The following is a 57,671-nucleotide window of genomic DNA, read 5'->3' on the forward strand; positions in this document are numbered from 1 at the left end:
TAAAGTGCGCTATACAAAAATGAAAAAAACACAAAAAAAATAAGCCTTTTCAAGCTTTTAAAATGGTTTTGAAATGTTCAACTGTCAAACTCCCGGGATGAAGCAACAAGTACAATAGCTATTGATACTTCAATTGGATACGTAGAACCATAAGTATATTACAACAATTTATAGATTAAGATTATATAGATAAAATGTAATTATATGGTATAATGTATAAGTACCTAAAAAGTTATAATTCTTATATTTATGGAAATGTTTTGAATCAAAGAAATAAAGAATCTTAAGTTATAATAAAAGCTATTATATTATTCTTAGGAGGTGAAAAATTGAGCAAATTCAAAAAAATAAATTTGGATAAAATAGATGAGTTGAGCATGAATATAATAAGCTATATATTTTTAGTAGCCAGTTTGTTTTTTTTATATACTGCGTATGTTTCAGCCGATTTGCCTGAAATCCCACGAAAAACTGTTTTGTTCTTAACATCTCCCATTGGAGGGTTTTTAGTATCACTTTTGCTTTTTTTAATTTTTAGGGGAGCTCTAATTATTAAGAAGACACAAATGGCACTTGATAGGTTTAATGAATTATATGATTCTAATTTATCGAATAAAGAGCAATAAAATTTTTCTTTAGTTTAAACATTATTAAAATTAACTTAATTATAAAAAATTGCATTTCAAAAAATCCCCAGAGAATTCAAGCATAGAATTCTCTGGGGATTTTATAAATCGTTGGATTTTAGTTTTACTAAATATGTTTAACAATCCTCTATAGGAGTATAATATCTATAACTAATAGCTTTACGTACTTTTAGGTAAAGGAGGATATAATATGCTAAAAAAATCAAAGGGAATTCATCATATAACAGCAATTGTCGGTGACCCACAAGAAAATGTAGATTTTTATGCTGGAATTTTAGGACTGCGGCTCATTAAAAAAACCGTCAACTTTGATGATCCTGAAACCTACCATTTATATTTTGGAGATGATATAGGTAGACCAGGAACTGCAATGACTTTTTTCAATTGGCTGGATGGACACCAAGGTAAGATAGGTGATGGTCAAGTGGGTATTACAGCATTTATTGTGCCAAAGGGGAGTTTTTCCTTTTGGAAGGAAAGACTAGAAAAGTTTAACATCAAATATTCATTGGAGGACAAATTTGGCCAAAGTCATATATCCTTCCATGATCCCCATGGTTTACATTTGGAATTAGTTGAGAGTGAGGCAGGCAACAATGTTAGATGGAGCTTTGGCGGTGTGACCCCTGAAGTAGCCATTAAAGGTTTTTTTGGAGTAACATTGTACTCCAGTGATACCGAAAGAACCATATATCTATTGGAAAACATTATGGGTTTAACTAAAATAGAAAAAGATAAGGAGACAATACGATTTAGTACCTCAGGAGAAATAGGAAATATAATTGATGTATGCATTACTTCCCAGGGAACCGGCGATATAGGTATAGGTACGGTGCATCATATAGCCATACAGGTAGAAGATGATCAAGAGCAATTAGAGTGGAAAAAACATATTGCAGAATTTGGTTATGATGTTACACCAGTTAGGGAAAGGAATTATTTCCGTTCAATATATTTTAGGGAAAAGGGAAATATACTCTTTGAAATAGCCACTAACGGCCCAGGCTTTATGATTGACGAAGCATATGATGAAATGGGTGAAAAGCTTATGCTGCCCCAATGGTATGAGTCCAAAAGAAGTAATTTAGAAAAAACACTACCACCAATAAAGGTTAGAGAAATAGAAGTAAACTAATGGTAAAATTTCAATTTTGATAAATTTTAAAACCTTAGGATGAAAATTCACCTAAGGTTTTATTTGCTGTGGGCCCAGCATGGGTGCAGTCTAACGAATAGAGATAGTGAAGAAGTCTAGCAGCAAAAAAACATCAATGTTATATACATTGGTGTTTTTTTATTCCCCAGAAAAAGTCTAAGCCGTAACAAGCCTTCAGCTACCACGACATTAAAAGATAGAGTAGCAATAGAAGGAAGTATTAGGAAATGGTGGGGTATCGCCATCAAATCAGCAATCAAGGGGGTAATATTATGGGGATAGGAAAATTTAAAATGGATACCTCGAAGGAGCTTCAAGGAGTTCTTTCGAATATAAACCAATTAAGTTCGCTTAGATACACTTCTTCAGGCTATGACGCAAGCGACATTTTAATTGATTATTTACGGGCCTATGAAAAGGCGGGATTAACAGAAAAACAAGAGAAAATAATTAATTTAGTGTACAAGCGTGAATATACACAAAAGGAAGCGGCGGAAATACTGGGTTGTTCTCAACAGGCAGTTCAACAACATATAAAAGCATCTTTTAAAAAAATTGTTGAAGCATATAAAGGGGACCTGCCTGGTGAACAGGGCAAATAATAATATAAATATTAATCGAATCTTTTATCAGCATGGTATTGATCCAGCCAACCTTCCGAAAATTAAAGAAGAAGTTCTTAGTCTGGAATATTATGACGGCAAGTTCCTTGGTAATTATACTACAGCCTTTAAGGTGATGGTTTCACGCCTCATTAGTATGGTACCAATTCCAGACTTAAAGTTCCGTAATAAAGCCGTTAAGGTGCTAACAGATGCTTATATTTTACAAGTAGGGGAAGCACCAAATGGATTACAGCTTACCCTACTTGCAAATTGGATACTGGCTGACATTCTTCGAAATACACATCCAGACAAAGTAACAAAGGAAAATTACCCAATATTAAATAAAGGACAACTAAAAGCTCGTCATATACGGGAACGGGTGGATATGTATATTGAGGGATATGCAAATGAAAAAAAATGAAAAAATTAAATTTTGTACCTTGTATATTATGGCTCCAGCCTATTATTAAGGTGAGAGCGGTTAGTTCTCAAATATAAAAAAGGGGGAAGTTTATCATGTATTTAGTTGTAAACAAATCTGGAAGCCAAATTCCTGTTTATAGGGACAATGGTAAAAATGAAAGGATTGGAACTATTTTTAACAACGAGTATTACACAATTACAGATTCAAATCCTTGGTATGGAACCGCAACGGGTATCATGTTTAGAAATTCCAGCGGCAACTTTGTAGGCGGTTTAATCGTTCATTGGGGTTGGGGAGATGATCCGCCAACAAATCAAGATCCAATTCATTTACACCCAATTACCACAGCCACAATTGGCGGAGTTACCCATAGGGTACTTAATGTAAGACGGGACACCAATTATAGAAATCCAAACGGCACTATTCATTCAAGAGTAATTCGTGCTGGGGAAAGAGTTGCAATTAGAAATAATACCACGGGTCAGACCCATAAAGACCATCTGCTTTTCTATTATCTATGGGACGCTAACCTGGGGGTGTGGCAAACACCAACGAGCCAAGGATACGGATTCGTGAATATGGGCTTCAATGGAAGTCCTGGTGGAAGCTCTGTTTCCACAGCGTCAGTTTACGGAAGTTAGTGGATAAGGAAAAAAAGACAATAAGGGGGTTAGGAATATATGGGGAATTTAGAAAATGTTTATATAGGATGCCAAAAAATAAAATATGGTGGAATAGACCTTGGTCATACCGATGGTGGCTGTGAATTCACTTATACACCAGAATATACAGATATATTAGTCGACGCATATGGCACCACCGTTGCCGATAAAGTCTTGACTGGGGAAGCTGTTACTGTTAAGGTTCCATTGGCAGAATTTACACTGGAAAGACTTAAATCGGCAATACCTTCAGGCACTTTAGCAGGTGACGTATTGAAAATCGGTTCCTCACCGGGTAAGAGATTAAGCACCCAAGCGCAAGAGTTAGTTCTTCACCCGATGGATAAGCCCGATGAAGACAAAAGTCTTGATATCAAACTTCATAAAGCGGTAATTGTGAATGAAATCATTTTACCATTTAGGGCCGACGAAAAGACCGTTTACGAAGTTGAATTTCTAGCACTTGTCGACGAAAGCAACGAAGACGGGAACTACCTTGCTTCCATCGGCGAATAATTTCTTGACCCGTGCTTAAAGGCACGGGTTTTTTTAAAATATAGAAAATAGTGTTTCAACGGTCCAAATTTTATAAAGGGGGTTGTTATCAATGGCAAAGGAAAAATTAAGCAATATCATTCCATTGGAAAAAGTAGTTAAAATCGGGGGTAAAACCTTTAATATTAAGAAATTACCCTTGGGACAATATGCAAAGGTTCTTCTTATATTAAAGAAATTACCTGGTGGCCTTCTTAAGGAATTTCAATCACTGGATGTTAACGATGAAGAGGCACTTATGGCAACCTTATTCGGAACTGCTGCAGAAGCATGGTGGCAGGTTATCGAAATTATTGCAATTGGTTCAGGTATCGACAAGGAAGTCATCGAAAATGATCCTTCCATTGGATTGGACGGTGGTGTTGAATTATTCCTTGCTATTTGGGAGGTTAATAATCTTGCCGCAGTCATGAAGTCAGTAAAAAACGCAATGTCCCAATCAATGGCGCAATAAAAAAGCCCACCATTAGGTTGGGGAATGATAACGATGGAGCCTGGCTATATGACGTTATTCATTGTCTTGCGTCAGCCTACGGCTGGGATAAGAAGATTATACTGGAACAAATATATCCCAACGAAATAGAACCGTTGCTTAAACGTATTAGACGGGACGAAGTCAATAAGAATTTGACACAGCTTGCCATTGTCCACAACCCAAAAAGTAAGAATCCTAAAAAGTTGGTTTTACAACTTGAAAAGCAATTGAAGCAAATGGATGGACATTATTACGAAATTAAAGAAATGGACGCTGAGAACGAAAATAAGTTGATAGCTATTAAAGAGATGATGAAAGAGAACGCCAATAAGATAAGAAGCTAAAGCTTATTGGTATAACCTTGCTTAAGTTAAGGGGGTGAAAGCATGGCAGGAAGTATTATCGCAACCTTGAAGTTAAAGACTGATGAATTTCAAAAAGAGCTTGATGAAGTAAAGAATAAACTGGAAAAGACATCAAGCGATTTCAAAAAGGTTGGAACAGCGCTGAAGTCAGTAGGAGGCACAATGTTGTCCGGCGTAAAGATAGCAGCGGACTTTGAGAAAATAATGGCAAAAGTAGGGGCAGCTTCTGGCGCATCAGACTCAGAATTGAAACAATTAAACGAAACTGCTAAAAAATTAGGTGCTTCTACGTCATATACGGCTATACAAGTTGCAGAAGGCATGGAATATCTAGCAATGTCAGGCTTAGAAGCCAGCGAAATAATTGTTGCAATGCCAGAGTTTCTTGATATGGCAACGGTTGGGCATGACAGCTTAAGTGATACTGTCACATTGCTAAATTCAGCGTGGGAGGGAGTTAAGATTTCTATTGGTGAATACTTCATTCCATACGTTAATGAAGCGGCCCAATGGCTGAAAGTGTTGGTAGATTGGTTCAATGGATTAAGCGAATCACAAAAAGATAGTATTGGCAAATGGTTGGCAATTTCCTCTGCAGTATTTTTGGTTCTTGGAGAATTGATGGTGATTGTTGGATACTTGCCTAATGTAATCGATGGTATCCAATCGGTGATCAATGTAGCAAAAGGTTTAGGATCAGCGTTTATGTTCTTAACTACAAACCCAATGGGATTGTTGATTGTTGCAATTACAGCATTAATAGCGGTTTTTGTTTATTTATGGAAAACCAACGAAGATTTTCGTAACAAAGTTATAGAGATATGGGAAACAATAAAAACTGCACTTATTGCAGTATGGGACTATCTTCTACCCTGGCTTCAAGACATATGGGAAAATATAGCGGCTCTTGCAACGTTTATCTTTGAAGGACTCCAACAATTTTGGGATACCTGGGGTGACTATATTATTGCTTTGTTTACATTCATGTGGGATATTGTTTCTGCAGTATTTGAAGCAGCCTTCAATATAATAATGGCGATTGTTAAGTTTGCTCTTGAAACAATAAAGAATATATTCGGTTTTTGGGTTGCCATATTTACTGGTGATTGGGAAAAGGCCTGGGGGTATATAAAGGCACAATTCCAAGCATATTGGGACCTAATAACTGGTATATTCAGAGGAATTTGGACATTATTAACCGGACTATTTAATGCATTTAGGGATAACTTCAATAATTTGTGGTCTTCCCTATGGCAGGGCATTTATAGTATGTTTGCCAATATTATAACAAATACAATCAACAGATTCAAAGATTTGCCCAGGGCAATTATAGGGGCCTTAACCGATATGGTAAATGGTATAAAAAATAAAGTTGAACAAGCTAAGAATCTACTTTCTAATTTGAACCCATTTAAGCGTCATTCACCGTCATTGGTTGACAATATACTTGCAGGAGTAGATGTAATAAAAGATACTTATCGAAGCATTGGTGAAATGGAGATCAATGGACCTTCTATTGGAGGATTAATTCCAGGAAGGATAAACCTACATGATGCTTTGGGTAGCTTTGACGGAAGCAGTGCTGCAGCATTGAGTGGTAGCAACTACAATGCACCACTTGTTCATGTGGATAAAATGGAAGTAAGGGATGATAACGACATTAGACTAATATCATCGGAGCTTTATAATCTTCAAAGAAGCTCAGAAAGGTCGAGGGGGCGATAATCTATGGGGAAAGGTTTTAAATATGATGGGATGCATAGTGATGATCTTCATATAACTTTAACGGGCAAAAATGTCCCGATTGTTCCGTCATTAGTTGAACACTTTGAAACAATAGCAGGAAGGGATGGTGCTTGGGACTTTGGGGTTCAATACGGAACCCGTACCATCGAACTTGATTGTATTATCCTTGCAGTAAATCCACAGGATTTAAAAAATAAGCTTCGTGCTTTGGCGGGATTTTTTAACCCACGACGTGCTGCAAGACCTTTAATATTTGACGATGATCCTACAAAAATATATTTTGCAAGACTGACTGGACAATTGCCCCTAGCACAAATTGGGTCATTAGGCTCCTTTACTCTTCACATGACTTGCCCAGATCCATTCGTGTATTCTACTAATGAAGAAATAATAAGCGGAACTGAAATGATATATGTAACCAATGAAGGAACTCATTATGCACAACCAACACTTATTGTTGTCCACAATGGCGGCGCTGGTAAGGTTACCCTCAATCGCTCAGACGGTAAAGTACAAGAATTAAGCTTTGCAAGCAATTCACCAAGTGGAACATATACCATAAATTGCAAAGAAGGAACAATTGTTAGAAATAATACCGGGGCTTATAAATTCGTAACAGGTGATTTTTTTCAACTGCCTGAAGGGGTCAATACAATTGAAAAAAATGGAGGGGTGGATAATATCGAAGTAAGGTACCGTCACACCTGGATTTAGTCTTTAAGCGATAGTTCTTCGGAACTATCGTTCTTTTATAACAAAGATTAGTTTTGTAAATTTTTTATATTTAATGAAAAAAGGGCAGAAGTGATATTTCTGTCTATTAATTGGGGGTGAAGATATGGCAAAGCAAAAGGTTCTCATAACCAACAAAATGGATTTTATAAGCTTGGACACACAAAATGCCAAGTTTGTTCCCTTTCTTGCTAGTAATGCCGAAGACCACCCTGCCCAAATCGTAGATGTCGGAACTCCGACCTTTGTTGATGGGGTAAGGGGTAAAGGTATTAAGCATAATAGAAATTATGCCTATAAATGGCATAGTGTTACTTTTCCCGATGATACCAAGAGAATTATATCATTTTGGTTTAAACCTACAGCAGAAGATGTTGAAGCTACTGGCTCCAATTGGCGGATACTTGCATCTACAAGGGGAGACGGTTACGGTACCAATTATGGATTCCATGCAGCTTTATATAATGGAAGATTAAATGTAAGGGTTTACGGAAATGCCGGTTCTTTAGATATGTATTCTCAAGGAACAACGGGAACCTCAACATATCCGTATTTTATGGCTGAAGCTGATAAATGGCACCACTTTTTATTAATATATGACGAAGACGGGTTTTATAAGGTGGACGTTTTTGTAGATGGAGTGAGGATACTCTACTCAGGTGTTAATCCACATGTAAGGGGCTTTACAAGATCCTTTACTATTGGAGATATGTTAAATAGCAATGGAACAATTTCTGTGAATGCCTTCGAAGGAGAAACTGATGAAGTTTTCTTCATCAGTGGAGAAGCATGGACTATGGATAATCGAGGTAATTACTATGATGATATAACCAACAATCGATTCGTTGATTATTGGACGCTTCCTGGTTCAATACAACTTCCCCAATATATAAAAAGGACAGAAATAGAACGAGATGTTCCCGATGGTGAACCTGGCGAAACAGAGATCATTATTGTTGAAGAATTAGTGTATAGCGACCAAGTTGTTGAATGGGAAAGTAAAGCATTAGACCTTGACAAACCATTTGATAATTATGGGCGACTTCAAATTAATTATGAAGCTCCACAAGAAACAACCCTCAGATTTTTTACAAAGGTTAGCTCAGACGGTACACAATGGTCAGTATGGGAAGAACTACGTCATGACGGGGTTATTATTTCACCAAGTGAAAGGTTTTTGAAAATAAAGATACAATTATCAACAGGTAATTTGAATAAAACCCCAAGGGTAGATGAAATTCAAGTACTGGAATATGGAACCATTGAAAGACTTCCATTAGTTAATCAGCCTTTAAAGCTATATAAAGACCTTGATACTGGGCTTGAGTATATAGGTGAGTTGATGAATGCTTACGATATTATTGTTGAAGAAGAAATTAACGGCGAAGACCTTCTTACCTTTAAGGTGCCAATTAACGATCCTAAGCGAAGGGAATTGGGAGCCGAACCCGTGGAACTTATAGCTGAAATTTCTGATAGACGTTATATCATAAGGGAAGCGATAGATGAAAGAAGCGATGATGGTAAGCTGTATACCACCTTTAAGGCAGAAGCGTTATTCTATGAATTAAGAGATTTCAAAATTCCAAAGCTAGAGCTAGAAGACGCAACGGCATTTCAAGCAATTACAGAAATTTTAAAGGCTTCGGTTCCTGCATCAGGATGGACTCTTGGCCTATGCGAGATACCCAACACCCGTAAAAGGGATATAAAAATTGAATGGAAATCCGTATTGATGGCACTTCGTGAAGTTTTAAATATTTGGGGCGGAGAATTAGTATTTAACAGCATTACCAAAGAAGTTTCATTTTATCAGATATATGGGGCAGATAATGGGGTTCGTTTTTACTATAATAAAAACTTAAAACGCATTGTTCGAACTGTTGATACGTACGAACTGATTACACGCCTGTATCCACAGGGAAAAGGAAACTTAGATATAAAAACAGTAAATGAGGGAATTGAATACCTAGAGGATTTAACATGGGTAAATGCTTTGGAACTGAGAAACAAGATAAGAGTTGGACATTGGAAGGACGAAGGCTATATTTATCCCAGTGATTTAAAGGAAGCAGCCCAGCTAATACTTGAAGATATAAGTCGCCCAAGGATAGGTTACGTTGTAACAGTTCAAGATCTTTCTCTTTTATCAGGACATGAGCATGAAAGCTTTAATATGGGAGACTATGTTTACACTGTTGACAACGAACTATTATCTTCAGAAATTAAATCCCGAATTATCAGACGTCAATATAATGTTAGGGAACCATGGAAAACAGTTGTTGAACTGGCACAATCGAAGCGGCTATTGTCGGATGCACTTCGTAAAGCAGTTGATGATAAAATGGAATATTTACAGACCGCCGACCTATTAGATGCCACCGATGCCCGACAAATGACGGTCTTTAATTATCTTCTTAATTCGAGGGCAGAACAAGGGATTAACGCAGATTGGCAACAAATTGGAACAGGATTTACCATTGCTAATGAAGGTCATTCAGGGGAATGGTCTTTTAAAGTTGACGGAAATTTTGGTAAGACAAACAGATTAATACAACGAGTTTACGGGGTTTCACACCGAAACTCCTATACTATATCAGCAGCGGTTGGAACAGAGGGGCAAGTGGTTAGGGGCGGAACCCAGGGGCTAGAGCCCTTTGTTGGATTGAAGGTTGTTATAACCTACACCGATGGAACAAAGGAAGAACAGCTTCTTGGAATTGATGATACAACCAAAAACTAAGGTATAGATCTCGTGTATTAAAGTAGATTAGGGGGTGAATTAATGGCGATGAACAGTGTCTTCTTCAATATTAAAGCCAAGAATGTTCTGGCCAATGCTTCAAAAAGGGTGGATTACATTGATGTGATGCTGGAAATGACCGACTATTCTGGTGCAGTTTATTTTACTGATATAATATTCCAAGGCGGCGGGGTTGCGACGTCGTGGGTTGGTCATGTATCAGAAATAAAATGGTCCTTTGACAATGCTTAAAGCAGAAGATTGGGTTCGTTATTATGGCACATTTAGCCCGAACGCAACCGACAAAAGGGTCCAACATATTGACCTTGAAATTGTCGTTTCGGATGCTGTAATACGAAATGAAAGAAATGAAGATGTTCCAATTTATTTTACAGATCTTCAATTTCAAACGGGGGAACAGGTAACAGGGTGGGTTCCTAAAACTGAGGAATTGCTACAAAGCTTATCCCATACCAATGACGAAACACGCTTCATGGCTTCAAACAATCATCACTTAGGTAGACCACCACGTCAATGGGAGCTTCAAGAACGATTATTTAATATAGTTGGTCGTGGCCACCAGGTAATTTGTATCCCCAATTACTTTCCAGAAGATTGGGATGTTGAAATTTTACCTTCTGGAATTGACTTAACCCTTTATGCAAAAGAAGATTTTGATTTAATGCGGATATCAACAGCGGTTGGTAACCATATACCTTATGGTGAGGGGCGTATGTATGATGCAATAATTAACGATTTTTCGGCAGACAATTGGATTCAAAACTACTTTGATACCCACCCGTTGCATTATCGCTATTCTCGAGAGTTTTGGATCAATGGCGGAATTGGTTCAGCAGAGCAACCAATTAAAATAATAGCTTCTACAAGAATGGCGTCATTTGCTGGGCAGGGTATAGATATAAAGGAAAGAAAAACAATTAATATTGGGGGTTACCCCATGTATGTTGGACGCAATCAATTTATGACTATTCCAAAGGGGTCAGTCCGTTTTCTAATTGAGTTTTATAAACAAATTCCCCTTCGGCGTTCTGGGGCTCCTTACGATGGGTGGTTACATTTGGCAGATACAGGAATTGGCTATTGGGGAAGGGCGGAATTCAAGCAATGGACCTATGGACGTTCAAGAATTTAAAAGGGGGTGTTTGATATGTCAGATAATCGTCGAATAATAAGCTGGACACTTATGGCGAATAATAACGAATCAAGTGATTTTAATCGAGACATACGAAAATATAACCATAAAATATATTCAATAGGTCTTCACGAATTTGGGATTTCAAGGGAAGGATATATTTACAATCTTCGAATGGGCTTGCAAAGGGATAACAATTTTGCTGGTCGCTTCTTCAGGGGCGATGGCTCTGTAAACCATATAGCCAGAAATAGTGTTCCTGTTATGCTTGAACAACATATCATTGATTATCCCCATATTGAATGGCACCTTCAACCCGTTTGTTTTGGTTGGAGTTCTGTGAAGCCATTGTTGGACAATGAGAGTGTTAATCCTGAAGGACGTCTTCCTCAGAATCAACTTTCCTATGAGCTCAATCTTTTATTTGACCTTTTTAGTACCTCAAGGAATACAGGGACACCCCTTAACATTATCGGATTAGAACTTGACATTGAGGCCACCATGTCTGGTGACCCTGATGCTATTGGATATGACGATAAATTTGTTCAGCTATTACAAAAGATTAAGCAAGAAGTTGTAATTCCAAGGAATTTAAAGTACAGAATTAACACCTTTGCACAATGGGGAAGAAATAATCCCTTTTATTACAGATTTCATAATTATGAAAAGTTGGCAGAAGCATCAGATCATCAGGGAAACGCCCTTGTTGACGAAATACAAATAATGACCTATGACTTCGCTTGGTCCGGCTCAGCACCAGGAGCATCAACACCTGTCTATTGGTTTCGTAATGTGGCTAACTGGGCAAAGAAATGCTTCGACCCAAAGGAAAACCCAAAAAGCAAACTATCAATGGATAAGATATTCCTTGGATCAGCAGGATACGGAGTTCGTTGGGGTATATTTAATCCAGAAGAAAGACAGGGTCGAAACATCACTTTTCGAAATCTTATTGGGTGGCAAAATGGATACTACCGACATTTTCACCAAAACGAAGATGGTGTTTATGTTTACCACCATCAAGAATATCTTCAACAAGCAGCATTTGAGGATTTTCATTCAAAAAATCAAATTATGCTTCCCCACGTGTATGATATACTCTCAGCTAAATACGGAGACATTACGGGGCATAGTACCGCCAGAGATTATTATAACTCAAAACACTTTGCAACAACATATTCACGAAGTCAGCAGGGGGAATTTGGAAATGTTGTAGCAGTATTAACCGAACCCGATACAATTGATGGGAAATTCGCACCAATGGCACCCTTAACAAAAAAGGTCAATAATCAAGATTATATCTTCAATGGGTTTATCCCCCAAAGACGGCAATTCATTCCTAAGTTCAAAACAGAAGATGGTCAAGTAGTCAAATATTGTGATCTTGAGGAAGTATCTGAAGCATCGGCCATTTATAATGTGCAGGCATCAGGAACCTACAAAGTTATAGCATTACTTGGTTTTCCATGGTACTCAAATGCTAGAATAGGTGGAACAATTAACGGTCAATCCTTCAATTTTGGTAGCAATCTTCCAGACTATTATCCCCTTTACTTTAAACAATCACATTGGGCGGAGCTAGGAACATACACCTTTAATGGAGAAGGCTCCATTATTATTAACGGAGAGGCTTGTGATAGTGGTGTTCATATTTTTGGCTTTGTCCTTAGTCAAACCTACAAGCACAGCTTCCAAGGTGGAGCCATTGATTTTAATACGAATGTGCAACCCTTTGCTAAGAAAGATAAGTCATCTGCACCAATCCCTTCAAATCTAGTGCTTTCATTAGAGGTTTTAAGGCAAGATGCACGGCCAGCAATATTATGGGAAGACCGCTTTGGCCACTACTTAAATGACGACTTCGTTGTTGAAAATGGACTGCATAATACCACCTATTATTTACGTTATGGTACGCGAACCACCAATGGTGCAACCTTCGACGATAGTCTTGGTTATGATCGTTGTATAGGTACTATAACATCAGGACATTCAACCGGGACTTGGCAGGTTAATAATGATGCCTTCGGGTCAGCCAGTGCCGTTGGCAGTGGTGACTTGGTTTTTAATAAGCAATTCATTGGTAACCTCCAGGTTGAAGCAACCCTTCGACTTGAGCAAGGTAATGAAGTTGGTGTTCGTTTCGGTGGTACTGCACATGACAATGGATATATTTTTATTTATAACTATTCCACCCATAGAGTCAGACTTGTGCACCAAAGCGGTGGAACAATGACTACAGTGGTACAGGAGGCTTATGCTTATCCAAGAACTTTAGGAGAACGACTTACCCTTAAGGTTCAAATGTACAATGGAAGGGCCTATTGCTTTGTTGGAACTGTAAGGGTATTTAGTTCCAATGGTATTGCCCTAGACCGTACTGCTGGCGGTGCCTGTGGTGTTTATTCACCAACTCCAGCAAGGGTTTATGTCTTAGGAATCAGTACACTTGATCGTTGGGAACCAATGGAGAAATTTGAAATCCAAGTTGATGGGAACATTTATAAGTTTGGGGAAGAATCACGTAATAATATCCAATATGATGAGTGGGGATATTTGATGTATTCAGGGAGAAATGAAATAAATACAAGAGTTAATCCTAATCAGTTCCCAAAGGATTATACATTCCATATTCAAGAGATTTCCGGTTTTCAAGGTTCAAAAAACCTTAAAATTAAGTTCGTAGACCCAGGTCTTTGGTTCGCCAATTGTTATGTCGGAGATGCACAAGGCTGTTCTATAATGTATGCTGGAGACAGCTATACCTTTAATAACTTAATGAATATCGCTGTTGAAGAATACGGTGCAAAAGGAATTGGCCTCTGGACACTGGGTCAAGAAGACCCACAAGTCTTTGAAATAGTTCCGGATACAAAATAAAGTAGGATTCAATTTAAGGGGGGTGCTTGTGTGGAAAACTTTCTTGTTACCCTTGCACAAAGTCAAGGGCTATGGGCAGCGTTGTTTATCTTCCTATTTCTTCATCAAATAAAAGAGAATAAGCAAGCAAGAGTTGAAGCGGCAGAAAGGGAAGACAAGCTTATAAATTTTATTACCAACATGTCAGCCAATTTTGAGAGTCTTGCGGCACAATACAAAAATCTTGCTAAAGATGTTGATTATATTAAAACTAAGGTCGCTGAAAATCCTCTAAGCAAATAATAACATCACCGCTGGAGGGCATTAATTATGCAATTTCCTAAAATAAAAATCATGAATATAAACATATAAACATATTAATTAATATTATGGTATATTATAATTACTTGAGGAAATTTCATTATTCCCTTTGGTTGATTCTTTTACATAAATTTCAATTATGCAATTTCCTAACTTATGAAAATTAATCAAGAAAGGCGGGCTGAACATGGTTGAAAAAAAGGCCGTTAAGAAGCCTTTTTCTGTAAGGGTTGACGAAGATACCGCAGAAAGATTACGTGTATTATCAGCGGTGTTGAATGTTGATCTTGCACAACTGTTCGAAATTATAGTACATGAGATGGAACATAAATATCTTGATGAAGAACAAAAACGTGCAATGGATATACTTCTTACGGCACGGTATAATTACAAAAAAAGATAACATAAATATAATCACAAGTCGGAATAATATTCCGGCTTTTTTTTTAAAAAAATTGTAATTAGTTTTCAAATGAAGGACAAATAGTTCTTCATTTTTTTGATTTTTACCACCGTCCTTCTAAAAAATTTGAATCGCTTGATTGGAATTTTTTACAAAATACCGCATTGTAAACATGTTTACGTTGCTATATAATGTAAATAAATTACAAAAAGGGATTATATAGGACGCTTAACAAAATATTCCCATATACACCATAACGAACCTCAAAACATTTCGACATTAGTCCCTAACTACTAATTCGAAAAGGGTCGTTATGATGAAAAATATTAACAATAAGATTATTAATCAATTGGCTTTACAATTCAATAAGGGAAACACTGGGGCAATAACTGAATTGGTTGAAGCACTAAAGGGTTTTATTAAGCTTGAAGCTGGGAAAGCAGTTTATAAGGCGGAAGGATATAAAATACAAATCCCTGCTGAAGACTTTGAAAGTGTTTTTTGCCAAGCAATATGGGAAGCCGCCAAAGATTTCAACGGTTCTTCTCATTTTATCCAAAGACTTAGAATCTTTATGAAAAGAAGGGAAGCTGACGTATGGCGGCAATATCGTACAATTAAGGATGGAGAAATTAATTACATTAAAGCAAGGTTAACTTCACTAGATGCTGAAATTAACGAAGAGAGGGACACCATAGGTGACATAATTCTTACAAAACATGCTTCGCCAAGTCATGAAGAGGAAATTGTAGGCTTAAATATCATCTGTAACGCAATTAATGATTTTGCTCGTGTGAATGCTAAATTCGCGGCAATAATTGAGATGTTATCTATGGAAGCAACCCAAGAAGATATTGCTAATTTCCTTGGTGAAGCTCAGTACGACGGAAAGTGTCGTTCGGTAGTTTGCAGGGCAAGAAAAGCCTTCCAGCGGTTTTTAGTCCAACAATACGATTATATTGATTAAATAAAGTTATATAAAGTAGCAGCAAAAACCAGTAGTCCGGTTAGCATTGAAATTAAACTTGAAGGGAGGGGTAGCGTGAAAAAAGCAATCAAGATAATGGCAAATATTATTGGGGCAGTCTTAGTAATAGTCCTCCTATTTGGACTTCCAGCCTTACTCTTTATGATGTCGTTGGAGGTTATTCTACACGTATTTTGGGGATTACCGTCTTTGAATTTCTTTCAAAGCTCTTGCTTATTTATTGGTCTTATGATTGTTGGGAGGATACTATATGGTATGGCATTTAAAGTAAAAAATTTATTCGAAAATAAGGAGGCAATATTATGGAAAAAGAAATCAATATTGATGAAATACTTGATCAAGTAATGAGGTTGGAAGTTGGTCAACCATTGGATGAAGCCATTGGTTTGGAAGTGTTTAAACTGAAGAAGAATAATATATTACTAGACGTCAAGGATGTGTTTTCTGGAAAAGTAGTAGGTCAATCTAATTGGACAACAGCCGACGGAACACCGATTTTTATACCTAAATTTTCTACAGTTCCCTTCGTTGGTTGTTTGATGATTGAAGACCTTGACGCGATTATTACGATTGAAAGGAAGAAAAAAGGCACCTATGGCGCTAAATTTGGTGGACATGAAGGATCGAATGTTTTCATAGAAGCAGCAACATTTCCAGAAGCAATTGCAAGGGCTGCGTTATTTGAAGCTTTTTTTAAGAAGGCAAAAGAAGATATATAATAAAAAACGTTATAATGGTAATTTATGGTATAGACTTTCATTGTTATTATAAATATAGTAATATTTAAGTAGAGATTGACGTAGGATGATACTGCTGATAAAATGGATAATAATAGAAAAAAATACAATAATTGAAAGGAAAGGATATTTATGAAGTTCAAAGGAATATTTATAATTGCAGGGGTTCTAATACTAATAGCAGCCCTCTTTGGAGGGAAGTATATAACTGGAGTTCTTAAAGAAACATCGGAAGAAATAGAACAATCAAGAAATGTAGAAGACATTCTAAAGGATGTTTATAATATGACGGGATTACTTGTGGGTGACAATATTATAGGAGAACATTTAGAATTTACTGAAGAAAATATAGATAATCTAATCGTTGAACTTACCAATTCCAATTACTATTATAAACCAAGCCTTATTGACGGTTTGAATGAATGGAAAGAAGGAAATCTCCATCGATTAACCGCCCTTCGCAACTTTACTGGTGAGCAATTAAACATTCACAAAACAAATAATAGTATTATATGGGAAAATATGCCGGAATGGACGGTTAAGCTTGCTAAGGAAAATGGTCATTATCCTGAATGGTTGGAGGAAGGCTTCAAATTTAACCTATGGGAAGATGCCCTTGGAAAGTTTGTAAGTATGGATTTTGCAACTGAAGAAGATAAAATTGAAGCGGCAAAAGATATTCTAAGGGGTATGGAATTTGAATCAGAAGAAGAATGGGAAGAAGCATTTCAGGAACTTATGAATAGCAAAGAATAATAAGGACAGCCTCAAAAGGAACCATAAAAAAGAGTAGCCATATATAAGATGGCTACTTAGACTGATGAAAAACCCCCATCTTCTTCGTTGCTTCGAAAACCTAGCACCCTTACGTATTACGTATACGCTGCAGTCGCTAGGTTTTCTTGCGCCTTGAATCTGCGGTTTTTTGATCAGTCTGCATTTTGATGACTTTGTCATCAACCTGAGTAGCCATATATAAGATGGCTACTCTTTTTTATGTAATTCCTACCGAAAGCGCCGTAGACAATCTTTTTATATGGCCCTAACAGTAAGAGTTCTACCACCTGGGTATCCGAGGGCCTTTGCAGCGCCATTTGATACTTCAGCAGCTCTAATTTTAAAACCTTAGGATGAAAAATAACCTAAGGTTTTATTTACTTAAAAATCGATATACCAACACACATAATGGTATATATCTCTAATGAGGAACAATTAACTAAAAATATGTGGTAGTATAAGGCAGTATTTGGGAGGATTAATATGTATACAGTATCACAGTTAGGCTGACATATCGATAGCTATAATAATATATAATACAGCGTATATACCAGCTTTGACTAAACTGGAAAATTTCTGTAAAATTATACTAAGCTTTTTTTTATTCACGTGAAACTTTGCTGTCGACAGCCCAAAATATATAAATATGGAGGGTATTATGATAAAGAAAATAAGTATAGTTTTAATGGTTGTAATATTAATATTTCTTGCTGGCTGTAGTTCAAATGGAGGAAAAACCTTAGAGGCAATTCAAGAGAGTGGATCACTGACATTTGCAATGACTGGCGCTTATCCGCCATTTAATTATATAGACTCTGATGGAGAGTTAATTGGCTTTGATATTGATATTGCCAATGCAATAGCAGAAAAAATGGGAGTGGAGGCAGAGCCACAAACTGTTTTGTGGGATGGAATACTATCTGGGTTAACCAGTGGACGCTTTGATATGATAATTGGTAGTATGGCAATAACGGAAGATCGATTAGAGAAAGTTAATTTTTCAGACCCATACTATTATGATGGAGCTCAATTTTTTGGAAGTGAAGATATAGGTGTAAATGAATTATCAGAGCTGGAGGATGCAACTATAGGAGTAGTTACAGGAACAACCTTTCAAGATTTTTTGACTGATATGGAAAATGTAGCTGATATATTACAATTTGAAAGCGATGTTGATAACATGCGTGCAGTACAACAAGGACGATCAGATGGATTAATAACAGGTTTATTGGTAGGCCTGCATGGAATTGAGAAATTTGATATGCCACTAGAACCTGTGGGAGATCCCCTCTATATTGAGGAAATCGGAATTGCCATTAGGAAAGATGATACTGCACTATTAGAAGCTGTAAACTCAGCTCTACAGGAAATCATAGAAGATGGTACTTATGAAGAACTTAGTGTTAAGTGGTTCGGAACAAATATTTTAAATAACTAAATTAGTGAATTTGAGGATGGGTAATATTAAATATTACCCATTTCAAAATTTAAGGAGGAGAAAGGGAACAGCGATATGTTAAATGAAATCATAAATAGTATAATTATTTTTGCTCACACGGTTATTGAATATGCACCTAAATTTTTTCCAGGTGTAGTCATGACATTGCAACTATCTTTTCTTTCTATTTTGTTAGGGACAGTATTTGGTTTAATTGCTACAATGCTGAAAATGACAAAAATTAAGGCTATAGTGAAGGCAATAGATTTATATATTAGCATAGTAAGGGGAACGCCACTACTTTTACAGCTTATATTTATTTTTCAAGCATTACCACAGATTGGTATTAGATTCTCTCCCTTTGTATCAGCTATTATAGGATTGGCTTTTCATAATGGTGCATACATTAGTGAGATATTTAGAGGTGCAATTGACTCCATCGACTATGGACAGAAGGAAGCTGCTAGGTCATTGGGCATGACAAAATGGCAAGCAATGAAACGTGTAACACTACCACAAGCGTTTAAAAGATCAGTACCGGCCTTAGGAAATCAGTTTATTATTGCCATAAAAGATTCATCCTTGGCCAGTGTTATAACAATAACAGAGACTCTAATGTTAACTCGACAATATACTTCAGCAACCTTTAATCCTTGGCCGATGTTTTTTATTGCAGGATTCTACTATATGGTAATCACAACAGTTTTATCAAAAGGCTTATTAAGATTAGAGAAACGTTTGAAGGTCTATGAGAGGTGAAAAAATGATAGAAATTAAAAATTTGCATAAATATTTTGGAAAGCTTCAAGTTTTAAAAGGTATAGATATGAAGGTGGAAGAAGGTCAGGTTGTTTGTATGATTGGTTCCAGTGGATCAGGTAAAAGTACTTTGCTAAGGTGCATTAACTACTTAGAAAGAAAGAATAAAGGTGAAATATGGATAGATGGAAAACTAGTAAAAGAAAAAGAAAAAAATATTAATGAAATTAGGCAGCAGGTGGGCATGGTGTTTCAGCGATTCAATTTATTTCCCCATAGAACAGCTCTTGAGAATGTTATGGAGGGGCCTATTACTGTAAAAAAGGAAGAGGTAAGCCATGCAAAAGAAAAGGCATTAGCTTTACTAGATAAGGTTGGTTTATCGGATAAAGCCCATCAGTATCCAGCAATGCTATCGGGAGGGCAACAGCAAAGAGTAGCCATAGCTAGAACCTTAGCGATGGAGCCTAAGGTGGTGTTATTTGATGAACCCACTTCTGCTTTAGATCCTGAACTGGTGGGAGAGGTTTTATCAGTTATGAAGGACTTAGCAAAGGAAGGTATGACAATGGTTATTGTAACCCATGAAATGAGGTTCGCTAAAGATGTTGCCGATCAAGTGATTTTTTTGAATGAGGGAGTTATTGCTGAAGAGGGTACACCAAAGGAAATTTTTGAAAATCCTAAGCACGAGAGGTTGAAGGCTTTTCTAGGACAGATTCAATTCTAAATAAGACTATATTTTTTCTGTTTGGGTCCCAAAGAACTTTTAAATCTATAGCATTCTCAACTAAACCATAAGTCCTTCAGAAAACCTATCAGAAGGACCTATGGTTTTACTAATGATAAATATATATTTCTTTAAAAGTAATAGTATATGCTTGGTCCATTTATAGGCTATAATTAAAATAAGCTAAAATTATTATGACTATTATCAAGGGAAGGCGAGTGGTTTTTTAGATGAAAATTGCTATTGTATATAATAGAGAAAGCCAAGCAGTAATAAATCTATTTGGAACACTGAATCGCGAAAAATATGGACTAGAAACTATAAAGAATATAAAAGAAGCCTTAATAGCTGGCGGCCATCAGGTTAAAACCTTTGAAGGAGATAAAAATATCATTTCAAAGCTTGAGAAGTTTATGCCCTCGGTTATATCTGGTGAAAGACCTGGCCTTGTACTAAATCTTAGTTATGGAATACAGGGTAAGGGAAGATATATGCATGTACCTGGAATACTGGAAATGTTAGGAATACCCTATGTTGGCTCTGGTCCAGAAACCCACGCAATAGCATTGGATAAAATCGTTACAAAAATGATATTAATTCAAAAGGGATTGCCAACACCAAAATTTACAGTAATGGATAAACCCGACTCACCAATTACTGATAACTTAAGCTACCCTATGATAGTAAAACCTAAAGCAGAAGCTGTTTCATTCGGTTTAAGAATAGTTCATAATGAAGAAGAATTAAGGGAAGGGGTTAGAATAATTTACGAGACCTTCAATAGTCCTACCTTAGTCGAAGAATTTATAGAAGGCAGAGAGGTAAATGTGGGATTATTGGGAAATAATCCTGTACAAGCCCTACCTCCTGTTGAGCTAGTATTTGGAGATGGACTACAAATTTATACCTATGAAGACAAAAAGAATATAAGTGGAAGAAATGTAGAGAAAATTTGTCCTGCCCCCATTTCAAAGGATGAAACTCTACGGATACAAAAACTAGCAATTGATACCTTTGAAGCCTTGGGCTGCTATGATAGTGCAAGGGTGGATTTTAGAATAGATAAAAATGGAAACCCGTATATTTTAGAAGTGAATTCAATGGCAAGCTTAGGCGCCGATGGATCCTTTGTTTATGCTGCAAATGCAATGGGACTAGACTATGTTAATCTTATGAATAGACTGGTTGAGGTTGCATGCGAAAGATATTTTGGTCCCTATATAATAGATAATATAAATGGAGAAGTATCTGATAAAACCATCGGTTTATTTAATACAATAACTACAAACAGAGATAAGATAGAAGGCGAATTGAAGGCATGGACTAACCTTCCAAGCTGGACAGAGGATCATGTAGGGATAAGTACTGCATTAAGAAAACTTGAGGACCGATTAAAGAAGCTTGGGCTAAAGGTAGTAGAAGAATACACTAATGAAAGCTCAGCTTGGACCTGGGAAACGGATGCAGGTTTTAAGGATGGCACCCTCCTGGTGCTTCCAATAGACATTCCAGGAAACAGAACAGGCTTTCCAATCCCTTTTCGAACGGAGCAGGAATGGATATATGGAGAAGGAATTGCATCTAGTCGTGGAGGACTTGTGACGTTGTTAAGTACTCTTAGTGCCTTGAAAGAAGTTAAGAATCTTGACAATAAAAAAATTGGTATTTTTCTGTATACTGATGAGGGAAGAGGAATGAGATATAGCAGTGGTACTTTAAAGAAGGCTGCTAAAAATGCCAAGGAAGTAATTGTCTTGCAATCGGGCTTTAAGGGTGGTAAGGTTGTTAATCAAAGGCGTGGTTCAAAAAAGTATAGCATAGTTGTTGAAGGTGACCCCTTAAGAATAGGCTATCGCTCTAATCAAATAGATGTACTTAGCTACTTTATACAGAAGGCTGAAAAGCTAAAGGAAATTAGTAGCTCTGATAAAAAAATTACAGTAGCTGTCCAAGATGTTCACTCGGAAAGATATAGTGTTTTATTATCCCATAGGGTTCGTGCAACATTGTATATAACCTTTCTAGATGAAAAATTAGCTAAAGATGCAGAGGAGCAAATACGAAATATATTCAAATCTAGTTCTAAGGGGATACAATGCTATATTGAAAAATTAGTAGAAAGACCTCCCTTTATTAAAAACAAGAACAATTTACTCATAAGCAGGTTTACTAATATTGCAGAAAAATGGAACATTCCCTTTGGCATGGAGTCTAGTCTACTGGCCACTGCTGCAGGAGAAATAAATAGTAATATACCTGTTGTATGCGGATTTGCCCCCGCCAGTAAAGGCTTATACACACCGAATGAAGCAATTCACCGTAGAGAGCTAGTCGAAAGAACTCTTCTATTGGCTATGTATTTATTGGGGGAGTAAGATTAAGTAAAACAACCGCAGGGAACGATAACTATCCTTCCCTTTTTAACCATATTTTAGAAAAAAATATTACCTAGAAAACAAATATATATTATAATAAATTAAAGCATATTTTTAGCGCAGAAGGGATTGACTGGGAATAAAGCAATATGAAAAGGGGGATAAAAATGGAGTACAAAATTGTAGGTACTACAATGCCGTTGGTTGAGCTAACCTTAAAGCGGGGGGACGTAATTAAATCACAAGCTGGAGCAATGAAGTGGATGGACAGTCAAGTTCAAATGAAAACCAGTATGGATGGCGGAGTCGGAGGTTTCTTCAAAAGAAAGTTGATGGGAGAAAGTGGATTTTTAAATTTCTTTGAAGCAGAAAGGGATGGGGATCGTATCGCCTTTGGACATACATTTCCTGGGTATATTATACCTATTGAAGTTGATCATCGATCCATCATATGTCAAAAAAGGTCTTTTTTATGTTCTACTATGGACGTAGAAGTCGAAATAGCATTTCAACGGAAATTAGGTTCTGGTTTTTTTGGTGGAGAAGGTTTTATTATGCAAGAGCTAAAGGGCAGTGGAATTGCCTTTGTTGAAATTGATGGAGAAAGTATAGAGCTTGAGCTTAAACCAGGTGAATCAATCAAAGTGGAAACAGGGGCAGTTGGTATGTACGAATCAACAGTTTCCATGAATGTTGAAATGGTAAAGGGCTTTAGTAATATTCTCTTTGGTGGCGAGGGTTTATTTTTAACAACCTTGACAGGACCTGGAAAGGTATGGATTCAAACTATGCCAATTTCCAGTATGGCAGGAGAATTATTCCCATACTTACCCAAGCCTTCAAGTAGATAATATCTGCTATTATAACCTTCTATAGAATACCTATGGAAGGTTTTTGTTTATAGAAGCTTATTAAGGTTAAAAATATATATGATTAACAAAGCTCTTAAATATGTCAAATCCTTCCCAATTGTCTAAGTTGACATGCTATAATTAAATTTATTGGAGGTGTAAAAATGGCAATTGTAGAAGCAACAATAGTGCCACTTGGTACAGGAGATACAAGCATCAGCAAATATGTGGCAGACTGTCACAAAATTCTAAAGAATGAAAAGCAAATTAAATATCAACTAACACCAATGAGTACAATCTTTGAAGGGGAGTTAGATGTAATTTTACAGGTAGTACGAAAAATGCATGAAATACCCTTCGATAAGGGAGCAATGCGGGTATCAACTTCTATAAAAATAGACGATCGTCGAGATAAGAAGGGAACAATGGAGGAAAAAATTAAAGCTGTTGAAGAAAAAATGAAGGACTAGAAAGGATTACATAGGAGGTTTTATGTATAGTTATCCATTATATAGACCGCCAAGTGAGGCGAAAAGTTTAATAATACAAGTAACAGAAGGCTGCTCCCACAATCGATGTAGATTTTGTACCATGTATAAGGGTAAGAGCTTCAGTGTTAAACCTAATACAGAAATTGATGAGCAAATAAATCAATTGCTCCAATGGGATTCTACTAATGATAGAGTTTTTTTAGCCGATGGTAATGTCCTTTGCTTAAAAACCGATAAATTATTAGAAATAATTAATCAGGTGAAAAAATCATTTCCAAATATAAAACGTATCTCCGCCTACGCTGGACCAAGGGATTTAATTAATAAAACAAATGACGAGCTAGAGGCAATTTATAAGGCTGGAATAACAATGCTCTACGTTGGTATTGAAAGTGGGAATGACACTATTCTCACTGGAGTTGATAAAGGCGCCACAAAATCAGAGATAATTGAGGGATGTCTTAAGGCCCAAAAAGCAGGTTTTACTCTATCTGTGATGCTAATCTCTGGACTAGGCGGACAAAGATTGTATCAAAAGCACGCAATAGACTCAGCAGAGGTAGTAAATATCATACAACCAAGCTATCTTAGCTTATTAACACTACTAATCGATGATAACGGAATAGAAGAAGATTTGAATAAAGCTTATGGATATACCGAATTATCTCCTAAAGAGGTACTGGAGGAGACACTAATGTTCTTAAAGGAGTTAAATCTCAATAATACAGTTTTTCGTATGAATCATGCTTCAAATTATTTAACACTGAAAGGTATATTAAATAAAGATTGTCAAAGTCTAATAAGTAAAATAGAGAAGGCTATTGAAGCAGGTGTTTATAACGATACTTATCTTCGAAGCTTGTAATAAGAAGGGAGCTTTTTTATGGCAGAAATTAAGTTTGAAATACGTGAGAGCTTAGGTACTTTATCGGAGTCGGCAAAGGGATGGAATAAGGAGTTAAATTTAGTCAGCTGGAATAACAGAGATCCAAAGTATGATATTAGAGAATGGGATCCTCAGCATGAAAAAATGGGTAAAGGGATAACTCTTTCCAAGGAAGAATTAAAAGCACTGAAGGATATATTGAATTCAGTAGAGTTATAACTCTAAAACTGTATATTGAATAATTAAGATATATTAGAAACCAATGCTCAAAAAAGAGTGTTGGTTTTTTATCTTATTATCACCTCAAAATAATATTTGATAAACATGTAAAGGGCTGAAGGATAATAGAGTAATTTATTTGGATATCAAATAGAGAAGTGGTATTGTATAGATATTTTAAATTTGATTTACCCTTTTAATCCATATAGAATTACAGTGACTGGAATATGGATTAAAATAGGGGGAATTTTTGAATGAAAAGAGTTATTTTGATTTTAATTGTTATGATTTTAACAATAACGCCGATAGGATGTAGTCCTATAGTAGAAGAAAGCGCTGAGCTATTGGAAGGAAATAATCAGGTTGAAAATGAAAATACTGAACCAAGAATACTTAGAGTTGATGAACAAAATCTTGGATATCCATCGATCTACACTGTTTCTCCAAGGGGAAGAGGATACCTGCTTATGAGTCTAATATTTGACACTTTGACCTGGAAGGATGAAAATGGAGTTACAGCAATGCTGGCAAAAGATTGGATAGTTTCTGATAATAATCTGGAATGGACATTTAATTTAGTAGAGAATGCCAACTTTACTGACGGTACAAAATTAACAGCTGTGGATGTAAAATTTTCATTTGAATATATGATGAAGCATCCTCATCAATGGGTTAACTTGAACATGGTGGAAAAGGTAGAAATTTTAGACCAGCATCAAGTAAAAATCTTCTTAAAAGAAGTATATGCTCCATTTATCACTGATGTTGCTGGAAATGTACCTATAATGCCAAAGCATATATGGGAGAAGATTGATGAACCGCAAAAGTTTAATACAGATGAGGCAGTTATTGGGTCAGGACCATTTACATTGGCAAAATATGATATTGATGCAGGCAGTTATATTTTTGAAGCTAATGAAGACTATTTTTTAGGTAAACCTGTAATAGACCAATTAATACTAAGCCCCAATAATCAACCGGCATTATCATTAAAAAATGGAGAATTAGATGCTGCCCAAAGGTTAAGTTATGGAGAAGCAATGGAATTAAAGAGAGAAGGTCAATTTAAAGTTATAGAAGGACCAGGATTATGGGTATACAGAATGTATTTTAATTTTGATATACCAGAATTTAACCAAAAAGAATTAAGGCAAGCTATATATTATGGAATAAATAGGAATGAGATTGTTGAAAAGGCACTGAAAAAGGCTGGAATACCTGGAAATCCTGGACATATCCATCCAGATTCAGATTGGTATTCTGATGTAGTTAAGGAATATACATATGACCCTGACAAGGCTAAGGATTTGATAAATCAAGCTGGTTTATCTGACAAAGCTTTAGAATATGAGCTATTGGTTACAGATGATAGAGTAGATGAAGCAGAAATGATGAAAAAATACCTTGGAGATATTGGTATTTCTATTTCGGTTAAGGCTATGGATCAAAAAAGTGTGGATTCATTAATTAGTGAGGGGAAATTTCAATTGGCCCTTAATGGACACGGTTCATTTGGAGGAGATCCAGTATTACTTGCCAGATTTATTGGTGAAGGGGTAAATTTAGGCTCAACACCTACAGTCACAGCTCAAGGAGGCAAAAAATGGAGCAATGAGATATTTGATGATTTGTTTTTAAAGCAATTGAAGGAAACTGATTACCAAAAACGTTATAAAATTGTTGCGGAGCTACAAAACATTATTGCAGAAGAACTGCCAACATTAACCCTGTATTATAGGAAAATTACATTTGCTTATAATACAGAAAAACTTAATGGATGGTATTATACAAAGGATGGCGTTGCTATTGCAGTGCCTACCACACAAAATAAGCTGATTTATATCAACGGTACATGGGGTAATCAATAGTAATTTAAAGGATTGATAGTATGAATAGTAGTAAATTAAAATATTTGACATTAAAAGTAGCGAATAACCTGTTGTTGATGGTTATGCTAATACTTCTTTCCTTTGCTTTACCGAGGTTAATACCAGGAAGTCCCATTGCTGGTTTTGAGGAGGATATACATATTCTCAACACAATACTTCCTGAGGAGACTTTTAATAGATTTAGTGAATACTATGCACCAAGTGAACCTCTTTCAAAACAATTACTAATATATTTACAAAACATTATTAATTTCGATTTAGGATATTCATTTTATTATGGATATCCTGTCTTAGAAGTAATAAAAGGTAGAATTGGGTGGACATTACTTCTTTCCATAATGTCCATCTTGTTTTCATCTTTAATAGCCATCCCTGCTGGTTTATACTCAGCTATGAAATCTAATAAAACAGATAGAGTATTAACCTTTTCCATTATTACTCTTCAGGCAATACCTGTTTTTATAATTGCATTAATAATTCAACGGATTTTTGCTTACAGATTAGGTTTGTTTCCGTCTCAAGGTGCCTATAGTATAAAAATATATTCAACTACTGTTTCATTTTTTGTAGATGCCGGATATCATTTGATACTACCTTTAGCAGCAAGTGTAATATCCCAAATACCATCCAGCTTTATTCTCATGAGAAACATAGTTTTTAGAATAAAGAATGAGCCTTATGTAGAAATGGCTTATTTTAATAATATCGATGAAATTTCCATTGGATATTTTTATATTTTTAAAAACTGCTTGCCAGAGATAATCAGTAAGTTAAACATTCATTTTATGTATGCTATTGCAGGAACCCTATTTGTAGAAATGATATTTTCATATCCAGGTATAGGATATCTGTTAAGGGTGGCAGTTTCTGCACGTGATTATCCATTAATACAGGGGATATTTTTGGTTATTATTGTATATGCAATTGCCATTAATATCTTATTTGAATGGATTTTATGTCAAGTAAGTCCGAGGGTGAGCCAATGAAAAAAAGAAGGATATCTACTAAGGACTTGGGAATTTACCTGGTTGGGTTAATGATTGTTATTGGTATACTTGCACCATATATTATACCCTATGATCCTGGTGATTTTAGTTATGAACCATTACAGCCACCAAATAGAATGCATTTACTAGGCACTAATTATATGGGTCAGGATATTTTTTCATCATTAATCATGGGATTTAGGGTTAGCATTTTTATAGCTTTATCAAGTGCTTTTATATCAACTCTAATAGGCTCTCTAATGGCAGTAATGTGTGCATACTATAAAGGACCAGTTGAGGCCATCATAATTAAGGCTACTGAGTTGTTTTTAATTCTGCCTGAAATAATTATGATCATGGTATTTTCAGTTTTTGCTGGCCCTGGTATATCCAACATTATTTTAGTAATTTCTTTTTTCTCCTGGAGTCGTGTAACAAGGATTATTTACTGGAAGGCAAAGGTTGCAATGACCTATAATACAATACAATATTCACTTTTATTAAAGGGAGGATTATTTCATACTTTTAAAAAGCTGTGGAAGCACATCTACGCTGGTGTTGTTACAATGTTTATTTTACAATGCAGCAGAGCAATAATGTATGAAGCAAATCTCTCTTTTTTAGGAATTGGCGATCCAACTATTAAATCATGGGGGAGGCTTATCAGACAAGCAATTGACTATGATGGGATTTTTATTGGCAATAGATATATATGGTGGTTATTTCCACCTATTATTTGTATCATCGTTTTAATATGTGCTTTATCCTTATTATCCTTTGATATGGAGAGGGATGAAAATGAGTTAAAGGAGATAACTGTTTATGAAGGCATTGGAGGTAAATAACTTAAAAATATCCTATCGTTGCCATAACCAAATATATAAATACCCAAACTTTACAATAGGAAAAGGTGAGTGCCTCTCAATAATGGGGGCTTCGGGCTGTGGAAAAACCACCTTATTAAATGGCCTTTATAACCTTAATTTCAATGGAAGGGTAAAATATACTACTGCAAAGCTATTTGATGCTGATATTAAGAGCTATAATAAAAAAATTTATGAAGTAGTATCATATTTACCCCAATACTCACAAAGTGCCCTTAATCCATCAATAACTATAAAAGAGCATATTTATCATATAGCAAATGGAATAGCAAAGGATAGTGAAGACTATTTAGAACTACTACAAATTCTAAAGCTAGATAAAGATATATTAAGCTTGTATCCACATCAATTAAGTGGTGGAATGAAACAACGAATTGTATTATTGCTGGGCTCCCTCAAAAATCCTCAATTGTATGTACTGGATGAACCATCCACTGCAATAGATTCTATTACATTAAAGATTATATTAAGCTTTCTTCGCGAAAAAAAAGATAAAGGTACTTCCATGATGATGGTCACTCATGATTATGGATTTTCGCGGCTTATATCAGATGAGATCTTAATTCTGGGTACTTAAGGCGGTGAAAATGATGCTATTAGAGGTTAAAAGACTTCATAAAAGATATAAAAAATCAAAGGAGGAAATTATTAAGGATTTAAATTTAAAAATTGAAGAGGGAAAAGCTATAGGATTATTGGGAGAAACAGGCTGTGGAAAAACAACACTGGCGAAGCTTATTGTAGGCTTAGAAGCACCTGATTACGGAGATGTACTCTTAAACAACCAAAGTCTTCCAGTATTCAGTAAGAGAAGCTTTAATTGTTGTGCTGCCATACAATATATCTTTCAAGACCCCTATAGTAGCCTAGATGTAGATTGCAGCATCGAGGAGGTTTTAATGGAACCAGTTAAATTGTGTCGTAAAAATGGTAGAGAAAACATTATTAATCCACAAGCTGCAATGGAATTGATAGGGATAAAGAATTATGAAGAATGGAGAAAGAAAAAAATAGTTACCTTAAGTGGAGGTCAAAGACAAAAAATTGCAATTGCTAGAGCTATAATACCAAAACCAAAGTTAATTATTGCAGATGAATGTACTTCAATGTTAGATTCAACTTCGGCAAAGGAAATACTAGAAATATTTAAGCTGCTGAAATATCAGTTTAATATGTCTTTTTTGGTGATTACACATCAACTTCTTATTATTGAAGGAATTTGTGATGATATTTATGTTTTAAAGGATGGATGTGTAATCGAAGAAGGCAAAGCAGAGGACATATTAACAAAAGCAAAAAGTAGCTATGTAAAGGAATTGATTGAAAGTATGAAATTGTTTGTGGAGGGTAAAGGATATGAAGATAGTCCATGTAGATCTTAATACAAATGAAATAATAACTAATAATTATAATATTGAGGATATTAGTAAAACAGGTAGAGGATTGGCTACTTCTGTAATTATGGAAATTATAAAACCAGATACTAAATATTTAAGCAAAGAGAACTGTATTGTATTGACTCCGGGTTTATTGACTGGTACTCAAGCACCTTGCACAGGTAGATTAACTATTGCTGCAAAGGGTGAAGACAACGTAGGAATAAAGAGCATAAATGTTGCGGGACCTATTTCTCAGAAACTAGCTTCATTACATATTAGTGCCATAGTTATTCATGGAAAAAGAAAAAACGAAGATTCCTGTGTCTTACATATCAGTGAAGATGAAATTAAAGTACATTCTGTATCAAACCTAAGACATAAATCTGTAGATGATACTATAGACCATTTGCAGGGTATGTGGGGAGAGGATACTTCTATAATAGGAATAGGGCCGGCAGGAGAGCATGTGTTACCCATTGCCAGCGTTTTTAGTACATATAGTAAAGGATATCCCAAATATTATTGTAGTCGAGGAAAAATGGGTGATATATTTGGGTATAAAGGCATAAAGGCAATAGCAGTAACCACTAGAAGTCATTTTAATTCACCCATAGAGGATGAAGCAGAGTTTAGAAAAATGTCAAAAAAATTAGGTAAAATGATAATTCAGCATCCCGTATGTGGTGGAGCACTACCCGCATATGGTTCCATAACCCTTATCCATATGATGAAGGATAAAACCAACTTTTTAGAGAAGCTTAAATTGCAATCCAAAAGGAAAAATATTGCAGGAAGGAAATCAACTGAATCAACAATTAAAATTAACAAAAATTGTGCTCCAAATTGTGTAATAGGTTGTTTAAATAGACATAGTGGTGATACTGGTGAAGATGCATATAGCTCCCCTGCAGAAAGTGAAGCAGTAGCAGCCTGTAAAGAATTGTTCAATATAACAGATGATAAATTTGTGAAGGAAGTAAATAAAAAATGCTTTGAAATGGGTGTTGATACAATTGAATTTCTTTTCAGCTGCAATATGCTCCTTAAAGCAATGAAAAATGAAGCAACCAAAGAAAAAATACATGAGCTAATTAAGGAAGTGGAGCTGGTTACCCCGCTGGGTAGAATTGTCACCAGTACAACTAAGGGTATCCATCCATTATTTGCAGAGGTGCCGGAGATAGAAAAGATGATAACCCTTCCAGCCATTCAAGAAGAAAAGAACTTTATAATAAAGTTACAGAATAGAGTTAAGGGTTGTGAAAAAATTAATGATATGGAAATGCTTTATGGATTTATGACTCTTCTGGGCAACTTGGGAATATGCTTGTTTACATCCTTCGCAATATTAGATATGGAGGAAGGCTTAGAAAATCTTGCACAATTGATTAAGGCAAAAACAGGGATGAGTGTTACATCTGAAGAATTAATTAAAACAGCCCTTAATAGTTTGCAAAAGGAAAGGGCTTACAAAAAAATGATTATATCAGCAGATCTGTCAAACTCAATTCCTGAATTTGTTAAGGTTCTATACAGATATTACTCAGTAGATAGTGAAGTTATTTAATAGAGGGGTATATACCCTCTCAGACTGTTGAAAATCCTCCATCTTCTTCGTTACTGCAAAAACCCAGCACCCTTGCGTATTGCGTATACGCTGCAGTCGCTGGGTTTTCTTGCGCCTTGAATCTGAAGAATTTTGAACAGTCTGGATATTGTTGACTTTTTCAACAACCTCAGATGGGTTTATACCCTCTCAGGCTGTTGAAAAAGTATAAAGTTAATAAAAACCCCGATTTTTTAAACTTAAGTAAATAATAAGTACATTAGCCCCTGAGAGATAGAGACTAACATAAAACCTGCTTAAAATAAGGTGTTGCAATGCATTAAATATAATTTACACATAAAAATAAAACTTTATTTAAATTTTCAAAATCTTTAGAAATAAAGAGATATTTGGATTATTTCAAAGATAATACTATCTAATCACGAAAAATAACGTTTTCCCGGGGTTTGTGTTAATCTTAAGAACTCTATATAATCGATTCTAATATCAAAACACAAATTTAGTGAATAAAAATGCGATGATGGTGTCTGTAATTTATGTAAATGCAGTTAAAGAGAGTCGGTGTTGCTGGAAAACCGATACTGCTTTAAATTACTTCTCTCTCCTGAGCAGTTTCTCTGAAAGGTAGCTTTGTTACTTAGTAGGAGAATACCGGAAGCCCCGTTATAGGCAAAGGTTGATGGACCTGTTGAGAGGTTTCTACTTAAAGGTAGAAACAATTTGGGTGGTAACGCGTGGTAAATACCTCGTCCCTGCATTATATGCAGGGACTTTTTTGTTGGGATTTCCTAACTTTAGAGGTATGAAGGATTAAGAATGTAAGTAAAGGAGGAAGAGTAATGGAAAAGTATGGGTTGGTTATGAAAATTGAGAATCACTTTGGAGTGCTTAATAGGTTATCAGGTTTACTGGGTAGGAAGGGATATAACATCGATAGTTTATCGTTGAATACTACTAATAATCCAGAAATTTATGAAATGACAATTTTTTTTACTGGAGATAAGGTTGTATATAATCAGATGATAAACCTTTTAAATAGAATTATAGATGTTACTCAAATTAATGAACTGCCTTATGGAAAGACCATGAGCAATTAGAAAACAGAAAATGATGAATGTTGAATGTTGAATGTTGAATTGAGATTGAAATTTAACAAGGAATTTTATTTCAGAATCCATATGATATTCAAGCATGAGTAATTTTGTTGAAGATGCAAGAATTGCAAGCTGAAATTTCAAAATATTTTGACATGTATATTTATAAAATTTTAATCATAAAACAAACAAAAATTAAGGGGGAAATGTTAATGAGTAAATTATTTTATGAAAAGGATTGTAGCTTAAGTAAATTAGAGGGAAAGACTGTAGCCGTCGTAGGATATGGCAGCCAAGGTCATGCCCATGCATTAAATCTTCATGATTCAGGAGTAAAGGTAATAGTAGGTCTTTATGAGGGAAGTAAATCTTGGAAGCTGGCTGAAGAAGCTGGCTTAAGGGTTGCAGTAGCAGCTGAAGCTGTTAAAGAGGCAGATATAGTTATAATTCTTGTAAATGATGAAAAACAGCCAATGCTGTATGAAGAAAGCATAAAACCCAATTTATCAGCAGGAAAGTATTTAGTGTTTGCCCACGGCTTCAATATCCACTACAACCAAGTTGTACCACCAGAGGATGTTAACGTATTTATGGTGGCACCTAAGGGACCAGGGCATACGGTTAGAAGTCAATATGAAGAAGGTAAAGGTGTACCATGTCTTTTCGCTGTATATCAAGATGTTTCTGGTGATACTAAGGAAATTGCCTTGGCATATGCAGCAGCAATTGGTGGAGCTAGAGGTGGAATCCTTGAAACAACCTTTAAGGAAGAGACTGAAACAGACCTTTTCGGTGAGCAGGCGGTACTATGTGGTGGAATATCTGAGCTAATTAAGGCAGGCTTTGAGGTATTGGTTGAAGCAGGCTATCAACCCGAAAGTGCATATCTAGAGTGCTTACATGAAATGAAGCTTATTGTTGATATGATAAACAAGGGTGGGCTAAGCTACATGAGATACTCCATAAGTGATACTGCTGAATATGGAGACTATAAAGTTGGAAAGCGGATTATAACCGAAGATACTAAGAATGAGATGCGAAAAGTTTTGAGTGAAGTTCAGGATGGCACCTTCGCAAAGGATTGGATTCTTGAAAATAAAGCCAACAGACCAAGCTTCAATGCCAAGAGAAGAATGGAGCAAAATCATCCTATGGAAGTTGTAGGAAGACAGTTAAGAGAAAATATGAGCTGGATGAAAAAGTAACTTAAAAAGGAATGATAGGTATGAGGGAGAAAATTCACATATTTGACACAACCTTGAGGGATGGTGAGCAGTCACCGGGCTGTAGCCTAAATATTCAAGAGAAGCTTAAAATAGCCAAACGATTAGAGCTATTAAGGGTGGATGTAATCGAGGCTGGCTTTGCAATAGCATCACCTGGGGACTTTGCTTCAGTTAAGGCAATTGCAGAAACAGTTAAAGATTGTAGAGTAGCAAGCCTATCGAGGGTTTTAAAAAAGGATATAGATGCTGCATGGGAGGCTATTAAGATGGCTGCTGCCCCTAGGATTCATACCTTTATTGCAACTTCAGATATTCATATGCAATATAAGCTGAAAATGAGTCCCGATGCTGTACTTCAGCAGGCTGTAGATGGAGTTAAGTACGCTAAAGGCTTTTGCAATGATGTTGAATTCTCAGCAGAGGATGCATCTAGGAGTAACCCAGAGTTTTTATATCGCATCTTTGAGGCAGTAATTAAGGCCGGTGCTACAGTGATAAATGTTCCAGACACTGTGGGATATACAATGCCAGAAGAATTCTTTAAGTTAATAAAAGGTATTAAAGAAAATGTCAGTAACATTGATAAGGCAACAATATCTGTACATTGTCACAATGACTTGGGGATGGCTGTAGCCAACACAATTGCTGCTGCAAAGGCTGGGGCAACTCAATTGGAATGTACTATAAATGGTATTGGAGAAAGAGCTGGAAATGCAGCGTTAGAAGAGTTGGTAATGACATTTCATACAAGAAGAGATTTATATAACTATGATTTAAATATAGATACAACACAAATTTATCCAACCAGTCGTCTAGTAAGTAAGCTGACAGGCGTTAAGGTCCAGCCTAACAAAGCAATAGTGGGAAATAATGCATTTGCCCATGAATCGGGTATACATCAGCATGGCGTACTAGCCAATAGAGAAACCTATGAAATAATGACTCCTGAATCTGTTGGCCTTACCCAAAACAAAATGGTGTTGGGGAAGCACTCTGGAAGACATGCATTTGAAGACCGACTTAAGGATTTGGGTTATCAGTTGCCAAAGGTAGATATAGATAAAATATTTGATGATTTTAAGCTATTGGCAGATAAGAAAAAAGTTGTATACGATGGGGATTTAGAGGCACTGGTTCAAAATAAGAATGGTGTACAAAAGGAAGTATATAAGTTAAAGGAATTTGTTATCAATAGTGGTAACCTAATAACGGCTACAGCTACAATAAAGCTAAGTAAAGATGGTGAAGAAATGACCTGTGCATCAACTGGAGATGGACCAGTTGATGCAGCCTTAAAGGCCGTAGATAATATGATTGATGATCATTTTGTACTGGAGGAGTACTCACTAAATGCAGTCTCTGAGGGTAAGGATGCCCAAGGGGAGGTTATAGTTAGAATATCCAGTAATAAAACAAATCGTTTATATTTAGGTAGAGGCTTAAGTACAGATATAGTTGAATCCAGCATAAAGGCCTATTTGAATGCTATTAACAAGTTGCTTAATGAATTAGAATTCCATGGGGAGGTGAAGCTTAATGAAAAATAATATAGTTGTCTTCGATACTACCTTAAGGGATGGTGCTCAGGCTGAGGGAATTTCCTTTTCTGTAGAAGATAAGATAAAGATTACACTGGCGTTGGATAAAATGGGAGTAACCTATGTAGAAGCGGGTAATCCCGGCTCTAATCCAAAAGACTTAGAGTATTTCAAAAGAATGAAGGAAATACAGTTAAAGCATGCTAGATTAACGGCCTTTGGTAGTACCAGAAGAGCTGGAATACCAGTCAAAGATGATAAAAATCTACAATCCTTATTAAAGGCTAATACAAAGGACGTGGCTATATTTGGTAAGAGCTGGGACTTTCATGTAACTGATATTATTAAGACTTCACTTGATGAAAACCTAAGTATGATTCAAGATACAATAGCCTATTTAAAAAATAAGGGGAAAAATATTATATTCGATGCTGAGCATTTTTTCGATGGATATAAAAACAATCAGGAGTATGCCATGAAAACCCTTAAGGCAGCAGTAGATGGTGGAGCTGAATGGTTGGTTTTATGTGATACAAATGGTGGCTTCTTTCCTCTAGAAATATTTGAAATCACAAAGCATGTGGTTGATAGCTTCCCTGTAAAGGTGGGAATTCATTGTCATAATGATGGTGGAATGGCAGTTGCAAATACTATTTCAGCCGTAGAGGCAGGTGCTCAACAGGTCCAGGGAACATTTCTTGGTTTTGGAGAACGTTGTGGTAACGCCAACCTAAGTACAGTTATTCCTAACCTACAGTTGAAGCGACAAAAATCTTGTATCTTGGGAAATCAGCTACAAAACTTAACCTCAACTGCTAGATATATTGCTGAAATAGCAAATGTATCAATTAATGAAAGAGAGCCCTATATAGGCAACTGTGCCTTCTCCCATAAGGGTGGTATGCATATAGATGGCGTCAATAAAGCTCATCATTCCTTTGAACATGTTAATCCTACCCTGGTTGGAAATGAAAGACGATTTTTAATGTCTGAGGTATCTGGTAGAAGTACAGTACTATCAGAAATACGAAAGGTTGACCCCAGCATAACAAAGGAATCAGATGAAGCTCAAAGGATAATAGATTTATTAAAGGAATACGAGCACGTAGGCTATCAATTTGAAGGGGCTGAAGCCACTGTTGAGCTACTAATTCGGAAGAAGCTGGGGAAGTATAAGCCATTCTTTCAGCTGAAGTACTATAAAATAATAGGGGAAGATCAAGCTTCAAATGAATATAGCTCCACTGCATATATAAAAGTAAATGTAAATAATGAGGATGAAATATCCATAGCTGAGGGAAATGGACCAGTCAATGCACTTGATAAAGCCCTCAGAAAGGCTTTAGAGGTCTTTTACCCAGAGCTTAAGGATGTACATCTTACTGACTATAAGGTTAGAGTATTAGACACAAACGACGCAACAGCTGCAACCGTCAGGGTTCTTATAGAATCTACAGATGGTGTTAATGTTTGGAATACTGTAGGAGTATCAACTGATATTATTAAAGCCAGCTGGATAGCGTTGGTGGATTCAATAGAATATAAACTATTAAAAGATATCGAGCAGAAAAAAGAAGCATTTCTTTAGAAGAGGGGGCATATTGATGGGCATGACTATGACACAAAAAATCCTTGCCAAGCATGCAGGGTTAGAGAAGGTAGAAGCAGGTCAATTAATACAGGTTAATCTAGATTTAGTACTGGGAAATGATATAACTTCTCCAGTAGCCATAAAGGAATTCTTAAAAACAGGTGTAAAAGATGTATTTGATAGAAGCAAGATCGCAATTGTACCTGATCACTTTACACCTAATAAAGATATACAATCAGCTGAACAATGTAAATACGTTAGAGAATTTGCTTATAAACACAATATAGAGAACTACTTTGAAATTGGAGAAATGGGAATAGAGCATTGTCTATTACCTGAAAAGGGATTGGTGGTTCCTGGAGATGTTGTAATTGGAGCAGACTCCCATACCTGCACCTATGGGGCATTGGGGGCATTTTCAACGGGAATTGGGTCAACTGATATGGCGGCGGGGATGGCAACTGGTAAAGGATGGTTTAAAGTACCCGGCGCGATAAAATTTGTTTTAACTGGAAAGCCAGCTAAATATGTTAGTGGCAAAGATGTGATACTGCATATTATTGGAAAAATTGGCGTTGATGGAGCACTGTATAAGTCAATGGAATTTGCAGGGGATGGCTTAAAGCATCTTTCTATGGATGATAGGTTTTCTATGGCCAATATGGCAATTGAAGCAGGCGGAAAAAATGGGATATTTCCTGTTGACGAAAAAACCATTGAATATGTAAATAACCATTCAAATAAGCCTTACACAGTATATACCGCCGATGACGATGCTGTTTATGATGAAATATATAACATTAATTTATCGGAGCTTCGACCAACTGTAGCATTTCCACATCTTCCAGATAATACCCGAACTATTGATGATGTAGGAGATGTGAAGATAGATCAAGTGGTTATTGGTTCTTGTACAAATGGTAGATTAGAGGACTTGAGGATTGCTGCAGAGCTATTGAAGGGTAAAAAAGTGACGAAGGGTGTAAGGGTAATTGTTTTTCCAGGTACTCAGAAAATATATTTGGATGCAATGAAGGAAGGCTTACTGGAGATATTTATAGAGGCAGGAGCAATTGTGAGCACACCAACCTGCGGACCATGCTTAGGAGGACATATGGGAATCCTAGCTAAGGGAGAAAGAGCAATAGCTACAACTAACCGCAATTTCGTGGGAAGAATGGGCCATCCTGAGTCTGAGGTATATTTAGCAAGTCCGGCCGTTGCTGCAGCATCAGCCATTGCAGGAAAAATTAAAAATCCGGAAGAAATCTAAAATTGAGGTGAGATAATTATGGAGGCAACAGGTAAAGCATTTAAATATGGAAATAATGTTGACACAGATGTTATTATACCTGCTAGGTATTTAAATACATCAGATCCAAAGGAATTGGGAAAGCACTGCATGGAGGATATTGATACAACCTTTGTAGAGCGGGTACAAGAAGGAGATATGATTATCGCCAATAAGAATTTTGGATGCGGCTCATCTAGAGAGCATGCACCTTTAGCTATAAAGGCTTCTGGAGTGTCCTGTGTAATAGCTAAGTCCTTTGCTAGAATTTTCTATCGAAATGCAATTAACATTGGACTGCCGATTTTAGAGTGTGACGAAGCGGTGGACGGAATTGAAGCTAACGATAAAATAAAGGTTGATTTTCAAAGGGGTATTATATTTAACGAAACTAAGAATGAAACATATCAGGCTCAACCCTTTCCTGAATTCATTCAAGAGATAATTTCTAGTGGAGGATTAGTATCCTACATTCAGAAGCAAATGAAATAAGTTGAGGGATAGGAGGAGACCTAGATGATAATAAATATTGCAGTAATTAAAGGGGATGGCATAGGACCAGAGATAATCGATGGAGCCATTGATGTACTGAAGAAAGTTGAAGAATACTATGGACACCGTTTTCTCTTCAAAGAAGTATTAGCTGGTGGTAGTGCCATTGATGTGACAGGAGAGCCATTACCGAAGGAAACGATACAGGTATGTAAAGAATGTGATGCGGTTCTTTTGGGGGCTGTAGGAGGGCCAAAGTGGGATCACCTCTCTGGAGAATTACGTCCTGAAAAAGCACTTTTAAGCCTAAGAGAGGAATTAGGGCTGTATGCTAATTTAAGACCAGCAGTTTTATATGAGTCTTTAAAGGGAGCGTCCCCTTTAAGGGATGAGCTATTAAGTAATGGAATAGATATTTGTGTTGTACGAGAGTTAACAGGCGGTATCTATTTTGGAGAAAAGGGACGAAATCAAAAGGGGAAGCTTGGAGAAGCTGCCTATGATGTTGAAATATACAGTGTTGGAGAAGTAGAAAGAATTGCTAAAGTTGCCTTTGAAATAGCAGCCAAAAGAAAGGGCAAGGTTACCAGTATTGATAAGGCCAATGTACTGGAAAGCTCTAGGCTTTGGAGAAGTGTTGTGACCAATGTAGCTAAACAATATGTAGATATTGAATTAGAGCATATGTACGTAGATAATGCCGCTATGCAGTTAATAAGAGATCCAAATCAATTTGATGTTATTGTAACCTCCAATATGTTTGGAGATATATTATCTGACGAAGCCAGCATGATTACAGGGTCAATTGGAATGCTACCCTCTGCCAGCCTTGGGTATGGGTCAAAGGGTATGTATGAGCCAATACATGGATCTGCTCCAGATATATCGGGAAAAAATATAGCTAACCCTATAGCAACAATTCTTTCGGCTGCTATGATGCTTAGACATTCCTTTAAGCTGGAGGAAGAAGCTAATTCAATCGAAAAGGCAGTTGAGGCTGTGCTTAGGGAGGGATATAGAACAGCAGATATAACCTCTGCCGGTATGAAGCTGGTGGGTACAAAGGAAATGACAAAACTGATAATTAATAAGTTAGGAGTTATGAGTTAATACAATTAACTATTAGTTGTTCACTGTTTTCAAAATTACAAGGGGTGAGATTATGAGAAGTGATCGAATAAAAAAAGGAATAGAGAGGGCGCCCCATCGAGCTTTGCTAAAATCAATGGGGTATACCGATGAAGAGCTACAACGTCCATTAATTGGAATTGTTAACTCCCATAATGAAATAGTACCGGGTCATATAAACTTAGATAAAATAGTAGATGCTGTAAAGACTGGTGTATTAATGGGTGGAGGAACCCCTATAGTATTTCCTGCTATTGGAGTCTGTGACGGAATTGCCATGGGTCATGTAGGTATGAAATACTCATTAGCATCTAGAGAGTTAATAGCAGATTCAATTGAAGCAATGGCAATAGCCCATGGATTTGATGCACTGGTAATGGTGCCAAATTGCGATAAAATTGTACCAGGTACACTGATGGCTGCAGCTAGAATAAATATACCAACAATTATTGTAAGTGGGGGGCCAATGCTTTCTGGAAGAGTAAAAGGTGAAAGAGTAAGTGTTTCTAACGTATTTGAAGCAGTTGGTTCCGCCATGGCTGGCAAAATGTCAGAGGAAGAGTTATATGAATATGAAGAACATTCTTGTCCAGGATGCGGTTCATGTGCTGGAATGTTTACTGCAAACAGTATGAATTGTCTAACTGAGGTATTGGGTATGGGCTTGCCGGGGAATGGAACCATACCAGCGGTTTATGCAGAGAGAATTAGACTTGCGAAAAAAGCAGGAATAAAAATAATGGAGCTATTAGAAAAAGACATTAAGCCAAGGGATATAATGACAAAGGAAGCATTTGCAAATGCATTAACTATCGATATGGCCTTAGGCTGTAGCACAAACAGTATACTTCATCTAACGGCTATTGCCTATGAAGCAGAGATAGATTTTAATCTTGATATGGTCAATAGAATTAGCGATATAACACCCAATCTATGTAAACTAAGCCCCGCTGGTCCCCATCATATAGAAGATTTGTATGCAGCTGGGGGAGTTCAGGCGGTAATGAAGGAGTTATCTAAAAATGGCTTAGTTAATACAGAAGCTTTAACCGCCACAGGGGATGTAGTAGGTAAAAACCTTGAGGTTGCAGAGGTTAAAGATTATACAGTAATAAAGGCTATTGATGAGCCCTATAGTAAATCTGGTGGAATAGCAGTGTTAAAGGGTAACCTAGCCACCGAAGGCTGTGTAGTAAAACGATCGGCTGTATCTCCTAAAATGATGAAACACAGCGGACCTGCCAGAGTCTTCGATTCTGAAGAGGAGGCAATTGAAGTAATACTAAAAGGTAACATCAATAGGGGTGAAGTAATAGTAATACGATACGAAGGGCCAAAGGGTGGACCTGGAATGAGAGAAATGCTAGCCCCAACTGCTTCTATAGCTGGGATGGGCTTAGATGAAGATGTTGTCCTTATAACAGACGGAAGATTCAGTGGAGCAACGAGAGGCGCTTCAATAGGACACATTTCACCGGAGGCTGCTGAAGGGGGCACAATAGCACTGGTTAAAGAGGGCGATATTATTTCAATAGATATAACAAAGGGAAGCATACATCTGGAGGTGTCAACAGAGGAGCTGGAGTTACGAAAGACCAGCTGGAAGCCACCATCAGCCAAGATAACCCGTGGATATCTAGCTAGATATTCCAAGCTGGTAAAATCAGCAAGTACTGGTGCAATATTATCAATAGATTAATGGATAAGAAGGAGGGAGGATTAAAATGTTACTAACTGGTGCAGAAATAACAATTGAATGTTTAAAGGAACAGGGAGTAGATGTAGTATTTGGTTATCCTGGAGGTGCAGTTATAAATATTTATGACTCATTATATAAAAATAGAGACAGTATAAAACATATTTTAACCTCCCATGAGCAAGGGGCTACACACGCTGCTGATGGATATGCCAGGTCAACTGGTAAGGTGGGGGTATGTATGGCAACTTCAGGCCCTGGAGCCACAAACCTAGTAACAGGAATTGCTACTGCTTATCTTGACTCAGTACCCTTAGTGGCAATTACTGTTAATGTATTGGCTTCTATGTCGGGTAGAGATAGCTTTCAGGAGGTGGACATTGCTAGTGTAACAATGTCTATAACTAAGCATAACTTTGTTGTAAAGGATATTAATAAGCTGGCAGATACAATTCGGAGAGCCTTCTATGTTGCACAGGAGGGTAGACCAGGTCCAGTATTAATTGACATACCTAAAGATATTACTATTCAAGCTACCGATTATGTTGCAAAAAAACCACAAGAAATAACGAGACAAGTAAAGGGAATTGATTCTAATGGAGGCCGACTTAAGGAGGCTCAAGAGCTTATTCGGAAGTCACAAAGACCCTTAATTTTTGCAGGTGGAGGAGTAATTAGATCAGAAGCCTGTCAAGAACTTAGAAGCTTTGCAGAAACAATAAAAGCTCCAGTTGCCAATAGCCTGATGGGATTAGGCGGTTTTCCTGCTGACCACCAGCTTTTTACTGGCATGATGGGAATGCATGGTAGCTTGGTATCCAGTAAGGCCGTTACAGAGTGTGACCTTTTAATTGCAATAGGAACACGGTTTAGTGACAGAACAGTTTGTAATGTAAAGGGTTTTGCACCAAAGGCTAAAATTATCCATATAGATATTGATCCTCTTGAAATCAACAAAAATGTACAAGTAGACTGTCCTATTATAGGAGATGTTAAAACGGTTTTGAAGAAATTAAATCAACCTGTTGAGGCTTCAAATCGAGAGGTGTGGTTAAAGAAAATCAAAAACTGGAAGGATCAATATGAAGTACAAGATGCTGCTAATGAAGAAGAACTAAAGCCCTATCATATACTGGCGAAAATACAAGAGCTGACAAAGGGTGAGGCAATTATTACCACAGAGGTTGGGCAAAATCAAATGTGGACTGCTCAGCACTATAAATTCACTAAACCAAGAACCTTTATATCTTCCGGTGGTTTAGGAACAATGGGCTATGGATTAGGGGCCTCTATAGGTACCCAAATAGGTAATCCAGAAAAAACTGTAATCAATATAGCTGGAGATGGCAGCTTTGTAATGAATTGCAATGAACTTGCCACAGCAGTTAAATACAATATACCAATTATAGTGGTGATTTTAAACAATCGATCATTAGGTATGGTTAGACAGTGGCAGAGTCTTTTCTTCCAAGGCCGCTATTCAGAAACTGTACTGGATAGACAGACCGACTTTGTTAAAGTAGCAGAAGCCTTTGGCGCAACAGGATTTACTATTAGAAAACCACAAGAGATACATGAAGTTTTGATAAGGGCATTAGAAACAGAAGGACCTGTAATTGTAAACTGTGAAATTAATAAGGATGAAATGGTGTATCCAATGGTAGCCCCAGGAGCTTCAATTAATGAAATGATTACCGAGAAATCGCTGGGTTAGGTATTACAGAAAACATAAGCCGTCTGAAATAGGACGGTTATTTTTTGCGGTTATTTATTTAACAAAAGAAAATACTACAGGAAATTACAAAAAAATGTCGAACACTAAGATAAGACTTCATTAAGGTATTATTCGGGGGGCATGTTAAATGGAAAAAAATTATCACAAAAATATTAGAGAAGCATTCATCACATTCTTGAATCATTCGACTATGAAATATTTCGAATTTCCATTTGCCCATGTAGACTATAAAATGATTTTAGAGGATTTATTGATATTATCATCTGCCAATCATGTGGCCCTAAATATATATGATGGAGAAAAGCATGCATTAGTCACTGAAGAAATCTCCTCTGATGAGGGTCAGCTGAAAACCTTGATGGAAATACTGGGGCACCCCGTAAAAGGGAAATGTTGGAAGCTTAATGAAGGTGATATAATAGCATTAAAATCCAAAAAATTAGAAAAATTTCCCGGCCTGTATGAGCTTTCAGATGGAGAAATTCCAAAAACAATAGCTTCAATTATAAAAGCATATTTTAAAATTGGAGATATATATTCCATAGGACTCTGTCATAATGATAAATTACTAGGAAATATATTGTTTTTCATGGGGGAAAGCAACACTTTGGTTGACCATGAAATAATTGAACTATTTGTACATCAGCTTGGAATTATTCTTTTAAGGAAAAAGGCAGAAGAAGATCTAAGAGAAAAGGAAATAGAGCTAAACTCAGTAAATGAAGAAATGCTCTCCATGAATGAAGAGTTAGAATCCTCATTGCATCAACTTGTTGCAGCAGAGGAGGAGCTTAGGGATAATTACCATCAGTTAAAGCTTAAAGAGGAAGAGTTAAAAGAAAGTGAAGAAAGATGGAAATTTGCAATTGAAGGTAGTGGAGTAGGTGTGTGGGATTGGAATTTACAAACTATGGAAATACACTATTCCAACAAGGCACTTGAGATGTTTGGATATGATGAATTTGAGGCTATTCGAATTGAAGAGACCAGGGATAGGGTGCATCCAGATGATACCAAGCAGGTGAAGAAGGCTCTAGCGGCTCATTTAGAAGGTGAAACACCAATATATGAGACCATATATCGAGTTAAATGCCATAACAAAGAGTACAAATGGATATTGGATAAGGGGAAGATAGTGAGCTATACAGAGGATGGAAAACCGTTGCGAATGGTGGGTACTTATATAGACTTTTCTGAAAGAAAACAGTTTGAAGATGAGATAACTAAACAAAAACAAATTATGGAATCACTATTTGAATATGCTCCTGACGCTATTGCAAGGCTTGATATCCAGCTTCAAGTTATTGATATTAACCGTAAGTTCACAGAAATATTTGGATATAATCGGGAAGAATGCATAGGGAAGCATATTGATGCTTTAATTGTTTATGAAGAAGTAAAGGTAGAAGCAGAGGAAATTAATGATAAAGCAACTCAAAGCATGGTTGTTATGGCAGAGACCTATAGAAAAAATAAGGATGGACATTTAGTTCCAACAATAATTAGAGGTGGGCCAACTATAGTAAATGGAGAAATAATCGGATACCATGCCAGCTATACCGACATAACTGAACGAAGAAAGGCAGAGGACCGTATTAAATACTTAAGCTATCATGATAAACTGACGGGCTTATATAATCGTGCATATTTTGAAGAGCAATTAGAAGCTTTAGATTCTTACAGATACATGCCCATTTCTATTATTATCGGGGATGTTAATGGACTAAAGCTTACTAACGATGTTTTTGGCCACTTAGAAGGTGATAATTTACTTATTAATGTAGCTGAAATATTAATAAAAGGCTGTAGGCATACAGACATCATCTCCCGTTGGGGGGGAGATGAATTTGCTATTATACTTCCCAATACTAATGAAAAGGAAGTAATTGGTATATGCAATAGGATTAAATTAGAGTGTGTTCAAGCTAAAACCGAAGCAATTCAAATTAGCATCGCCCTGGGGTATGCAACAAAAACAAGCCATACTCAAAAAATTCGTGAAATAATCAAAGAAGCAGAGGAAAAAATGTATAGACATAAACTCCTTGAAAATAGAAGTACACGTAGTCAAATTATTAATTCACTACAAACATCCCTATTTGAAAAAAGTCATGAAACAAAGGAACATGCTGAAAGAATGAACAATTTGGGAATTAAATTAGGTAAAAGATTGGGATTAAATGACAATGAGTTAGACGAGCTTAGTCTATTGACCCTATTACATGATATAGGAAAAATTGCTATACCAGATAGTATTTTAACAAAGCCAGGTTCCTTGACTGATGAAGAATGGGAGATAATGAAAAAACACCCAGAGATAGGATATCGTATTGCGGAATCATCTCAAGAGCTATTTCATATTGCAGATTATATCCTTAATCATCACGAAAGATGGGATGGAAATGGTTATCCTCAAGGGCTAATGGGGGAGGAAATACCTAAATTAGCTAGAATTTTAACCATTATTGATGCATATGATGTTATGACCAATTCTAGAACATATAAAGATCCCATTACCCATCAAGAGGCTATTAATGAAATGGAAAAATGCTCTGGTAAACAATTTGATCCCCAAATAACCAGTGTATTTATCGAATTACTAAATGAAGAATAGATAATTGCCTTATTAAGTAGACTAATAGAGGATGTTATTCTGGTTGGCATAAACTGCTGCCTTGGTTCTATCCTCCAACTCTAGCTTTGAAAGTATGTTACTAACATGAGTTTTCACTGTTTTAATTCCAATATATAATTCTTCACCAATCTCTTTATTGTTTTTACCTTCTCCAATAAGCTTTAAAACCTCAAGCTCTCTTTGAGTTAGTAGGGAATGCTTAGGAGATTTTTTTTGCACTCTATTTAACATCAAAGTGGTTACTTCACTCTCAAAAACAGGCTTATTATTAACTGCCTTCCTAATTGCTTCAACTACTTCACTGGCAGAGGAGGTCTTTAAAAGATAACTAAAGGCCCCTGCTTCTAGAGCTGAAAAAACCTTATCATCATCTATAAAACTTGTTAAAGCAATGATTTTTATAGTTTTATTTAATGTGCTATATTCCTCTATAATTCTTTTAGTTGCTTGAATCCCATCTATGTCTTCCATTACTAAGTCCATCAATATTACATCTGGGAATAGCTCAACTGCCTTTGCTATGGCCTGTCTACCACCATTGGCCTCTCCAATAATTTCTATATCTGCTTCTGTTGAAAGATATGCATTAAGGCCCATACGTACCATTTCATGATCATCTACAATTAGCACCTTTATCTTATAATACATATAAATCGCCTCCAATCTTTTCTACTCACCACTGCTATTCTGTGAAACCTCTACAGGTACTCTAATTTCTATTCTTGTTCCCTTATTGGGATAAGAGAGGATATCAAATCTTCCACCTATTTCAGATACCCTTTCCTGCATAGTCAATATACCATAAGAGCTCTTCTTATCTGTAGAAATGTCAAAACCAGCACCGTTGTCTTCTATATAAACAAGCAAAACATTTTTTCTAATGCAGAGTTTTACTGTAACCAATGAGGCCTTTGAATGTCTAAGTACATTAGACATAGCTTCTTGAAAAACCCTAAAAAGGTGGTCCTCTATTCCTTGAGAAATACTTATTAAATCTTCTATTTCCCATTTTATCGAAATATTTGTATTTTTTTCATCCAGTTCCCTTAGTAGTGAAATTAGACCTTCCTTTAAAGGCATACCATTTAATCGTACTGGCCTTAGATGCATTATTAAAGCCCTTAACTCCTGTTGTGCCAAATGGGTCATTTTCTCAAGATTTTCAAAGAGTTTTTTTGCTTCTGTAGGGTTGCTTTCTATAATATTTTTAGCTGCACTTAAAGTAATTGATATTGCAAACAGCTGTTGACTTATAGCATCATGTAGCTCCCGGGCAATCTTCTTCCTTTCACCCAGAGAAGCAGCGGCTTCTGCATTTTCTAATATTTTTTTATTTTCATTTACTAGCCTTTGTAAAGATTCAACCTGCTTCTGTATTTGTATTGCCATAGAATTGAACTTATTATTAATTTGATCGAATTCCCAAAATTCCTCAGCTTCTAATCTAATATCAATTCTTCCCCTAATTAAAGCTTCGTGGGCATCTTGCAACTCTGATAATGATTTTTTGATTTTTGCAGAGAAGGGAAATCCAATAATAATCATAGTAACTAAAGAAGAAATTAGTGCTGCAATAACAAATAAATATATATTTGAATTAGTAAGCAAAGTATCCTGGAGCTTATTGCTCCCACTATTTAAAGTAATCATCCCATAAAAAATCAGGTAAGTGGTTAGTATACTCATTAATGAAGCACTTAGTAGCTTTTCAAGGAGTGCCCACCTGATACTTTTTTGTGAACCAAAAGAAAACCATTTATTGCTCATATTTTAATCCACCCTCTTAAGCTGAATTTCACCTATCTTTAGAGTTAATCGCAAGCTTACTTTTTTATAGGCTGCATCATAATTAGGTGTCCTATAGGTTATAGTGCCTGGGGTACCTGTATGGTCAATATCAAATAGTTCTATATTTCCTAAGCGTAGGTCTGCAATAACATCAATAGCCAAATCTGTAGGGACTAGTACAGTTATGCTGCCAATGTGACCGGCTATATTTAGATTGGTCTCACCTTCCTTTATTAGAGCTTTAGTCAAATTGATGGTTGCCTCACCTAAGCCTACATGAACAGATGTATCCTCTAAACCCCAAGGCTCATTACCTAATTCAAAGGATCCGATATTAATATATCTATTCTTTATATCTTTAAAATGAATATGAACATCAGATTTAGAGCCTCCCATATAAGTGATTCGTGGAGAGGTAAAGAAGGACAAGCCTATAAATATAAAGGCTAAAGGCCAAATGACCTGCCAAACATTAATACTCCCACCAAACCAATCTAAATGATTACCTATCAGGACAAACCCTATAAGTATTAAAAAAACTGGAAAAAAGAGCCCTTGAAGCCTCATTTTATTGCCATTAAATCGTATGCTTTTATATATATCATTAAAGCCCCATAGTACAAGAATAATAGGCCAGTAGGCTTTGAGAATATCCCCAGGATGAAAGAGTAAAAATCCCATATTCCCTAGTAAGTACAAAGCTCCACCTAATATAAGTAAAAGACCAATTGTTGTTCTTTTCATAACAATTTCAACCTCCATAGAATAAATACATAAATTTTTTATATAATTTTACTTGTTTATACAAATTATATCTAATATTAGAGGATAAGAAAACATTCTATGGGTGGTTTTTTATCTAGGTCTAGAGACTGAGGCGGAAGTAATAATCAAACATATGGTTAAAATATAATAAAATGTTAATAACTAAGGAGGATGAAGATGAGTAAGAAGCTAAATGATAATATTACTTGGGTAGGTAATACTGATTGGGAACTAAGAACCTTCCATGGAGTAGAATACACTACTCACCGTGGAACCACATATAACTCATACCTTGTGATGGATGAAAAAGTTGCATTAATTGATACAGTATGGCAGCCCTTTAGCAAGGAGTTTATTGCTAATTTAAAGAAAACTATAAGCCTCGATAAAATTGATTATATTATAATGAATCATGGCGAACCAGATCATAGTGGAGCTTTGCCAGAGCTAATGAAGGAAATTCCAAATACACCTATCTATTGTACTGAAAACTGCATAAAATCCTTAAAGGGACATTATCATAAGGATTGGAATTTTGTTGCTGTAAAAACAGGAGACAATCTCAATTTAGGAAGAAGAATTTTAACATTTATTGAAGCTAAAATGCTCCATTGGCCTGATAGCATGTTTTGTTATTTATCTGAAGATAATATTCTATTTAGTAATGATGCATTTGGTCAGCATTTTGCTTCATCAGAGCTATTCAATGATTTAGTAGATCAAACAGAGCTATATCAGGAGGCAATTAAGTATTATGCCAATATACTTACACCCTTTAATAAGCTTGTAAGACAAAAAATAGATGAGATTTTAGCGTTGAATCTTCCTGTAGATATGATTTGTCCAAGTCATGGAATTATATGGAGAGAAGATCCTATACAAATAGTGAAGAAGTATCTAGAATGGTCAGATGAGTACATAGAAAATCAGATTACCATAGTATATGACACAATGTGGAATGGAACAAAAACCATGGCAGAAGCCATAGCTAAGGGAATTAAAGAAGCAGATAAAGCAGTAATTGTTAAACTGTACAACTCGGGAAAAGCTGATAAAAATGATATCATTACTGAGGTATTTAAGTCTAAGGCTGTAATAGTGGGCTCCTCTACTATAAATAATGGAATTCTATACTCAATAGCAGGTATATTAGAATTTTTAAAAGGGCTTAAGTTCAAGAATAAAAAAGCTACAGCCTTTGGTAGTTATGGTTGGAGTGGAGAATCTATAAATCAAATTAAGAATAGTCTCGAAAAATCTGGTTTTGATATTATAAATGATGGTATAAAAGTTTTATGGATGCCAAATGAGGAAAATATGCAACACTGTATAGAATTTGGCCACGAGATTATAAAGAAAATATAAATTTTATAGATAGGAGGCACATGAAATGTGGCTCCTATCATAATGCTTAAGGGTATAAAGGTAACTGGTATATCATAAATATTAATAAAGAAGAGATAGCTATTCTGAATTGTTTAAATTTTAAAAAAATTAAAAAAATTCAAAAAGATTTAAAAAAATACTCTTGATTTTATGTATAATAAACATAAGAACAGCAAAAAAAGAATAAAAAATTTGAAAGGAGGAGAAAAAATGAAAATGAAACTGACAACAAAGATTTTTATTGGTCTAATGGTAGGTATTGTGGCAGGTCTTATTTTAGGAGGGTCCCCAGAAATTGCAACTAAGTTTATTGGACCATTTGGTACACTTTTCTTAAATTTAATTATGATGATCATTGTGCCCCTTGTATTTTCATCATTAATTGTTGGAGCTGCCAGTATTGGTGATATTAAAAAGTTAGGTAGAGTTGGTGGAAAAACTGTAGGCTTTTATCTAGCTACAACTGCAGTTGCTGTTACTATTGGTCTTATTTTAGGTAATTTAATTCAACCAGGAAGCGGTATGGTAATGCTGGAGGAGGTAACAATAGAAGCCAGAAATGCACCTCCGTTGGTGGAAACACTGTTGGCGATAGTGCCCAGAAACCCTCTTCAAGGATTAGTAAATGGCAACATGCTTCAAATTATTACCTTTGCTCTTTTCTTAGGAGTTGCTATAACAACCGCTGGTGAAAAGGGTAAGCCTGTGTTAAACTTTTTCGATAGTTTAGCAGAGATTATGTATAAAATTACAGCTTTTATAATGAATTTAGCACCTTATGGTGTATTTGCATTAATTACACCTGTGGTGGCCCATAATGGCCCTGCTGTACTGTGGCCACTAGCAAAGGTAATAGCTGCGGTTTATATTGGAGCAATTCTACATAGCATAATTGTTTATTCGTCTATTGTTAAGGTTTTTGCCAAGATGAATCCTTTGAGGTTTTTCAAGGGGGTTTCCCCAGCAGCTGCAGTTGCCTTTAGTACCTGTAGTAGTGCAGGGACTCTACCTGTTACTATTAAATCCTGTAGAGATAACCTTGGTGTATCAAATTCAGTTTCCAGCTTTGTTCTTCCACTGGGTGCAACAATTAATATGGATGGAACTGCCCTCTATCAAGGGGTATGTGCCTTGTTCGTAGCGCAAATCTATGGCTTGGATTTATCAATTGCACAACAAGTATCAATAATCTTAACAGCTACTCTGGCTTCTATAGGTACAGCTGGAGTTCCAGGTGCTGGATTCATAATGTTAACAATGGTTTTAACATCTGTAGGATTACCTCTTGAGGGCTCTGCTTTAATTGCTGGAATTGACAGAATTCTTGATATGGCTAGAACAACTGTTAATGTAGTTGGAGACTCAGCTGTAGCTGTAGCTATTGCAGCAACAGAAAATGAATTGAATGTTGAAGAAGGAAGCAAAGTGGAAGTTTAGAATCATCTGGTTTGTATAAAAATAAAAGCCCGAGAAGTCGGGCTTTTATTAAATCAAGGGGTGATACCTGTGAAAAAGAAAATTGGAATACTCGGTGGTATGGGCCCCGAGGCAACTGCTAATCTGTTTAATAAAATTATTAATTTAACAGAGGCAAATAATGATCAGGAGCATATACCTATTATTATAGATAACAATGTTTTAATACCAGATAGGACAGCATATCTTTTGGAGAAGTCTACAAATCCACTAAAATATTTGATTAAATCTGCCATAAAATTAGAATTAATGGGGGCAGATTTAGTTCTTATGCCCTGTAATACAGCACATTATTTCTATGAAGACATAATAAAATATTTAGATATACCCATGTTAAATATGGTTGATATTGCAACGACACATGTTTACAATAATTATAAAAATGTTAAACGCATTGGACTCCTGGCAACAATGGGAACATACACTTCTCGGGTTTATGAGGATAGCTTAAAGAGATTTGATATTGAAGTAGTACCTGTTCTAGAGGAAGATCAAAAAAAATTACTAGATATCATATATAGTATTAAAAAAGGAAATAAGGATAATCATAAGGAAGCTGTGTATAGTATTTTAAGATACCTAAGTAAAAATGAAGTATCAGTTATTATATTAGGCTGTACTGAATTACCTATTTTATTTGATATATTAAAAAATGATAAGGATATAATAAGACTGAAGCAAGTGTATATAGATACAACATATTTACTAGCAAAAAAAGCAGTAGAGCTTGCCAGCTTGTAAGCGTATCATAAATAAGCTATTTGAACCCAGCATAGCCCATTTATAGTGGTGTTGCTGGGTTTTACTATGTTAAGAAACAAATACTGCTACTTAACAATGTAGATGATGAGTACCCAATATATGTAATATATACAATAAAATGCATATATTAATTTTTCTATTTAAATTTACATGATTTACTTTTTCTGCTATATTTATATAATAATAACGATTACATAATAAAAATTATTAATTAAATAATTTAGTTCTGTATAGGCAAACTCTCCGAAAGGTGAGGACGCAAAGCTATGGGTCTACGGATATATCTAAGACTGCCAGGCTGCCAAGAATCCCAAGAGGGCCTATACACCACATAGGCCTTTTTTTAATAGGAAAGTCCTACTTTCCTATTAAATACGGGGTTGTTAAGGGGGCGTCCCCCTTATGATCAGCTTTTGTTCTTATCATAAAACCAATTAAAAGGGAGGAAGAAAATGAATAAAAAAGGTAGTAAACAAAATAACATATCAAACATGATAACAAGTAATAGGGTAAGAAATAGGTTGATTATTATAATGATAATTATAATTGTGTTGCCCGTAAGTATTCTTGGGTATCTAACCTATAGCAAGGCATATGAAATATTGGATGAAAAACTAATTTTAACAACTGAACAAACAACAAAAGAAGCAGGTGCTGCTTTACATGAATATTTAAGAGGGATTGAAAAGCAAGTAGCTGCACTTGCAGAAAATTCATTAGTTATGAAACTAGCTAAGGAGGAAGCTTCAGTAGAATTAGAGGATTCAAATTCAGCTATTAGCTATTACGATTTAGCAATGGAAATACTGGCTAACATTAATCATAATAATGAAACTGTATTAAATACATATATTGGAACTGAAAAGAAGGGAATGTATTTATATCCCAGTGGAAATTTGCCTGATGGCTATGACCCAACCCAAAGACCTTGGTATACTACAGCTCTATCACATCAAAACAGGGTAGTGTGGTCAGACCCATATATAGATACCGACTCAGGAGAAATAACAATTACTGCTGCCAAAGCCATCATTGATAATGGTAGGGTTGTAGGTGTAATAGGCTTCGATGTAGATATGAAGGAATTAACTAATAAATTAGCAAATGTTAAGCTTGGTCAAGAGGGATACTTAATCTTAGGAAATGATAACGGCATGGTAATTGTTCACCCTCAATCAGAGATGGTAGGCACCAGTGATATTACCCTTCAAAGCTTTTGGCAGGAAGTAAGCTCTAAAACAAATGGATTTATACGATATCAAATTGATAAGGAAAATAAATTCATGAGTTTCATTACTATACCAGGTACAGGCTGGAAGCTTATGGGAGCAATGGAAGAGCACGAGCTGATTTCAAGCACAAGTGAAATAAGAAACTATATCACAGTAGGTATTGCTTTTGCAATTGCAATTGGTGTAGTTATGGCACTTTTATTAGCCAGAATGATTTCAGTTCCTTTAAATAAGCTAAAAGAATCCTTTAGTAGAGCCGCTAAAGGAGATTTATCAGTTAGAGCAACTGTAAGCTCAAAGGATGAGTTTGGGCATCTTTCAGATAGCTTTAATAGTATGATGGAGGATATTACTATTCTTATTTCTGAGGTGAAGGAATCATCAATGATAGTGGCAAGCTCTTCCGATACACTTGCTCAGATTACTGCTCAAACAACAGCCGCCACCAATGAAGTGGCAATTACAATTGAAGAAATAGCAAAAAGTTCAGGGGAGCAGGCAAAGGACACAGAGATTGGAGCTTATAAAGTAAATGAGATTGCCAATCGGATTGAAGAAGTTGAAAAGGCAACAGGCGAAATGAACCAATATGCCGAAGTAACAGGTAAGCTAAGCAGTAAAGGCTTACAAGCAATTGACATGTTGACTTCAAAATCAGTACAGAGTGCCAATTCAGCTAAAGTAATAAATGAAATTATTTTAAAGGTTAACCAAAGCTCTGACTCAATAGGAACGATTACACAAACTATTAATCAAATTGCAGATCAAACAAATCTACTGGCTTTAAATGCTGCCATTGAAGCTGCTAGAGCAGGAGAAGCAGGAAAAGGCTTTGCGGTTGTAGCCGATGAAATACGTAAGTTGGCTGAGCAATCAGGCTCTGCTACTAAGGAAATAAATGGCCTAATTCAGAGTATGCAGGAGCGGTCAAGAGTAGCCGTAGAGGCAATGGAAGAAGCTAATGAAATTGTAAAGGAACAAGAATTAGCTGTTTCAGAAACTGAAAACATCTTTAAGGAAATTTCTGATTCTATTTCATTGTTTATGAAAAAGGTGATTGACATCAAAAATTATTCCACAGAAATGAATAAGAAAAAGGATGAAATTGTTATTGTAATAGAAAATGTTTCTGCAACCTCTGAAGAAACCTCTGCAGCAACACAGCAGGTTTCTGCAGCAACAGAAGAGCAGTTATCATCTATTGAAGAGGTTGAGTCCTATGCTCAAGAATTAAGCTCACTATCAGCAAAGCTCATAAAATCAGTGGAGAATTTCAAAATAAATTAACTCGTTTCGACATAATGTATGTATAAGAAAATCAGAATAGAGAATAATTTTTAATAATCTGTTAATTATTGAAAGATTACCTTGACACTAATATTGTTGAAGGGTTATAATTTTATTTAAAATATAGAACAAATACTTATACAGGCAATGAAGAGGAAAGTAATACTTTGCTGGACTTACAGAGACATAATCATTTGCTGAGAGATTATGATGAAGGTTTAGTATGAAAATCACCACAGAGCTGGAATTGTGAACTGAAAGTAATAATTCCCGTAGGCATACGTTAAGATGCATTGAGTGGCAGAAATACTTTTCTGTAATCAGGGTGGTACCGCGGTTTATTCGTCCCTAAGTTTATACTTAGGGACTTTTTATTTTTGATAAGGAATTACATTGTAAGACAATAGAGAGAGGATGAATAGGATGGAGAAGTATCAAGCATTATCAAATTTGCCAGTGGCCAGCCGTGAAAACAATATAGCAGATCATTGGGATCAGAATCAAATTCTTGATAAAAGCATTGAAAATCGTAAAGGACAAAAATCCTTTGTTTTTTATGAAGGGCCGCCAACCGCCAATGGTAGACCTGGAATACATCATGTAATCTCAAGAACTCTTAAGGATTCTGTTTGTAGATATAAATCTATGACAGGCCATCAGGTGAAGCGAAAGGCTGGTTGGGACACCCATGGACTTCCAGTAGAAATAGAAGTTGAAAAGCAGTTAAAGCTTTCAAGTAAACAGGAAATAGAAAATTACGGATTAGATAAATTCAATGAAAAATGTAGAGAATCTGTATTTACCTACGAAAAGCTTTGGAGAGATATGACAAGGAGAATGGGATATTCTATAGATTTAGATAATCCCTATATTACTCTAGATAATGATTATATTGAGTCGGTTTGGTGGATTTTAGACAAATTTTTTAAGGAAGACTATATCTATGAAGGGCATAAAATTTTACCATATTGCCCAAGATGTGGTACTGGATTGGCATCCCATGAAGTATCACAAGGCTATAAAGAAATTAAATCTAATACTGTAATTGCTCCCTTTAAGCTAAAGGATAAGGATGAATATTTTCTAGTATGGACTACAACACCATGGACACTTGCATCTAACGTAGCACTTGCAGTACATCCAGATGAAAACTACTTGAGAGTACAGCATCAGGACAAAATTTACTATGTAGTAGATAAGCTTGTTAATAAAGTAATAGGAGAAGACTATGAGGTGTTAAGTCAAATAAAGGGACGTGAACTGGAATATGTTGAATATCAACAGCTTATGCCTTTTGTGAAACCCGACAAGAAAGCCTTCTTTGTAACTATAGCAGATTTCGTTACCACAGATGATGGTACTGGAATAGTTCATATGGCCCCTGCCTTTGGTGAAGACGATTATCAGGTGGGAAGAAGATATGATTTACCAGTATTACAGCCAGTGGATGAAAGTGGAAAGTATACAGATACACCTTGGGCAGGTCGCTTTGTAATGGATTGTGATGTAGATATTATAAAGTGGCTTCACGCAGAAAACAAACTATTTAAGAAAGAAAAAATGGATCATAATTATCCCCACTGTTGGAGATGCTCAACTCCTTTATTATACTATGGAAAGCCAAGCTGGTATATTGAGGTTACTAAAATGAAGGAGAAGCTAATTGCTAACAATAAAGCTGTTTCATGGTATCCTGATTATGTTGGAGAAAAACGATTTGGTAATTGGTTAGAAAACTTAAATGATTGGGCTTTATCACGAAATCGCTACTGGGGTACACCACTTAATATCTGGAGATGTGAATGTGGCCATACTACATCTATCGGTTCAAGAAAAGAACTAATAGAGAAAGCTGTAGAATCTATTGATGATAGTATAGAGCTACACCGCCCATATGTAGATGATATTCACCTACATTGTGAAAAATGTGAAGGTCAAATGACCAGAGTATCTGAAGTAATTGATTGCTGGTTCGATAGTGGAGCTATGCCATTTGCACAGCATCATTATCCATTTGAAAATGCAGAGAATTTTGATGAGCTATTCCCAGCCGACTATATTTGTGAGGGGATAGATCAAACCCGTGGCTGGTTCTATTCATTGTTGGCTATTTCTACCTTTGTAAAGGGTGTGGCTCCCTATAAAAATGTTTTAGTAAATGACCTAATCCTTGATAAAGAAGGTAGAAAAATGTCTAAATCAAAGGGAAATACTGTTGATCCCTTTAATCTATTTGATGAGTATGGAGCCGACGTCCTAAGATGGTATCTATTATATGTTTCTCCAGCTTGGACACCTACAAAGTTTGATATTGATGGCCTTAAAGAAATTCAAAGCAAATTTTTCTCCACAATTCAAAATGTATATACCTTCTTCACCCTGTATGCCAATACAGATAATATTAATGCAACTGATTTCTTTGTAGAATATAACAAACGTCCTGAGCTAGATAGATGGATCTTATCAAAATTCAATAGCCTTGTAGGTGCTGTAACAGAAGATATGAAGGTATATGACTTGACAAAAGCAGTGCGTAAGATACAGGAATTTGTAAATGAAGATCTATCAAACTGGTACATTAGAAGAGCAAGAAGACGCTTCTGGGCTACAGAGCTTACAGATGATAAAAAAGCAGTATATAACACAACATATGAAATTTTGACAGGTGTTGCTAAGCTGGTGGCTCCATTTGCACCATTTCTTTCAGATGAAATGTATCAAAAATTAACAAATGAAGTTTCTGTACATCT

The 57,671-nt window shown here is 36.0% G+C and carries 52 protein-coding genes, 1 riboswitch and 2 other annotated features (1 of these 55 running past the window's edge); of the genes, 49 read left to right on the forward strand and 3 right to left on the reverse strand.

What is annotated here, in order from left to right; genetic code table 11:
- The first annotated feature begins 329 nt into the window (after positions 1-329).
- From BLP68_RS13880 to BLP68_RS14095, 44 genes are all read left to right on the forward strand, one after another.
- Positions 330-626 (forward strand): hypothetical protein, encoded by a 297-nt coding sequence (locus BLP68_RS13880; protein ID WP_091545036.1) that lies wholly within the window; start codon positions 330-332, stop codon positions 624-626.
- A 211-nt stretch (positions 627-837) separates the two neighbouring features.
- A complete protein-coding gene (locus tag BLP68_RS13885; RefSeq protein WP_091545037.1) occupies positions 838-1,782 on the forward strand; it encodes a ring-cleaving dioxygenase in 945 nt (314 codons plus the stop codon).
- Positions 1,783-2,075: 293 nt separating this feature from the next.
- On the forward strand, positions 2,076-2,405 hold the full coding sequence (locus BLP68_RS13890) for a sigma factor-like helix-turn-helix DNA-binding protein (RefSeq protein WP_176759039.1): 330 nt from the start codon (positions 2,076-2,078) through the stop codon (positions 2,403-2,405).
- Entirely contained in the window at positions 2,389-2,829 is a 441-nt protein-coding gene (locus BLP68_RS13895; RefSeq protein ID WP_242876996.1) for a hypothetical protein, read from the forward strand. The genes BLP68_RS13890 and BLP68_RS13895 overlap by 17 nt, the downstream gene beginning before the upstream one ends.
- Before the next feature lie 95 nt (positions 2,830-2,924).
- Positions 2,925-3,473 (forward strand): hypothetical protein, encoded by a 549-nt coding sequence (locus BLP68_RS13900; protein WP_091545041.1) that lies wholly within the window; start codon positions 2,925-2,927, stop codon positions 3,471-3,473.
- Positions 3,474-3,512: 39 nt separating this feature from the next.
- A complete protein-coding gene (locus tag BLP68_RS13905) occupies positions 3,513-4,010 on the forward strand; it encodes a hypothetical protein (protein WP_091545042.1) in 498 nt (165 codons plus the stop codon).
- 91 nt (positions 4,011-4,101) lie between these two features.
- Positions 4,102-4,503, forward strand: a complete 402-nt coding sequence (locus BLP68_RS13910; protein WP_091545044.1) for a hypothetical protein — start codon at positions 4,102-4,104, stop codon at positions 4,501-4,503.
- A gap of 17 nt (positions 4,504-4,520) precedes the next feature.
- Positions 4,521-4,868, forward strand: coding sequence for a hypothetical protein (locus BLP68_RS13915; RefSeq protein WP_091545046.1), 348 nt, complete (start codon positions 4,521-4,523; stop codon positions 4,866-4,868).
- A 42-nt stretch (positions 4,869-4,910) separates the two neighbouring features.
- Positions 4,911-6,614 carry a phage tail tape measure protein gene (locus BLP68_RS13920; RefSeq protein WP_091545047.1) on the forward strand — a complete coding sequence of 568 codons (1,704 nt, stop codon included), beginning with the start codon at positions 4,911-4,913 and terminating at the stop codon, positions 6,612-6,614.
- A gap of 3 nt (positions 6,615-6,617) precedes the next feature.
- Positions 6,618-7,349 (forward strand): distal tail protein Dit, encoded by a 732-nt coding sequence (locus tag BLP68_RS13925; RefSeq protein ID WP_091545049.1) that lies wholly within the window; start codon positions 6,618-6,620, stop codon positions 7,347-7,349.
- Positions 7,350-7,473: 124 nt separating this feature from the next.
- Positions 7,474-10,110: a phage tail spike protein gene (locus tag BLP68_RS13930; protein ID WP_091545050.1), complete on the forward strand. Its 2,637-nt coding sequence runs from the start codon at positions 7,474-7,476 to the stop codon at positions 10,108-10,110.
- A 42-nt stretch (positions 10,111-10,152) separates the two neighbouring features.
- Complete coding sequence (locus tag BLP68_RS13935) at positions 10,153-10,362, forward strand: hypothetical protein (protein ID WP_242876997.1); 210 nt, start codon at positions 10,153-10,155, stop codon at positions 10,360-10,362.
- A complete protein-coding gene (locus tag BLP68_RS13940; protein WP_091545052.1) occupies positions 10,355-11,263 on the forward strand; it encodes a hypothetical protein in 909 nt (302 codons plus the stop codon). Before BLP68_RS13935 ends, BLP68_RS13940 begins: the two co-directional genes overlap by 8 nt.
- Before the next feature lie 15 nt (positions 11,264-11,278).
- Entirely contained in the window at positions 11,279-14,140 is a 2,862-nt protein-coding gene (locus BLP68_RS13945; protein WP_091545053.1) for a glycoside hydrolase family 18 protein, read from the forward strand.
- 30 nt (positions 14,141-14,170) lie between these two features.
- Positions 14,171-14,422: a BhlA/UviB family holin-like peptide gene (locus BLP68_RS13950; protein ID WP_176759040.1), complete on the forward strand. Its 252-nt coding sequence runs from the start codon at positions 14,171-14,173 to the stop codon at positions 14,420-14,422.
- Between the two features lie 205 nt (positions 14,423-14,627).
- A complete protein-coding gene (locus tag BLP68_RS13955) occupies positions 14,628-14,843 on the forward strand; it encodes a hypothetical protein (RefSeq protein ID WP_091545056.1) in 216 nt (71 codons plus the stop codon).
- A 313-nt stretch (positions 14,844-15,156) separates the two neighbouring features.
- Positions 15,157-15,810 (forward strand): hypothetical protein, encoded by a 654-nt coding sequence (locus BLP68_RS13960; protein WP_143003105.1) that lies wholly within the window; start codon positions 15,157-15,159, stop codon positions 15,808-15,810.
- Positions 15,811-15,885: 75 nt separating this feature from the next.
- Entirely contained in the window at positions 15,886-16,176 is a 291-nt protein-coding gene (locus BLP68_RS13965; RefSeq protein ID WP_091545059.1) for a hypothetical protein, read from the forward strand.
- A complete protein-coding gene (locus BLP68_RS13970; protein ID WP_091545061.1) occupies positions 16,134-16,550 on the forward strand; it encodes a hypothetical protein in 417 nt (138 codons plus the stop codon). The genes BLP68_RS13965 and BLP68_RS13970 overlap by 43 nt, the downstream gene beginning before the upstream one ends.
- Positions 16,551-16,700: 150 nt before the next feature.
- The gene (locus BLP68_RS13975; RefSeq protein WP_091545062.1) at positions 16,701-17,324 is read left to right on the forward strand and encodes a hypothetical protein; all 624 of its coding nucleotides are present in this window, start codon (positions 16,701-16,703) and stop codon (positions 17,322-17,324) included.
- 679 nt (positions 17,325-18,003) lie between these two features.
- Complete coding sequence (locus BLP68_RS13980) at positions 18,004-18,783, forward strand: ABC transporter substrate-binding protein (RefSeq protein ID WP_091545064.1); 780 nt, start codon at positions 18,004-18,006, stop codon at positions 18,781-18,783.
- Between the two features lie 75 nt (positions 18,784-18,858).
- A complete protein-coding gene (locus BLP68_RS13985) occupies positions 18,859-19,542 on the forward strand; it encodes an amino acid ABC transporter permease (RefSeq protein WP_091545066.1) in 684 nt (227 codons plus the stop codon).
- Between the two features lie 4 nt (positions 19,543-19,546).
- Entirely contained in the window at positions 19,547-20,272 is a 726-nt protein-coding gene (locus BLP68_RS13990; protein WP_091545067.1) for an amino acid ABC transporter ATP-binding protein, read from the forward strand.
- 230 nt (positions 20,273-20,502) lie between these two features.
- The gene (locus BLP68_RS13995; RefSeq protein WP_091545069.1) at positions 20,503-22,647 is read left to right on the forward strand and encodes a M20/M25/M40 family metallo-hydrolase; all 2,145 of its coding nucleotides are present in this window, start codon (positions 20,503-20,505) and stop codon (positions 22,645-22,647) included.
- 167 nt (positions 22,648-22,814) lie between these two features.
- On the forward strand, positions 22,815-23,498 hold the full coding sequence (locus tag BLP68_RS14000) for a TIGR00266 family protein (RefSeq protein WP_091545071.1): 684 nt from the start codon (positions 22,815-22,817) through the stop codon (positions 23,496-23,498).
- Positions 23,499-23,662: 164 nt separating this feature from the next.
- Positions 23,663-23,968 (forward strand): MTH1187 family thiamine-binding protein, encoded by a 306-nt coding sequence (locus BLP68_RS14005; RefSeq protein WP_091545073.1) that lies wholly within the window; start codon positions 23,663-23,665, stop codon positions 23,966-23,968.
- Between the two features lie 22 nt (positions 23,969-23,990).
- Positions 23,991-24,854, forward strand: a complete 864-nt coding sequence (locus BLP68_RS14010; protein ID WP_091545074.1) for a radical SAM protein — start codon at positions 23,991-23,993, stop codon at positions 24,852-24,854.
- Positions 24,855-24,872: 18 nt separating this feature from the next.
- Positions 24,873-25,094: a YdbC family protein gene (locus tag BLP68_RS14015; RefSeq protein ID WP_091545076.1), complete on the forward strand. Its 222-nt coding sequence runs from the start codon at positions 24,873-24,875 to the stop codon at positions 25,092-25,094.
- 254 nt (positions 25,095-25,348) lie between these two features.
- Entirely contained in the window at positions 25,349-26,962 is a 1,614-nt protein-coding gene (locus tag BLP68_RS14020; protein WP_091545078.1) for an ABC transporter substrate-binding protein, read from the forward strand.
- Positions 26,963-26,982: 20 nt separating this feature from the next.
- Complete coding sequence (locus tag BLP68_RS14025) at positions 26,983-27,969, forward strand: ABC transporter permease (RefSeq protein WP_091545080.1); 987 nt, start codon at positions 26,983-26,985, stop codon at positions 27,967-27,969.
- Positions 27,966-28,814 (forward strand): ABC transporter permease, encoded by an 849-nt coding sequence (locus tag BLP68_RS14030; RefSeq protein ID WP_091545081.1) that lies wholly within the window; start codon positions 27,966-27,968, stop codon positions 28,812-28,814. Before BLP68_RS14025 ends, BLP68_RS14030 begins: the two co-directional genes overlap by 4 nt.
- Positions 28,792-29,430 carry an ATP-binding cassette domain-containing protein gene (locus tag BLP68_RS14035; RefSeq protein WP_091545083.1) on the forward strand — a complete coding sequence of 213 codons (639 nt, stop codon included), beginning with the start codon at positions 28,792-28,794 and terminating at the stop codon, positions 29,428-29,430. The genes BLP68_RS14030 and BLP68_RS14035 overlap by 23 nt, the downstream gene beginning before the upstream one ends.
- Positions 29,431-29,440: 10 nt before the next feature.
- On the forward strand, positions 29,441-30,235 hold the full coding sequence (locus tag BLP68_RS14040) for an ABC transporter ATP-binding protein (protein WP_091545084.1): 795 nt from the start codon (positions 29,441-29,443) through the stop codon (positions 30,233-30,235).
- Entirely contained in the window at positions 30,210-31,799 is a 1,590-nt protein-coding gene (locus tag BLP68_RS14045; RefSeq protein ID WP_091545086.1) for an aldehyde ferredoxin oxidoreductase N-terminal domain-containing protein, read from the forward strand. Before BLP68_RS14040 ends, BLP68_RS14045 begins: the two co-directional genes overlap by 26 nt.
- Before the next feature lie 508 nt (positions 31,800-32,307).
- Positions 32,308-32,556, forward strand: a binding site (T-box leader).
- Positions 32,557-32,638: 82 nt separating this feature from the next.
- Positions 32,639-32,896 (forward strand): acetolactate synthase small subunit, encoded by a 258-nt coding sequence (ilvN, locus tag BLP68_RS14050; RefSeq protein WP_091545088.1) that lies wholly within the window; start codon positions 32,639-32,641, stop codon positions 32,894-32,896.
- 209 nt (positions 32,897-33,105) lie between these two features.
- Positions 33,106-34,098, forward strand: coding sequence for a ketol-acid reductoisomerase (gene ilvC, locus BLP68_RS14055; protein ID WP_091545090.1), 993 nt, complete (start codon positions 33,106-33,108; stop codon positions 34,096-34,098).
- A 20-nt stretch (positions 34,099-34,118) separates the two neighbouring features.
- Positions 34,119-35,666 carry a 2-isopropylmalate synthase gene (locus BLP68_RS14060; protein WP_091545092.1) on the forward strand — a complete coding sequence of 516 codons (1,548 nt, stop codon included), beginning with the start codon at positions 34,119-34,121 and terminating at the stop codon, positions 35,664-35,666.
- Positions 35,656-37,245 carry a citramalate synthase gene (gene cimA, locus BLP68_RS14065; RefSeq protein ID WP_091545094.1) on the forward strand — a complete coding sequence of 530 codons (1,590 nt, stop codon included), beginning with the start codon at positions 35,656-35,658 and terminating at the stop codon, positions 37,243-37,245. Before BLP68_RS14060 ends, cimA begins: the two co-directional genes overlap by 11 nt.
- Positions 37,246-37,261: 16 nt before the next feature.
- Entirely contained in the window at positions 37,262-38,521 is a 1,260-nt protein-coding gene (gene leuC, locus BLP68_RS14070; RefSeq protein WP_091545096.1) for a 3-isopropylmalate dehydratase large subunit, read from the forward strand.
- 18 nt (positions 38,522-38,539) lie between these two features.
- Positions 38,540-39,031: a 3-isopropylmalate dehydratase small subunit gene (gene leuD, locus BLP68_RS14075; RefSeq protein WP_091545098.1), complete on the forward strand. Its 492-nt coding sequence runs from the start codon at positions 38,540-38,542 to the stop codon at positions 39,029-39,031.
- A gap of 24 nt (positions 39,032-39,055) precedes the next feature.
- Positions 39,056-40,141: a 3-isopropylmalate dehydrogenase gene (gene leuB / locus BLP68_RS14080; RefSeq protein WP_091545099.1), complete on the forward strand. Its 1,086-nt coding sequence runs from the start codon at positions 39,056-39,058 to the stop codon at positions 40,139-40,141.
- 52 nt (positions 40,142-40,193) lie between these two features.
- Positions 40,194-41,858 carry a dihydroxy-acid dehydratase gene (gene ilvD / locus BLP68_RS14085; protein ID WP_091545101.1) on the forward strand — a complete coding sequence of 555 codons (1,665 nt, stop codon included), beginning with the start codon at positions 40,194-40,196 and terminating at the stop codon, positions 41,856-41,858.
- A gap of 25 nt (positions 41,859-41,883) precedes the next feature.
- Positions 41,884-43,569, forward strand: coding sequence for a biosynthetic-type acetolactate synthase large subunit (gene ilvB / locus BLP68_RS14090; protein ID WP_091545102.1), 1,686 nt, complete (start codon positions 41,884-41,886; stop codon positions 43,567-43,569).
- Positions 43,570-43,717: 148 nt separating this feature from the next.
- Positions 43,718-46,204 (forward strand): HD domain-containing phosphohydrolase, encoded by a 2,487-nt coding sequence (locus tag BLP68_RS14095; protein ID WP_091545104.1) that lies wholly within the window; start codon positions 43,718-43,720, stop codon positions 46,202-46,204.
- Positions 46,205-46,225: 21 nt separating this feature from the next.
- On the opposite strand, the gene BLP68_RS14100 is transcribed toward BLP68_RS14095, so the two are convergent.
- From BLP68_RS14100 to liaF, 3 genes are read right to left on the reverse strand one after another with little or no spacing between them, the layout of a single operon-like run.
- A complete protein-coding gene (locus BLP68_RS14100; RefSeq protein WP_091545105.1) occupies positions 46,226-46,873 on the reverse strand; it encodes a response regulator in 648 nt (215 codons plus the stop codon).
- A gap of 21 nt (positions 46,874-46,894) precedes the next feature.
- Positions 46,895-47,992 (reverse strand): sensor histidine kinase, encoded by a 1,098-nt coding sequence (locus BLP68_RS14105; RefSeq protein WP_091545107.1) that lies wholly within the window; start codon positions 47,990-47,992, stop codon positions 46,895-46,897.
- Between the two features lie 3 nt (positions 47,993-47,995).
- The gene (liaF, locus tag BLP68_RS14110; RefSeq protein WP_176759041.1) at positions 47,996-48,757 is read right to left on the reverse strand and encodes a cell wall-active antibiotics response protein LiaF; all 762 of its coding nucleotides are present in this window, start codon (positions 48,755-48,757) and stop codon (positions 47,996-47,998) included.
- A 198-nt stretch (positions 48,758-48,955) separates the two neighbouring features.
- Here liaF and BLP68_RS14115 point away from each other — a divergent pair, with 198 nt between their 5' ends.
- The 5 genes from BLP68_RS14115 to ileS form a co-directional block, all read left to right on the forward strand.
- The gene (locus BLP68_RS14115) at positions 48,956-50,143 is read left to right on the forward strand and encodes an anaerobic nitric oxide reductase flavorubredoxin (RefSeq protein WP_091545110.1); all 1,188 of its coding nucleotides are present in this window, start codon (positions 48,956-48,958) and stop codon (positions 50,141-50,143) included.
- 231 nt (positions 50,144-50,374) lie between these two features.
- Positions 50,375-51,601 (forward strand): dicarboxylate/amino acid:cation symporter, encoded by a 1,227-nt coding sequence (locus BLP68_RS14120; protein WP_330389178.1) that lies wholly within the window; start codon positions 50,375-50,377, stop codon positions 51,599-51,601.
- 69 nt (positions 51,602-51,670) lie between these two features.
- Positions 51,671-52,381, forward strand: a complete 711-nt coding sequence (cuyB, locus tag BLP68_RS14125; RefSeq protein WP_091545112.1) for a cysteate racemase — start codon at positions 51,671-51,673, stop codon at positions 52,379-52,381.
- Between the two features lie 244 nt (positions 52,382-52,625).
- Positions 52,626-52,708: riboswitch (cyclic di-GMP riboswitch) on the forward strand.
- Positions 52,709-52,854: 146 nt separating this feature from the next.
- Positions 52,855-54,921: a methyl-accepting chemotaxis protein gene (locus BLP68_RS14130; protein WP_091545114.1), complete on the forward strand. Its 2,067-nt coding sequence runs from the start codon at positions 52,855-52,857 to the stop codon at positions 54,919-54,921.
- A 138-nt stretch (positions 54,922-55,059) separates the two neighbouring features.
- Positions 55,060-55,274 (forward strand) — a binding site (T-box leader).
- A gap of 70 nt (positions 55,275-55,344) precedes the next feature.
- Positions 55,345-57,671, forward strand: the 5' portion of a protein-coding gene (gene ileS, locus BLP68_RS14135) for an isoleucine--tRNA ligase (RefSeq protein WP_091545116.1). 772 nt of this gene lie beyond the right edge of the window; the window shows 2,327 of its 3,099 coding nt (coding positions 1-2,327); it begins with the start codon at positions 55,345-55,347; its stop codon lies beyond the right edge, outside the window.

The sequence above is a fragment of the Alkaliphilus peptidifermentans DSM 18978 genome (assembly GCF_900101495.1).
Classification (GTDB): domain Bacteria; phylum Bacillota; class Clostridia; order Peptostreptococcales; family Natronincolaceae; genus Alkaliphilus_C; species Alkaliphilus_C peptidifermentans.

Excerpts from the sequence above, each read along its gene's own strand:
- BLP68_RS13885 (WP_091545037.1), top strand. The coding sequence starts at position 838 with ATGCTAAAAAAATCAAAGGGAATTCATCATATAACAGCAATTGTCGGT.
- BLP68_RS13890 (WP_176759039.1), top strand. The coding sequence starts at position 2,076 with ATGGGGATAGGAAAATTTAAAATGGATACCTCGAAGGAGCTTCAAGGA.
- BLP68_RS13900 (WP_091545041.1), top strand. The coding sequence starts at position 2,925 with ATGTATTTAGTTGTAAACAAATCTGGAAGCCAAATTCCTGTTTATAGG.
- BLP68_RS13905 (WP_091545042.1), top strand. The coding sequence starts at position 3,513 with ATGGGGAATTTAGAAAATGTTTATATAGGATGCCAAAAAATAAAATAT.
- BLP68_RS13910 (WP_091545044.1), top strand. The coding sequence starts at position 4,102 with ATGGCAAAGGAAAAATTAAGCAATATCATTCCATTGGAAAAAGTAGTT.
- BLP68_RS13920 (WP_091545047.1), top strand. The coding sequence starts at position 4,911 with ATGGCAGGAAGTATTATCGCAACCTTGAAGTTAAAGACTGATGAATTT.
- BLP68_RS13925 (WP_091545049.1), top strand. The coding sequence starts at position 6,618 with ATGGGGAAAGGTTTTAAATATGATGGGATGCATAGTGATGATCTTCAT.
- BLP68_RS13930 (WP_091545050.1), top strand. The coding sequence starts at position 7,474 with ATGGCAAAGCAAAAGGTTCTCATAACCAACAAAATGGATTTTATAAGC.
- BLP68_RS13935 (WP_242876997.1), top strand. The coding sequence starts at position 10,153 with ATGGCGATGAACAGTGTCTTCTTCAATATTAAAGCCAAGAATGTTCTG.
- BLP68_RS13940 (WP_091545052.1), top strand. The coding sequence starts at position 10,355 with ATGCTTAAAGCAGAAGATTGGGTTCGTTATTATGGCACATTTAGCCCG.
- BLP68_RS13945 (WP_091545053.1), top strand. The coding sequence starts at position 11,279 with ATGTCAGATAATCGTCGAATAATAAGCTGGACACTTATGGCGAATAAT.
- BLP68_RS13955 (WP_091545056.1), top strand. The coding sequence starts at position 14,628 with ATGGTTGAAAAAAAGGCCGTTAAGAAGCCTTTTTCTGTAAGGGTTGAC.
- BLP68_RS13960 (WP_143003105.1), top strand. The coding sequence starts at position 15,157 with ATGATGAAAAATATTAACAATAAGATTATTAATCAATTGGCTTTACAA.
- BLP68_RS13970 (WP_091545061.1), top strand. The coding sequence starts at position 16,134 with ATGGAAAAAGAAATCAATATTGATGAAATACTTGATCAAGTAATGAGG.
- BLP68_RS13975 (WP_091545062.1), top strand. The coding sequence starts at position 16,701 with ATGAAGTTCAAAGGAATATTTATAATTGCAGGGGTTCTAATACTAATA.
- BLP68_RS13980 (WP_091545064.1), top strand. The coding sequence starts at position 18,004 with ATGATAAAGAAAATAAGTATAGTTTTAATGGTTGTAATATTAATATTT.
- BLP68_RS13985 (WP_091545066.1), top strand. The coding sequence starts at position 18,859 with ATGTTAAATGAAATCATAAATAGTATAATTATTTTTGCTCACACGGTT.
- BLP68_RS13990 (WP_091545067.1), top strand. The coding sequence starts at position 19,547 with ATGATAGAAATTAAAAATTTGCATAAATATTTTGGAAAGCTTCAAGTT.
- BLP68_RS13995 (WP_091545069.1), top strand. The coding sequence starts at position 20,503 with ATGAAAATTGCTATTGTATATAATAGAGAAAGCCAAGCAGTAATAAAT.
- BLP68_RS14000 (WP_091545071.1), top strand. The coding sequence starts at position 22,815 with ATGGAGTACAAAATTGTAGGTACTACAATGCCGTTGGTTGAGCTAACC.
- BLP68_RS14005 (WP_091545073.1), top strand. The coding sequence starts at position 23,663 with ATGGCAATTGTAGAAGCAACAATAGTGCCACTTGGTACAGGAGATACA.
- BLP68_RS14010 (WP_091545074.1), top strand. The coding sequence starts at position 23,991 with ATGTATAGTTATCCATTATATAGACCGCCAAGTGAGGCGAAAAGTTTA.
- BLP68_RS14015 (WP_091545076.1), top strand. The coding sequence starts at position 24,873 with ATGGCAGAAATTAAGTTTGAAATACGTGAGAGCTTAGGTACTTTATCG.
- BLP68_RS14020 (WP_091545078.1), top strand. The coding sequence starts at position 25,349 with ATGAAAAGAGTTATTTTGATTTTAATTGTTATGATTTTAACAATAACG.
- BLP68_RS14025 (WP_091545080.1), top strand. The coding sequence starts at position 26,983 with ATGAATAGTAGTAAATTAAAATATTTGACATTAAAAGTAGCGAATAAC.
- BLP68_RS14030 (WP_091545081.1), top strand. The coding sequence starts at position 27,966 with ATGAAAAAAAGAAGGATATCTACTAAGGACTTGGGAATTTACCTGGTT.
- BLP68_RS14035 (WP_091545083.1), top strand. The coding sequence starts at position 28,792 with ATGAAGGCATTGGAGGTAAATAACTTAAAAATATCCTATCGTTGCCAT.
- BLP68_RS14040 (WP_091545084.1), top strand. The coding sequence starts at position 29,441 with ATGATGCTATTAGAGGTTAAAAGACTTCATAAAAGATATAAAAAATCA.
- BLP68_RS14045 (WP_091545086.1), top strand. The coding sequence starts at position 30,210 with ATGAAGATAGTCCATGTAGATCTTAATACAAATGAAATAATAACTAAT.
- ilvN (WP_091545088.1), top strand. The coding sequence starts at position 32,639 with ATGGAAAAGTATGGGTTGGTTATGAAAATTGAGAATCACTTTGGAGTG.
- ilvC (WP_091545090.1), top strand. The coding sequence starts at position 33,106 with ATGAGTAAATTATTTTATGAAAAGGATTGTAGCTTAAGTAAATTAGAG.
- BLP68_RS14060 (WP_091545092.1), top strand. The coding sequence starts at position 34,119 with ATGAGGGAGAAAATTCACATATTTGACACAACCTTGAGGGATGGTGAG.
- cimA (WP_091545094.1), top strand. The coding sequence starts at position 35,656 with ATGAAAAATAATATAGTTGTCTTCGATACTACCTTAAGGGATGGTGCT.
- leuC (WP_091545096.1), top strand. The coding sequence starts at position 37,262 with ATGGGCATGACTATGACACAAAAAATCCTTGCCAAGCATGCAGGGTTA.
- leuD (WP_091545098.1), top strand. The coding sequence starts at position 38,540 with ATGGAGGCAACAGGTAAAGCATTTAAATATGGAAATAATGTTGACACA.
- leuB (WP_091545099.1), top strand. The coding sequence starts at position 39,056 with ATGATAATAAATATTGCAGTAATTAAAGGGGATGGCATAGGACCAGAG.
- ilvD (WP_091545101.1), top strand. The coding sequence starts at position 40,194 with ATGAGAAGTGATCGAATAAAAAAAGGAATAGAGAGGGCGCCCCATCGA.
- ilvB (WP_091545102.1), top strand. The coding sequence starts at position 41,884 with ATGTTACTAACTGGTGCAGAAATAACAATTGAATGTTTAAAGGAACAG.
- BLP68_RS14095 (WP_091545104.1), top strand. The coding sequence starts at position 43,718 with ATGGAAAAAAATTATCACAAAAATATTAGAGAAGCATTCATCACATTC.
- BLP68_RS14100 (WP_091545105.1), bottom strand. The coding sequence starts at position 46,873 with ATGTATTATAAGATAAAGGTGCTAATTGTAGATGATCATGAAATGGTA.
- BLP68_RS14105 (WP_091545107.1), bottom strand. The coding sequence starts at position 47,992 with ATGAGCAATAAATGGTTTTCTTTTGGTTCACAAAAAAGTATCAGGTGG.
- liaF (WP_176759041.1), bottom strand. The coding sequence starts at position 48,757 with ATGAAAAGAACAACAATTGGTCTTTTACTTATATTAGGTGGAGCTTTG.
- BLP68_RS14115 (WP_091545110.1), top strand. The coding sequence starts at position 48,956 with ATGAGTAAGAAGCTAAATGATAATATTACTTGGGTAGGTAATACTGAT.
- BLP68_RS14120 (WP_330389178.1), top strand. The coding sequence starts at position 50,375 with ATGAAAATGAAACTGACAACAAAGATTTTTATTGGTCTAATGGTAGGT.
- BLP68_RS14130 (WP_091545114.1), top strand. The coding sequence starts at position 52,855 with ATGAATAAAAAAGGTAGTAAACAAAATAACATATCAAACATGATAACA.